Raw genomic sequence first — 56479 nt, forward strand, 5'->3', positions numbered from 1 at the left:
CGGACAGCTCGCCGGAGCGCTGCGCGGCGCGGGTGGCCGGCTCGTCCAGGCCGGCGCGCGCGAGGGCCTCCAGCACCCGGCGCCGCCGCTCGGGGCGACCGATCCCGCGCAGCCGGAGCGACTCGCCGACCTCGGCGCCCACCGTGCGCAGCGGGTCCAGCGACTGCAGCGCGTCCTGCAGCACGAAGCCCACCCGCTCGCCGCGCAGCCGGCGCCACTGCCGCTCGTCGGCGCGGGTGACGTCCTGCCCGGCCACCGCGAGGCGCTCGGCCGCGACCGTGGCGGGCGCGCCGCCCTCGCCGGCCAGGCCGACGACGCTGCGCGCCAGCACGGACTTCCCGGCGCCGGACTCCCCGACGACGGCCAGGCACCGTCCGGGCTCCAGCCGCAGGTCGACGCCGCGCAGCACCTCCCCGACCCCGGGGAAGCTCACCGTCAGCCCCGCGACGTCCAGGGCGGCGCTCATGCCGGAGCCACCGCGGTGAGGCGCCGACCGAGGAAGGTCAGCGCGGCGGCCGTCACCGTGATCGCCAGCCCCGGCGCGACCGTCAGCCACCACGCGGTGGTGATGTGCAGCCGGCCGGCGTTGAGCATGGCCCCCCACTCCGGGGACGGCGGCAGGGCGCCCAGCCCGAGGTAGCTCAGGGCCGAGACCCAGACGATCGCCTGCCCGACGCCGAGGGTCGCGACGGCGACGAGCGGCCACACCGTGTTGGGCACCACGTGCCGCACGAACGCCGTCGGGGCGGACGCTCCCTCCAGCCGCGCCGCCCGGACGTACGGGCTCTGCACGACCGCCTGGGCGCGGGCGCGCAGGATGCGGGCGTACCCGGGCGCGGTCGCCAGCCCGACCGCGACCACCGAGGGCCCCACCCCCGCGCCCAGCACCGCCACGAGCAGCAGCGCCAGCACCAGGCTCGGCATGGCGAAGAGCACCTCGATGACCCGGCTGAGCAGGCCGTCGAGCCACCGCGGGCCGACGGCCGCACCGAAGCCGAGGATGACGCCGAGCGCGAGGCCGATGGCGGTGGCCGCCGCCCCGACGCCGAGGGACTGGCCCGCCCCGTGGACCACCCGGGTGTAGACGTCGCGGCCGGAGGCGTCGGTCCCGAGGACGGCCCCGGGGTTCGGGGCCGTGTAGGCCTGCGCCGGGGCGACGGAGGTCGGGTCGCCGGGGGCGAGGAGCGTCGGCCAGAGCGCGGCGAGCAGGACGAGGGCGACGACGGCGGCACTGGCCAGGCCGCCCGGGCCCAGGGTGCGCGCCCACCGAGGCGCGCGCCCGCGCACGGCCCCCTGCCCCGGCCGACCGACGGCGACGTCCCGCGTCACGCGACCACCTCGCCGGCCGGCGCCGTCCGCACGGCCTCGACCCGTTCGCGCAGCCGCGGGTCCACCACCCGCTCGAGCACGTCGGCCACCGTGGTGACGAGGACGTAGCCCAGGGCGATGACGAGCACGACGCCGATGACGAGGGGGACGTCGCGCGAGTGCGTGGCGTCGACGAGCAGCCGGCCCAGGCCCGGCCGGCCGAAAAGGGTCTCGACGACGACGGCGCCGGAGAGCAGCGAGCCGAAGGCCCAGCCGCTGAGCGCGATCGCCGGCAGGGCCGCGTGGCGCAGGGAGTGCCGCCACAGGACCCAGCCCTCCGAGGCCCCGCGGGTGCGCGCCGTCGTCGCGAACGGGGCGGTGTGGGCCTCCTCGAGGCCGTCGCGCATGACCTGACCGAGGAAGCCGGCCACGGGCACGGCCAGGGTGATCGCGGGCAGGAGGAGCGAGCGCAGCGAGTTGTCGCCGCTCGTGGCCGGCAGCCAGCCCGCGCCGCCGGCGAAGACGGCGATGAGCACGGCCCCGAGCCAGAAGTGCGGCGTCACCGAGGCGACGACCTCCCCGGCGCGCAGCAGCCCGACGGCCCGGCGGGCCACGGGGCCGCGGGCCCGGACCGCCGCCGTCGCCACCGCCAGGGCGATGGCCCAGGCGAGCAGGAGCCCGAGCGCCGCCAGCGCGAGGGTGCCACCGAGCTGGTCGCCGACGAGCTCGGCGACGGGGCGGCGTCGGGCGTAGGAGTCCCCGAGCTGGAAGGTGACGGTGCGCGCGAGCTGGAGCAGGTACTGCACCACCAGCGGTTCGTCGAGGGCGTACTCCGCCCGCACGCGGGCCATCGCCTCCTCGCCGGCCTGGGAGCCGGGTCCGCCCAGGATCGCCTCGGAGGGGTCGCCGCCGGCCGCGCGCAGCGCGAAGAACACGACGGTGGCGACCACCCACGCCACGAGCGCCGCCGCGGCGAGGCGCCCCAGCAGCCAGCGCAGCACGGTCATGAGGCGGGTCCCCTCAGGAGGTCAGCCGGGCGTCGACGAAGGTGGGGGTGGACACGGTGCCGAGCGTCCTGACGTCGGTGACCCCGCGGGTGAGGAAGTGGTTCTGCTGGTCGTACAGCGGCAGGATGTAGTAGCCCTCGAGGACGCGCTTCTGGACCTCCGTGTACAGGTCGGCACGCCGCTCGGGGTCGGTGCTGCGGGCCGCCTCGTCGAGGAGGGCGTCCAGCTCGTCGTCGGTCACCTGGGAGAGGTTGGCGAAGTAGCCGCTCGGGGCGGGCACGGTGCTGTCGGAGTGGTAGAGGATCCGCAGCACGTCCGGGCCCACCTTGGTGTACGGGGCGCTGACGGCCTCGTACTGGTTCTCCCCGCCGTCCTCGGGCGCGGCCAGGGCGCCGTACCAGGCGGACAGGTCGAGCGGGGTGAGGACGACCTCGAAGCCCACCTGGCGGGTGTTGGCCTGGATCTGCTCGAAGAGCGACTGCTCGGCGGCGACCGACTGGTTCGTGCTCACGGGGAGGCGCACGGTGAGCCGCTCGCCGTCCCGGACGCGGTACCCCTCGTCGTCGACCTCCGACCAGCCGGCCTCGTCGAGCAGCCGCCCGGCCTCCTCCAGGTCGGTGACGAAGAGCGAGGGGTCCGAGTAGGCCGTCGGCTCGACGCTGGACAGCGGCGAGTGGGAGCGGGTGGCCACGCCCTGGTAGAGCGTCTCGATGCCGGGGTCGACGTCCGCGGAGTAGATGAACGCCTGACGCACCCGGACGTCGTCGAAGGGCGGCTGGGACGAGTTGAGCTCGATCCGGTTGACCGAGCCGGGGCGCGGGGCGTCGATGTGGGTGAACTCCCCTCCGGCCTCGGCGGCGACGATCACCTCGGGCTCGGGGTTGTCGATGACGTGCACCTCGCCGGACTGCAGTGCCGCCCAGCGGGTGGCCGGGTCGGGCAGGAAGCGCCACTCGATCCGCTCCAGGTGCGCGGGGCCGTCGTTCTCGGCCTGGGGGCCGGGCGTGGAGTAGTCCTCGTTGCGCTCGAGGACGACGTGCTGCTGGGGCACCCAGTCCGCGACGACGAAGGGGCCGGTGCCGATCGGTGCGGCGCAGTTCTCCTCCATGCCGCGCGCGATGCCCGCCGGCGACTGCATCGCGGTCCACTGCATCGACAGCGACTCCAGGAGCGCGGAGTCCGGCTCGGACAGGTGGAGGCGCACGTGGGTCTCGTCGACCGGCTCCACCTCGGCGATCTTCTGCACCGCGAGCCAGCCGGTGGACGAGGCGGTGTCCGGGTCCTGGAGGTGCTCGATGTTGACCTTGACCGCCTCGGCGTCCATCGGGGTGCCGTCGGTGAAGGTGACGTCATCGGCGAGGGTCAGGTCCCAGGTCAGGCCGTCGTCGCTGACCTGCCAGTCGGTGGCCAGCCAGGGCTGGATCTCGCCGTCGGCGTCCCGGCCGACGAGCGGCTCGAGGTACTGGGTGCTGATCAGCGCCTGGGGGTAGTTGCCGCCCACGTGCGGGTCGAGGCAGGTGGGCTCGGCGTCGCCGGTGGCGTAGACCAGGGTGCCGCCATCCACGGGCTCCCCCGCGCCGCCCGCGGCGTCGTCGTCACCGCCGCCGCCGCTGCAGGCGGCGAGCACGAGGGCCAGCGCGGCCGCGCCCGCGGCCAGGTGGGCGCCTCGTCGGCCGGGCAGGCGGGCGCCTCGTCGCGCGGGCAGGTCGGAGAGCCGGGCAACGGCCATGGATCGCACCTTCACTGGATTGTTGGGCAGAGACCAACAATATCCCGCGGTCCAGGACCCGGGTCCGTACGATCACGGTGTGAGCACAGGGCGCCGCGCGGGCCGGCCGCGGTCCGCCTCCCGCGAGATCCTGGAGGAGGCGGCCTGCGAGCTGTTCCTCGAGAAGGGTTACGCGGCCACGTCCGTGGCGGACATCACCCAGCGCGCCGGCGTGAGCCGCAACACCTTCTTCAACTACATCCCGACCAAGAGCGACCTGCTGTGGACCTCCGTCGACGACGCGCTGGAGGGCCTGGCCGCCGACCTCGGCGGTGCCGTGCGGGGCAGCGCACCCGACGCGGTTGCCGACATCCGTGCGTCCGACACAGCCCTTGCCGCCCCCCACGCGGTCACCGCGGCCGTGGCCGAGGTCCGTGACGCACTGATCCGCACGGCCGCCGGGCTCGAGCCCGGCACGGTCGTCCTGGCCTTCGCGAACGCCGAGCCGATGGGGGTGACCGAGGAGCTGGAGGCGTCCGCCGCCCGCCGCCAGAGCCGCGCGGGGCGGATCGTCGCGGACCACCTCCGCCGTCGCGGTGCCGACGAGCTCACCGCCGAGGTGCTCGGAAGGGCGCACGCGGGCGCCTTCCTGGCCGCACTGAGGGCCTGGTCGCGCTCAGGCGTGCCGCGCGAGCCGTTCACGGAGGCGCTCACCCGTGCGCTCGACGTCCTCGGCACCGGCCGCCCCGTCAGCTCCTGAGCGACCCCGCACAGACACCACGGGGCTCCGGGGTGCTCACTGAGATGGGTCGGCGCGACCTCGGGACTCTCGGCCCACGAGGCAGATGTAAATATTTCTTGACATCAGCCGCACGGTCGACCTACGCTCCCCAATGTCAAACATTTCTGACATTGGGGAGCGGGCGATGGTCTACGAAGAGCGCAACATGTGGTCAAGCCTCATCGTGAGTGTGATCGGCGTGATCGTGTACGTCGTCGTCGTGCTGCAGGAGGCGGCGGGGCGTCCGCTCACGGAGGTCGGCTGGTGGCCGGTCATGCTCTGGACGATCGGTGGCAGCATCGTCGCCGCCATAGTGGTGAGCGTGGTCTGGGGGATCGTCGCGGGCACGCGCGACCCCGACGGAGTCGGCAGGTCCGACGAACGCGACCGTGAGATCTCGCGCATGGGCTCGCGCGTCGGCCAGTCCTTCCTCGTGATCGCCGGTCTCGGAGTGATCGTGCTGTGCGGCCTTCAGGCCCACTGGTTCTGGATCGCGAACACGATGTTCTTCGGCTTCGCCCTCTCGGCCATCGTCGGCGGCATCGCGGGCGTGACCGCCTACCGGCGAGGACTGGTCTGATGGTCAGGCCCACGAAGGTCACCAACTCGATACGCGCCGTTCGGGAGGGAGCCGGGATGACGCAGGCCGAACTCGCTAGGCAGATCGGTGTCACGCGCCAGACCCTCATCGCGATCGAGCAGGGCAAGTACTCCCCGACCCTCGAGCTCGCCTTCCAGATCTCCCGCGTCTTCGGCCTTGGCCTCGACGACCTCTTCCAGTACCCGGAGGCATGACATGACCGACAAGACGGAAGCCACGGCGCGGACCATGACGGCGTGGCGGCAGACCGAGTACGGCGGGCCGGAGGTTGTCCGTGCCGAGCAGATGCCGGTCCCGAGCCCGGGGCGCGGAGAGGTGCTGGTCGGGATCGGCGCGACTGTGCTCAACGCCGCAGACGTCCGCCTGCTGCGCGGTGACCCGTTGCTGCTGCGTCTCGCGTTCGGGATCCGCCGACCGAAGCAGCCCGGAAGGGGTACGGACGCCGCGGGCACCGTCCATGCCGTCGGTGAGGACGTGTCCGGGCTGGCGGTAGGCGACGAGGTGGTGGGTGAGCTTCCCGGCGGGGCGCTTGCCGAGTACGCCGTCTCCCCCGCCGCGCGGCTGGTGCGCCGCCCCGCCGGCCTCGCCCCGGCGACGGCGGCCGCGCTGCCGATGGCCGCAGGCACGGCGTGGCAGGCGTTGGAGCGGGCGGGGGTGACCGCTGACTCAGTCGGTCTTCGCGTTCTCGTGATCGGGGCGTCGGGCGGCGTCGGCACCTTCACGGTGCAACTCGCTGCGATGAGGAGTGCAGAGGTCTGGGCGCTGTGCGGCGAGGGCAACCGCTCGCTTGTCGAGCGGTTGGGCGCCGCACGCACCTTCGACCACCGCTCCACGGCCGTCGAGGAGCTCCCCGAGGCATCCTTCGACGCGATCATCGACATCGCCGGGACCGCTCCGCTCCGCGCGCTGCGCCGGTTGCTCGTGACGGGCGGAACGCTCGTGATGGTGGCGGGCCTCGGTGGCCGGGTGCTGGGTCCGATACCGCGGATCCTGCAGGCTGTCCTGCTCTCTGTCGGAGCGAAGCGTCGTCTCCGTCCGCTGGTCGCCGTCCCGAAACCCGAGGTACTCGCCGAGCTCGTCGCGCTCGCCGCAGAGGGCCGTATCACGCCGGTGATCGAGCGGACGTGGCCGTTGACCGAGGCACGCGAGGCGCTCACCCATGTCGACGCCGGCCACACGGTCGGCAAGGTGATCGTGGTCCCCGGACACTGAGCTCGCTGGCGTTCCGGCGTCGGGCGGGAGAACCATGCACCGCGTCCGTGAGGCTCGCGGTGAGAGCAGTCCGGAACGCCGACGAGGGTGGGGCGCCGCAGCTCGGCACCCCACCCTCGTCGTCGCGACCGAGAGACGTCCGCCCGATCAGGCGAGCTGCGGCTCGCGCTCGACGGCGCTGATCTCGTCGGGCTGGGCCCGCTCCTCGCGGGAGGCGAGGTAGGAGGCGATCGCGAACCGTTTCGCCGCGGGCCTGCTGACGATGCCGATCATCGGGCCGTTCTCGCCGCGGGCCACCGGCACCTTCTTAAGGTGCTGTCGGACAGCCCTGCGACGGCGTCGGCGATCGAGTCGTTCGCGTCCACCGTGACGACCTCGTGGATGGCCAGGCGCAGGTCCGCCAGGGCGTCCTCCAGATCGGCGGACTCGCCGATCCCACACGCCGATGGCGAGCGAGGTGCCCAGGCATCCGGCGATCTGGAAGCTGGTGCTGACCACGGTCACGCCGTGAAATTGCTCTGCCGGCCCAGGCTAGACAGCGCGAAGGTTGCGAGGGGCCGATGACAAATGAGGATGCCGGGGCCCAGTGTCACACCCGTGGCACGATCGCGTCCGCCGGCAAGTCGCCAGCAACCGACGTGGAAGCCGCGCGGAATCTGTCCCGGCCTACGAACCGCTGCGGGCAGCACGCGGGCTGCGCGTGGACGGCGCGTCTCCTTGGGTCGCCGCCGGCTCCGCCTCGCCCCCATGGATCTCAGCCGCAGCGATCACCTCTAGCGTGCGCGTGTAGTGCTCGCGCAGGAGCTGGCCCGCGAGCGCACTGTCGCGCGCCAGCACGGCGTCGAGGATCGCCTTGTGCTCCCCTTCGATGTCGCGCGACTCGGCCTTCGATGTCGGTGCGACCATCTGCCGGTACAGCAGCGTGCTGTCCGCGAGCATCGCGGCGAGGTCAGTCAGCACCTCGAGCCCGCACGGCTCGAGCAGCTTGGCATGGAACGCACGGTGCGCGACGAACCAGGCGTCGTTGACGTGGTGCGGATCGTCCGATCGGCGGCGCGGTGTGCGCTCAAGGGTGTGATGGCTGGCCATGAGCGCGGACTCCCAGCTGAGGTCGCCGCGCTCGATGGCGAGGGAGATGCCGTACTCCTCGACGCGGCAGCGGAGTTCATTGATGTCTCGGAGCTCGTCAAGGCTGTACTCGGCGACGAAGAACCCGCGGTTGGGCCGCACCTGGACCAGCCGCTCCCCGGCGAGCCGCGTCAGTGCCTCACGCACCACCGTGGTGCTCGTCGAGTACAGCTCCGAGAGCTGCGCCACCTGGAGCTTCGCGCCGGGTCGCCACCGTGCCGCCAGGATGTCAGAGCGCAGGAGCTCACGAATCTCGCCGCCCATGGTCTCCCAATGCGTTCCGCGCGCCATGGGTACAATGTATCAGCAAGCACGAAAAATATTCATGGGCGCTCCTCCGGATCGCCGAGGACTTCCCGACGGGTGGCGGAGCAGGACCGATCTGACGGCGGGCCGCGCACGCGGCAACTCCGAGACGGGAGGGGTCAGGCAAGCTCCACGGGAAATGCCCCGTGCGAGCGGAAGTCCTCACCGTTGTAGACGCCCCACCTGTTGAACCAGGTGCGGTCGTCGGCCGACCACTCGATGGGTGGGCGAAGCTCGTCGTGAATCTGCTCAAGGTCGGTGTACAGCTCCACCACGGTGCCGTTCGGTTCCACGTAGTACGCAGCAATGTTGTGGCCGGCGCCGTGCCGGACGGGGCCCCAAATGAGCCGGCGGCCGAGCGCGAAGAGACGGTCACCGAGCCGGCCGAGGTCCGCGATCGACTGCGTCTGCCACGCGTGGTGGTGCAGCGACCCCCGGCCCTTGATGATCGCGACCCCGTGATGGTCGGCGTTGCACCGCAGGAAGTAGGCGAAGTTCTGGCCGATGACATCAGAGACCTTGAAGCCGAGGAACTCCACGAGGAAGTCTTTCATCGCCCTCGCGTCCTGCGGGTGGATGTTGATGTGGCCGTACCGGTCCGGCCCGAACGACGCGGGCCCGTGCCGGTGGCCCGCCATCCCGGTGTAGATGTGGAACACGTAGTTCTCCGGACCGACGAATGCGAAGCCCTCGCCTATGGCCTCCTCGAACGGCGAGCGCGTGATGATCCGGAACCGCCCCGCCTCGACCTTCTTGCGGATGACCTCCAAGGACTCCGCACTCTCCGCGACGAGACCGATGTGGTCGATCCCGTCGGCATCGCCTTTGACGTAGACCAGCTCGTGGTGACGGTCGGCCGCCGCCAGGTACGCGCGGTCGCCCGAGTCACGCGTCAGCCGCAGGCCGAGCACCTCCGTCGCAAGCTGGAGGGACTCCTCGTACGCACGGGTGCGCATCGCCAGGTATCCCATCTCCGAGACAGCGCCGAGAGCCATCGGCCTCCTCCTTCGTGAACGTTTCCATGGTCCGCGCCACAACTCCACGGCCCGCACACGACGTCGTATGCGCCCCCGCCGACCCACGGCGATAATGCACTCTAGACTAGGGAACGCACTACTGGAACACCAAGGCGCCGCACTACCGCCTCTCGGCGCGAGCGGCAGCGGGCGCTGACTCGCCGGCGTAGCGCTCGACCAGTGCCTCCATCGCAGTCGCCGACAGATCCGCCATCTCGGCGAAGTCGATGTCGTCGCCGGCAGCAGCCGCGATGTAGAAGCCGTCGGTGAGCGCACGCCCGAGGGTCACGACCTTCCGTGCGAGCTGAGGCTCACGGGCGAGTGCGCCCGGCGGCATCGTGCGTTCCACCTGGGCGACCATGAGTTCGAACATCTCCTCGCGAATCTGGAGGTACTTCTGACGCGCCCGGTTGCCCTCCAGCCGCTTCTCCAGCGCGAACAGCAGGGCGATGACCCAGAACGCCTCCTTGGTGTTCTTCGGGTCAACGGAGCGTGCGGCCGACTCGCCGATGCTCCGGCGCAACACGGCACGGTTGTCCGGGAGCTCGTGGTCCTTCTTCCAGATGTCGAAGCAGTACTCGATGAGCGCGGCGAAAAGTTGTTCCTTGCTCTCGAAATGCCAGTACACGGAACCGACCGGCAGGCCTGAGACGCGCGCGACGTCGGCCATCGTCGTGCCTTCGTACCCCGCCTCCACGGCCAGGGCGAGCACGGCCTCGAGGATTGCCCGCTCGTTCTCGGGCGTTGACTTGTGCGCATGTCGTCGCCGAACCATCCCGCGCCTCCCTCATCAGATCCACGCCCTACCGGCCCACGGCCCCTTGCCGGCAAGCCTGCCACGGCCCCGGCGAGACGAACGGCACCGCCCGGTAATGCACTACTAGACCAATAATACATTCCGGGCTAGGGTGGACGCGGAACCCGGGTAGCGCCGTGCTCACCCGTGTCAGCGTTGACCTGAGAGGACCACCATGCGGTATGCGAGCTACGTCAACTCGGTGGGCGTGCCCACCTGGGGCGCCGAGGAGAGCGGTGTGCTCTACGACCTCGGCCCGAGCGGCCTCGCGCTCGCGCCTTCGCTGAAGGTGGCGATCGCCGGCGGATCTCTCCAGCCCGCCCCGCACCTGGCCGCCGCGCCTGCGCAACCGGTCGAGGGGACGGCATTCCTCCCGGTGATCTCCGACCCGGGCAAGGTGATCTGCGTCGGCGTCAACTACAAGACGCACCAGGAGGAGACGGGCCGCGCCGACGTGGTAGCACCGACCATCTTCACCCGCTTCGCCGACACACTTGCTGCCCACGGCGAGGACCTGCCCATCCCCACCGGCAGCGAGAAGTACGACTATGAGGGCGAGGTCGCCCTGGTCATCGGCGCACCTGCCTACCAGGTCTCCCTGGAGGCGTCCTGGGACGTCGTCGCCGGCTATGCCGCGTTCAACGACCTGAGCGCACGCGACTGGCAGCGCCACACCGGCCAGTGGACCCCGGGGAAGAACTTCCCGGCCTCAGGCCCCTTCGGTCCTTACTACACCCCTGCCTCGGAGCTCGGCGAGGTCACGGACCTCGTCGTGGAGACACGTGTGAACGGCGAGGTGCGCCAGCACGCCAAGGTGCTCGACCTCATCTTCGACATCCCGTCGATCATCGAGTACGTCACCGCGTTCACCCCGCTCGCGCCCGGAGACGTCATCGTGACCGGCACGCCCGGCGGCGTCGGCCTCTTCATGGAGCCGCCAGTCTTCCTCTCACCTGGCGACGTGGTCGAGGTCGAGGTCACCGGGCTCGGTACGCTGCGCAACCGACTTGTGGCCGCAAACCACGAGCTCTGACCTGGCAACCCCTACCCTCGAGCCCTGAGGCATGGCCATGAACACATATGACGTCGTCGTCATCGGTGCGGGACCGGTCGGTCTGACCACGGCCCTCCTCCTCGCGGACGGAGGCGCGTCGGTCGCGCTCGTGGAGGAGGCAGCCCAGCCCGGCGACCTGCCGCGCGCCATCAGCATCGCGGACGAGACCTTCCGCATCATGGACCGGTTCGGCCTCGCGGACGCACTCAAGGCCGAGTCGCTCCTGGACACGGGCGCGAAGTACTTCGGTCTGAACGACCGCGTGCTCGCCGTCTCGAAGCCGGCGCCGTCGCGCACCGGGCACCCGGCCAAATCGCAGTTCGACCAACCGGTCCTCGAGGGTCTGCTCTGGGACGCCGTCGTCGCGCACGCCGGGATCGAGTTCCGTCCGGGCACTCGGGCGACGGGAATCGACCAGGACGGCGGAGGCGTGACCGTCACCGTGCGGCCGACGGCCCGCACCACCGAGCCCGACGGCGCGTTCCGCACCGAGGAAGTGCGCGGCACCTGGCTGATCGGTGCCGACGGCGGCCGGAGCTTCTCGCGTGAAGCGCTCGGTGTCGAGCTGCTGGGCTCGACACAGCCCGAGCGCTGGATCGTCATCGACCTGGAGAACGTGGACGGCGCACGCGAGCCGTACGCCGAGTTCCACGGTGACGGCGTCCGCCCGTACGTCCTCGTGCCCGGCGTCAAGGGTCGCCTACGGCTGGAGTACATGCTGTTCGACGACGAGGACGCCGAGGTGATGACCGCCCCGGAGAAGATTCTCGAGCTCGCGCGCCCGCATCACCCGACGATCAAGCCCGAGGACCTCCGCCGAGCGACCGTCTATGTGGCGCACCAGCGGGTCGCCGAGACCTATCGGGTGGGCCGGGCGTTCCTCGTCGGTGACGCCGCACACCTCATGCCGCCCTTCTCCGGCCAGGGCCTCAACGCCGGCCTTCGCGACGCCCTCAACATCTCGTGGAAGCTGCTCGACGTGCTCCGCGGGACAGGCACCGACCGGCTGCTCGACACCTACCAGACCGAGCGCAGAACCCACGGCGTCAAGATGGTGCGGATCTCGCACCGGACAGGTGCCGTCGTGATGGCGGTGGGTGCGATCCGGACTCGCGCCCGCGACACCCTCTTCCGACTCGCCGGCCTCGTGCCGCCGGTGCGGTCCTACCTGTCGGGCATGCGGTTCATCACGCCGCCGGACTACAGCAACGGCGTGGCCGTGCGTCCCAGCGCAGGCGTCAACGACGTGGTCGCGCGGTGGGTGGGCAGGGCGCTGAGCCAGCCGGAGGTCGTCGACCCCGCCGGCGTGGCGGGCCCGCTCGACGCACACCTCGGCCCGGGATGGGCCCTGCTGGCGATCGGGCCCGCGTCTTCGGGGCCAGCACCGGACCCGTTCGGCGACCTGGCCCCCTACTGGACGGGGCTCGGCGCCCGCCGGATCCGGCTCCTGCCCGACGGCGCGTCCGCCTCGGAGCGGGCCGGCTACACCGAGCTCACCGACACGACGGGCTCGCTCGTGGGCACGGCACCCGATCTCACCTCCGTGCACTACGTCGTCGTTCGTCCTGACCGCTACGTCGCTGCCGTGTTCAGGGCCGCCGACGAGAGGCACGTCGTCGAAGAGCTGCGCCCGTACGTCGAAGGGACGAACAGATGACCACCACGGACAAGGCCGTGCCCATGGCCGCACAGCGAGCTGACATCGATGACCTCTTCTGGCAGGACGACTACGAGCCGATCACCGCCGACGACGCGTTCCTGGCCGAGGTCGTGGCGAAGGCCGACCTCCCGGCGCTGCTGGCCGCCCTCGCTGCGGCGACGGGCGACACCTCGGGCCTCGTCGAGGACCTCCGGCCCCCGCTCACGCCCGTCGACACGGTGGGGCACCCGCACGGCGGCATGACGGAGGCGCAGCAGGAGCTGGCCAGGCGGCTGGCCCTCGACGGCCTGCGCCGTCTGCGCGACGAGCACATCACCAGCGTGGACGTGCTGCCGGACGACACCGTCCAGCACATCCTCACCTTCCTGACGAACGGCAACGAGTCCTGGGTCCCGTCGCTCCGGCACGAGCTCGATCTCGCGCCCGACAAGGGTGGCGCCCCCTCCTGGCGCTTCGGCGAGCTCGCCCCTGGCCGCGAGTTCGAGGTGCTCGTGGTCGGCGCCGGCATCGCCGGTATCGCGGCCGGCCACCGCTACGCCCAGGCGGACGTCCCGTTCACGATGATCGAGGCGTCGGACCGCATCGGCGGCACCTGGTGGAAGAACCGCTACCCGGGCGTCCGGCTGGACACCCCGACGTTCGGCTACTCGTACTCCTTCGCGCAGAAGACCGACTGGCCGCACCAGTTCGCGCAGGGCGCCGAGATCCTCGACTACCTCGAGACGGTCGCCGAGCGCGCGGGCCTGGCAGACCACATCGAGTTCGGCACGCGTCTGACGCGGGCGGTCTGGGACGAGGCCAAGGGCGTCTGGGTGGTCACCACGGTCGGGTCCGACGGAGTGACGACGGAACGGATGTTCGCGGCGATCGTCAGCGGCCTCGGCCAGCTCGACATCCCGCACATCCCCGACTTCCCGGGGCTCGCCGACTTCACGGGGCCGGTCATGCACTCCGCGGAGTGGGACGACACGATCGACTGGCACGGCAAGCGGGTCGCCGTCATCGGCACCGGCGCGAGCGCGTACCAGATCGTCCCGGCCATGGTGGACGAGGTCGCCAAGATGGTCCTGTTCCAGCGCAGCGCGCCCTGGATGCTGCCTGCGCCGAACTACCACGACACGGTCGACGGGACGTTCTCCTGGCTGGTGCGCCACGTGCCGCACTACGGACAGTGGTACCGCCTGTGGGTGACGACGTTGGGGATCCCGGGCCGGTTCCACTCCGTGGAGGCCGAGGAGGGCTGGGAGGGGGTTCCGCTGAGCGTGTCCCGGACCAACCAGAAGGTCCGGGACGAGCTGATCGGCCGGATGGCCGAGCAGCTGCAGGGTCGTCCGGACCTGCTCGAGCTCACGACCCCGAGCTACCCGCCGGGCGCCAAGCGCATGCTGCGCGACAACGGCGTGTGGGCGTACTCGCTCATGCAGGAGCGGACGACGCTCGAGACCTCACCCATCGCGCGCTTCACGCCCGAGGGGATCCTCACCGAGGACGGCACGCTGCACGAGGTGGACCTCGTGGTGTGCGCGACCGGCTTCCGGCCGTCGGACTACCTCGACGGGGTGGAGATCGTCGGCCGGGGCGGGGTCGAGATCCACGACTTCTGGAAGGGCGACACGCGCGCCTACAACGGCGTCACCGTGCCCGGCTTCCCGAACTTCTTCATGCTGTACGGACCGAACGTCGGCGGCGTCGTCGCGGGCAGCCTGCACTTCATGATCGAGCGGGCCGTGGAGTTCTCCCTCAAGGTGGTCCGTGAGGTGCTCGCCCGCGACATCAAGGCGGTCGACGTCACGCCCGAGGCGCTCGACAGGTTCGTGGCCTGGGTCGATGCCGCGAACCGGCGCATGGCGTGGGGCCAGCCGTACGTGCGCACGTGGTACCAGAACGCCTCCGGTCGGGTCTCCCAGGTCTGGCCGTACACCAACGCCGACTACTGGGAGATCACCGAGTCCGTGGCGCCCGGCGACCACGAGTTCATCGCGTGAGCCGTACCGTCACGGTGGCGACGCCGTCCGGCACGGTCCTCGGGGCCGTGACGGACGGCGTCGCCGATTTCCGCGCGGTGCGCTACGCCGACGGTGACCGGTTCGCCGAGGCTCGCTCGCCCGCTCGTGCGCAGGGGCCCGTGACGGCGTTCCCTCAGCGCCCCGGTGCGCTCGACGTCCTGCTCGGGCCCGCGCTGGGTGAGCTGCGGCAGTCCGAGGACTCGTTCTTCGTGCGCATCCAGGCCCCGGCCGACGCGCACACGGACCCGGCCGGGCTCCCCGTCCTCGTGTTCGTCCCGGGCGGCGGCTTTCTCTCCGGATCCCCGCACGCGCGCTGGTTCCGCTCACCCGAGCTCGTACGCGACGGCCGCATGGTCCTCGTGACGGTCGGCTACCGGCTCGGCGCCCTGGGCGCACTCGGCCCGGGCGGCGACCCACACGGGTCGGCGCGACCGTTCCGTGACCTGATCCGGGCGCTGCGATGGGTGCACGGCTCGATCAGCGCGTTTGGTGGTGACCCGGAGTCGATCACCCTGGCGGGGGACTCCGCGGGCGCCTGGTATGCCTACGCGCTGAGCATCACGCCTGCCCTCGCGGGCGTCATCCGGCGGACCGTGCTCGTGAGCCTGCCGCGGTTCGCCCCGCTGTCCGGCTCGGACCACGCGCAGCGGCGCGCGCTGTTCCTCGACGCCTTCGGGGCGCCGTCGGAGCTGGGCGCGGCCCCTGTGGGGCGGATCCTGGACGCGCAGACCACCGCCGCACGCGGGTACCACGGAGCCGGCTTCCCGTTCGCCCCCGCCGCGTGCGAGGGCCTCCCGGACTGGCTCAGCGACTACGCGACGTCGGCGCCCCGGCTGCACACCGGGGGGCTGCTGCTGCTCACGACGGGCGAGGAGTCCGCGGCGTTCCTGCGCGGCGCGCCACGCCAGGCGCAGGACCGCGCGTGGCTGCAAAGGTATCTCGGGGCTCGGTTCGAGGACCCGGACGCCGCACTGGCGTCGCTCAGGGAACGTCGGCCCGGGGCGTCGCCCTACCGGCTCGCCGTCGACGCCGGCACGCTGCACCAGTTCCGCGCGGCCGCACTCGAGATCGCCACCGCGGCCGCGGTTCCCACGCGCGTGGTGCGCCTGGCGGTGCAGAGCCCGCTCCCGGACGCCCTCTCGCCGCACTGCTTCACGCTCCCGTTCCTCTTCGGCGGGCGCTCCGGGTGGCACGACGCCCCGATGCTGGACGGCCTCGACCACGGTGTCTTCGACCGGACCGAGGCGGTGCTGCACCGCCTGCTTCTCGACGTCGTGCACGACCGCGGGCGCTCTGCTCTCGCGCCGGTCTACGACCCGGGTTCACCCCAGACCCTGGAGATCGACGAGGCGGGTGTCCGGGCCATCCGGCCCGACGACATCGAGCTGGGCGCCTTGCGGCTGATCGCCTGACCACGGCGCCGTCGCGGCGGCGGGCGCCGTCGCGGCGACCCCCAGCGCTGTGCCGGTGCCCAGGAACGCGCGCGGCCGTCTTCTCCGGGACCCTGTCCCGAGGAAGACGGCCGCGTTCGACGTCAGTCAGACGGTGGCGGGCTTGCGGGCTCCGCCCGTGTTGGTCTTGGCGAACTGCACCTGCTCGTAGACCTCGTGGCGCAGCTCGGCGAACCGCTTGGACGAGCGGGTCTCCAGCTGGTCCCGCTCGGCGGGCAGGTCGATCGTGAGGTCTTCCTGGACGATCGTCGGGGAGCTGGACAGCACCAGGACCCGCTCCCCCAGGTAGACCGACTCGTCGATGTCGTGGGTGACGAACAGGATCGTCATGTTGTGCCGCTTCCACACCGTGCGTACCAGGTCCTCGAGCTCCGCTCGCGTCTGGGCGTCGACGGCCGCGAACGGCTCGTCCATGAGCATCACGTCGGGGTGGGACGCCACCGCGCGGGCGATGGCCACGCGCTGCTGCATGCCGCCCGAGAGCTGCCACGGGTACTGCTTGCGGGCGTGCTCGAGTCCGACCGAGGCCAGCGCGTCGTCGACCCGCGCCGCACGTTCCGCCTTCTTCACGCCGGACGTCTTGAGCGGCAGCTCGATGTTGTCCTCGACCGTGAACCAGGGGAACAGGCTGCGCCCGTACTCCTGGAAGACGACCGCCATGCCCTTCGTCGGGCCGTTGACCCGGGCGCCGTCGAGGACGACCTCACCGCTGGTCGGGGGCATCAGGCCCGCGATGATCTTCAGCAGTGTCGTCTTGCCGCTGCCGGAGGGGCCCACGAGGCAGGCGAGCTCGCCGGCGCGCAGGTCGAAGTCGAGCGAGCGGACAGCCTCGAACTCCTTCGCGGTCCCGTGGCCGTAGATCTTGCGCACGTTACGGACCGAGAGGCGGGCCTGCGCTGCGTCAGCCGTCATTTGAGTGCTCCTTGAGTCCGAAGTACCAGTGCAAGATCCGCTTCTGGATCAGTTGGAAGGCCACCGCGAGCAGGACGCCGATGATGCCGAGCAGCAGGATGCCGCTCCACATCTCCGGGATCGCGACACGGTTCTGGAAGTTGATGATCTGGTAACCGATGCCCTCCTGGGCGGCGAACATCTCGGAGACCACCATGAGGATGAGGCCGACCGCCAGGGACTGGCGGATGCCCGTGAGCATCTGCGGGGCCGCTGAGGGCAGGATGAAGTAGCGCAGGCGGTCCAGGCCGTTGATCCCGTAGACCCGGACCGTGCTGGTCTGCACCTCGTCCATGGACCGGACGCCGGTGATCGTGTTGAGCAGGATCGGCCAGACGCAGCCGAGCACGATGACCGTGATCTTCATGCCGTTGTTGATGCCGATGACCAGCAGCAGGACAGGGATGAGGATCGTCGACGGGATCGCGCGCAGGAACTCCAGCAGCGGCTCCAGCAGCCACCGGGCGTTGCGCGACAGACCGATGAGGATCCCGAAGGTGACGCCGACGACGATGGAGATCGCCAGGCTGACCAGCAGCCGCCAGACGCTAGGCCACACGTCCGTCCAGAGGTTGGAGGACAGCCAGGTCTCGACGAACTTCTCCGCGACCCTCTCCGGCGTGGGGACGAAGAAGTTCGCACCCTGCCGAGTGAAGGCCCACCAGAGGGCGATGAGGATGACCGGCAGACCGATCCACATCAGGACTCGTCTGAGGGCGCTCATGCCGCTGCCTCCCCGCGTACCGAGCTGTGCCAGAAGAGCACCTTGCGCTCGATGAGTCGGAACACTTGGTTGACGATGATGCCCAGCAGGCCGGCCGTGAGGATCAGCGCGAAGAGCGCGGCAGGCGCGTCGTTGAGCTGGGCCGTGGCCACCGCGTGGCCGAGGCCGGGCGTACCGACGATGAGCTCGGTGCTGATCGCCAGGATCAGGGCCACGGTGGCGGCGAGCCGGACCCCGGTGACGAAGAACGGCAGGAGAGTGGGGAAGACGAGGTACCACGCGCGCTGGAGACCGTTCATCCGCATTGTGCGCACGGTGTCGTCCGCGACCTTGTCGACGTCGGCGACCCCGTACAGCACCTGGATCAGCGCGATGAAGAAGCAGCCGTAGACCACCACGAGGAGCTCGGAGCCGAGCCGGGGGCCGAACAGCAGCGCGGCCACCGGGATGAGGCCCACGGAGGGGATCGGACGAAGGAACTCGATCGTCGTGTGGGTGAACTCCCGGAGGAACTTCGAGGACCCGATGACCAGGCCGACCAGCAGGCCGGCGACCGAGGAGATCGTCAGACCGAGGAACCACGCCCGCATCGTGAACCCCACCGCTTCCCAGAAGTCGGTGTAGGTGAAGTTGGTGAGGAACACCGGGATCACCGTTGTCGGCCCCGGGAGATGGTGCCGGTTCACCGGGCCGTAAAGGCTGAAGAGCTCCCAGGCGACGAGGAAGGCGACGATGCCGGTGACGCCTAGTACGTAGGGCCCGACCTCTTGCCAGCCCGGGGTGCTCCGGCGCGTGCCCGGGACCGCCTCGACTGCTGGGGCGGCCGCTGCCGCACCTGGCAGGACGGTTTGCGTGTCCACGTCTGTTCTGTACTCCTCGGACGAGGGCGGACGGGCGGGGCCGAGGAGGCGGCCCCGCCCGGCGGGCTACTGCTGCCAGAGCACCTTGCTCACGTCAGGCGTGGCGTCGGTGACGTCGTACTTGCTCAGCAGGTCGGCGAACTTCTGGATGGTCGGCTCGTCGATGTCGGTGCTCCAGGTACCGAACTCCGTCTTCGACGCCACCTCCGGCGGGGTCTTGAGTATCGCCGTCATCTGCTCGGCGACGGCCGGGTGGTTGTCGTTGAGCCATGCGCTGGCCTCGGTGAGCGCCTCGACGAACCTCGTGACGGTGTCGGGGTCCTCGGAGGTCAGTGTGCCGCTCGAGGCGATGACGAGCTCGTTGGCCCCGAGCTCCGTGTCGTGGATGAAGTCGGACACGAGCGTCCCTTCCGCACCGAGAACCTGCTGCGTGAACGGTGAGCCGACCATGCCGGCGTCGACCTGTCCGCTTTCGAGCTGCGCCGCCACCTCGGGGAAGCCGAGCTGGACGAAGTTGATGCTGCTGGGGTCGCCGCCGTCGAGCGCGACCGCCTCGCTGATCCCGATCTCGCCGATGCCCCCGAGCGCGTTGACCGAGACGGTCTTGCCCGACAGGTCCTTGGCGGAGGTGATGTCCGAGCCCGCGCCGGTGACCACCGCGGTCGAGTCGAACGGGGTGTCTGGGTTGTTCTGCAGGAAGCCCGAGACGATCTGGATGTCAAGCCCTTGCGTCGCGGCGACGAGCGGCGTCGTCGGGCTCGCGAGCATGAAGTCCAGCGCGCCGGTCGACAGCGACGGCAGCTGAGCGTTGGACGACTGGCCGACGACGAGCTCCAGCTCGATGCCGTGGTCGGCAAAGATGCCCTCGTCGATGGACGCCTGCAACGCGGCCTGCGCGGAGGAGGCGAAGATGCCGAAGTTGACGTGCGTGAGCTTCTCGCTGTCGCCGCCGGTGTCGGTGCCGCTGTCGGCGGCAGGCTGCGTGGCGGCGCCGGTGACCGAGCCGGACGAGCAGCCGGACAGCGCGAGCACGAGCCCGGCGGCGACGGCGGCGAGCGCGTGCGTGGTGGATAACCTCATGAGTCCCTCTTCCTCGAGTGAACGGGTCGACGTTCGCTGCCGGCCGGCCACGGCCCGACGCTGATTCGAACCCTATGTGATGGATAGCACATTTGTCAATGGATAATGCATTCTGCTGATACGGGCCGCTGCGGCAAGCCAGCGGCACGGTCAGGAGGCGGCAAGCGTCCCCTGCGACTCCTCCGCAGCCGCCTGCGGCTCCTCCACCGGTACCTGAGGCGTCCCGATCCGAGCGGCAGCGAAGACCTTGGTCAAGGTGGCGTCCAGCTCCTGGGCGAGGCACTCGGCCGCGATGATGTGGTCCGGCCGGAGCACCACCACGGAGACAGGGCGTGCGTCGAACCAGGTCTTGAGGACGCCGGCCGGGTCGCCGACGAGCCTGACGCCGTCGGAGACGTGCCCGGCCGCCCAAGGGAGCTGCTCGGCCGGGACGACCTGGACGAGCGTGGCACCCAGGCGCTCGACCCCGGCCCGGCTCGCGTCGCTCAGGAACGCCGTGGGGTCGTTGTTCCAGGCCAGCACGCGCCAGCCCTGTCCGGTCGCGTCATCGAGCAGCAGGTCACGCCCGGCGACGTCCTTCACGCGCGGCTGCGGGAACAGGGTGCCCGCGGTCGGGACGACGTCGGCGAAGTCGGGCAGCGCCTTGTAGGTGCGGGTCGCCGTGGGGACGACGACGCCGCGGTCGTACTTGGGCAGCGGCTTGAAGCCCTGGCTGTTGACGCGTGCCTTGAGGGCCGGCACGCGGTCGATCGCGCTGGCGACCCGGTCGCGCACCCAGGTGCGCAGCTTGCTCGTGTCGGTCACGAGGTTCGCCATGCTGAGCGAGAGCGCCACCATCGCCTTGACGTGGTCCATGCGCTCGGCCGCGTACGTCTCGATGAGCGAGTCGTCGGCCCTGCCCTTGACGACGGCGGCGAGCTTCCAGCCCAGGTTCAGGGCGTCGCGGATGCCCGAGTTCCACCCCTGGCCGGCGACGACCGGCATGATGTGCGCGGCGTCGCCCGCCAGCAGCACCCGGCCGGCCTGAAACTTCTCGGCGACGCGGGCGTGGTGGGAGTACACGCGGCGGCGGATGATGTCGAGCTTTGCCGGGTCCGGCACGTGGTCCTTCAGCAGGCCGTGGACGAACTCGTCGTCGTCCGCCAGCGACTCGTCCTCCCCCGGGAGCAGGCTGAACTCCCAGCGGCGGATCCCGTGCGGCAGGCTGAGTGTGGCGTAGCCGCGGGTCGGGTCGCCGCCGAAGACGGCGTGCGGGGTGCCGATCGGGTCGTTCGCGACGTCGATGACGAGACCGCGCGTGGTACGCGTCTCGCCGTCGAACCCGATGCCCAGGGCCTTGCGGGTGGCGGACGCGCCGCCCTCGCAGCTCACGACGTACTTGCCCGTGAGGGTCTCTTCCCCCGACGGGGTCCGCACCGTCACCGTGGCGCTCTCGCCGTCCTGCACGAGGCCAGCGGCCTCCGCGCGGAACCGGACGGTCACCGAGGCGAAGCGCTCCAGGCCGTCGAGCAGCACCTTGTCGACGAGCGGCTGGACGAAGCCGTTGCGGCGCGGGTAGCCGAACTCGCGGGTGGTGGGGTTGATCTCGGCCAGGATCTTGCGCTCGCCGTTGACGATGCGGATCTTCTGGTCGGGGACGGTGTGCGGCAGCACTTCCTCGACGAGGCCGATGGTCTGCATCGACCGCAGCGCCTCGTCGTCCACGCCGACGGCGCGCGGGTAGTCGATCAGCTCGTCCCGCGCCTCCAGCACCACGACGTCGACGCCGTAGCCGCCGAGCAGGTTCGCGAGCATGAGGCCGACCGGGCCGGCACCAATGACGATGACGTCGGTGTCAAAGTTCATGACTTGCCTTTCAAGGCCGTGATGGTGCCCTGGGCGGCGCGGCTCAGCAGGACCAGGTCGATGCCGAGGCCGACGTAGTCGATGAGGCCGCGCGCGATGAGGCCGGACGCATAGACGGGCGATCCCGAGTAGATGCCGAGCGTGCGCCCGTGCTGGCGGGCCAGGCCGGCGAGGTGCTCGACAGCGGTCAGCACCGGGCCGTCCTCCCAGTCCCCGCGGCCGGGCAGGCCGTAGGAGACGGCGAGGTCGGCGGGCCCGACGTAGATGGAGTCGAGGCCGGGGGTGGCGATGATCTCCTCGGCGCGCTCGACGCCGAGCGCCGTCTCGATCTGCGCGATCGTCGACACCGCCGCGTTGCCCGCCGCGGTGTAGCTCTCGCCCGGGTAGAGCGCCGGCCGGCTGGGGCCGAGGCTCCGGTTCCCCACCGGCAGGTACTTGGTGGCCGCGACGAGGGCCGCGGCCTGCTCGGCGGACTCCACGGTCGGCGCGACGATGCCCCGTGCGCCGCTGTCCAGCAACCGCAGGATCGGTGCTGGGTCCAGGCTGCCCACCCGGGCGTAGACGTAGGCGTTGCCGCGCGGGCACGCCCGCAGCATGCCGCACGCCGCCTCGAGGCCCACCTCGCCGTGCTGCAGGTCGATGATCACGCCGTCGTAGCCGGCGGCGAGCGCCCACTCGGTCACGGAGCAGCTCGGCAGGGCCTGGTGCAGCAGCGCCGGGGCCGTGCCGTGGACCGCGTCGAGCTTCACCGTTCGGTCGCCCCTTCGGCGGCCAGACGCGCGGCGTGCGCCGCGGCGTTCTGTCCACCGAAGATCGGGACGATCTCGCGGCGGTGGATGAGCCACGTGCCGTCGACCTGGCGGTACTGCTCGCGGAACTCCCCGACGCTCGCCGGCACCAGCGGGTTCTCTGAGGAGTCGCGGAACGTCTGGTAGGCGATCGTGCCGTGCAGCACGCCGTCCTCCCAGGCGAGCCGGACGCCGCCGATCAGGTGACGCCCGACGACGTTCCTGAGCTTGGCGCGCTTGGCGCCCCACGTCTTGATCGCCTCGCGGCCGACCATGTCCCCGAGGGGACCGGTGGTGACACAGTCCTCGGTGTACAGCTCCCAGGTGGTGTCGGCCATGCCGTGGTCCAGGCGGTAGAGGAGCTCGGAGACGAGCTGCTCGATCGCGACACGGGTCTCGATGTCGACAGTCATGGTTCAGGCCTTCGAGTCGAGGGTCGCGGTGACGCGCCCCAGTCCGGTGATGGTGGCTACGCACTCGACGTCGGGCGGCCACGGCTCGATGTATCCGATCGAGCCGGAGAGGAGGATCTCGCCCGCGAGAAGCGGCCGGCCGACGCGGATGGCGGTCTCGGCCAGCCACACGACGGCGTTGATGGGATCGCCAAGCACGTTCGAGCCGGTGCCGCGGGTGATCTCGATGCCGTCGACGGTGGTGATGACCAGCTCGGCATCGGCCAGGTCGGTCTCGCCGTACTCGTGCTGCTCCTCGCCGAGGACCAGGCCGCTGCAGCCAGCGTTGTCCGCAATCGTGTCGACGATCGACGGGATGGTCGGGAAGCGGAAGTCGACGATCTCGAACGCGGGCGTGACGTAGTCGATCGCGTCCTTGACGACCTCCAGGTTTGCCTCGCGGACGTCCTTCTTCAGTGCGAAGGCGACCTCGGCCTCGATGCGCAGGAAGTTGAAGTCCGACCCGCGCAGCACGACGCCGGACCGGTGGACCATGTCGTCGTGGATGATCCCGTAGTCGGGCTCGAACACCCCGACCCGCTGCTGGACCAGCGCGTTGGTGAGCCCGACCTTGCGGCCTACGCGCGTGACCCCGAGCTCCTTCTCACGGCGGCGCGCGACCATCTCGCTGATGGTGTAGGCGGCGTCCAGGTCCCGGTCGGGCAGGCGCTCGCTGACCTCGGGGATCGTGAACACGCCCTGGCGGGCCCGGTAGAGCTCGTCGGCGATGTCGGCGATCAACGCCTCGGTGACCTCTGACGTCATTGGCCGCCCTTTCTCTCGAGGAAGTCCAGCGCTGCGGCGTTGAAGGCTGCGGGGTCCTCCCACTGCGGCCAGTGCGCGGCATTCCTGACAAGGAGGTACTCCCCGTCCGGGATGAGGCCGGCCAGCTGCTCGCCTACCTCCGGTCCGCCGGTGGGCTCGTTGTCGGTCCAGACGAGCAGCGCGGGGACGCCGATGGCCGCGTAGTCCTCGTCCGAGACACGGTTGCGGAACCGCGGCTCCGGCTGGCGCAGCACGGAGATGTGCCGCATCGAGGCGGCGAAGCCATCGCGCGAGTAGATCGCCTGACGCACCCGCGTGAGCTCGTCGGTGATCTTGGCGGGATCGTGGATGACGACTTCAAGCCGTTTGCGCACGTTCTCGAACGTCGGCTCCGCCACGGCCTGCACGCTGACCGACTGCGCCTTGTCGACCCGCTGCTCGCCGACGACGCGGCCGCCGGGCGCGCTCAGGATCACCGACCGCAGGCGTTCGGGGTGGTGGGCCGCGAACTTGATCGCGATCCAACCGCCGAGCGACTCGCCGGCGAGGTGGACCCGGTCGAGCCCGAGGGTGTCGAGGAGTCCGAGCAGGTGCTCCTCGTACTCGGGGATCTCCAGGTCGTGGTCGGTGAGCGTCGTCCAGCCATGGCCCGGGTAGTCATAGCCGACGACGCGGTAGCCGGCGCCCGCGAGTGCCGCGATGTTGTGGGTCCAGGCCTCGATATGGCCGCTGGTGCCGTTCGCCAGGACGACGCTCTGCTCGCCGTCGCCGACGGTGAGCACCCGGGTCCGCCACGGCCCGACCTGGACGTACTCAAGACAGTGCGGCAGGCTGCCGACCGCCTCCCAGAAGGTGCCGGCGCTGCTCATCGCCGCGTGCTGACGGCGGCCTGGCAGCCGAAGCCGGCACCCCAGGTCTCCACCGCCCAGTAGTGGTCGACGGCCATCTCGTACGAGCCGGCCGCGGACAGGGCGGCGTAGGCCGCGATCCAGCTGCGCATCTCGTGCGCCGCACTGCCCCCCTCGGCGATGAACCAGTCGTTCGCCCACGGGTCGACCTGCTTGAGGTCCCCCGAGCGGAAGGTGTCCAGCAGCAGGGTGTCCCACTCCTCGTTCAGCGGGTCGCTCGGCGCTTTCCCGTCCGCGATCGCCTGGATGCCCGTGACGATCATCTGCTCGCGGGCCTGGCGCTCCTCACGTGTGGGGGCGTAGGCGATGAGGCGCTCCTGCAGGGTGCCGGGGGCGCCCTCCCAACGCGGGATCGGCGGGTTGTGGGAGATGCCGCCCGAGGCGATGAAGAGCGTGCGCCTACCCAGCTCGAGCGCGGCACGACCGAACGCCTCCCCCATCTCGCGGACCCGGTACATCGGGGTGAGCGGGATACCGAGGGAGTTGACGAACACGGGAATGATGGGACGTGTCGCGGGCTGCCCGAGCAGAAAGTCGACAGGCTGCATGACGCCGTGGTCGACCTTCATACGTTCCGAGCGGCCGATCTCGATGCCCTGCTCGAGCACGAGGGCGTGCAGCGTCCGCGCCGTCTCGGCATCGGTCAGGATCGGGCCGGCGGTCGTGCCATAGTCTCCGACGCCCTCGGCCTGCGCGCCGACGGCCCACGGCGTGATCATCGAGTAGAGCTGCCCGTTGAAGTGGTCCGGGCCGAAGGTGACGACGACCTCCGGGTCGAAGTCCTCGATGAACTCCTTGACCTCGTCGATCGCGGCGTTGATCTCCGCGAAGGTACTCCCGCCGGGATCGACGTTCCCGAACGACGGCGCGTGCGACAGGGCGGCGACGGCAAGCGTCATTGCTCTCTCCTCCTTCGGCCCACCATCGGGCCCTTCGAACGTCCACCGGCGCAGATCGTGTATTCCGCCGCCAGTAATGTCTTGAACTATGATTCTAGATTGCAGAGTCGGTCGTGTCTAGGTGATGACGCCGCTGACTTCCGGGACGCCGGCCCCGTGCCGCGCGGGTGGCAGCACGCGGGACGGCCACGCCGCCGGGGCACTGTGTGTTCGACGGACGGCGAACGAGCCGGGACGCGGTACCTTCGGACCGCGCCGAGACGCGGCCCATCGATGGGTTGCCGGTCGCAGGTCCACACACGGTGCCGTCGAACTCAGGGAATGCGCCGGGTTTTCGCCGTGCGGAGGCGCTGGAGGTCACGATCAGCGAACAGAGTGAGGGATGTGCTGAATGTCTGAAGGCAAGGTCGCCGTCATCGTCGGCGGGGGCTCGGGGATCGGTGCGGCGTGCGTGCGCGAGCTCGCCTCCTCGGGCTACCGGGTGGCGGTGATGTCCCCGTCGGGTCGTGGCGCCGCGCTGGCCAAGGAGCTCGGTGGGGTCGGGATCGAGGGGTCGAACACCTCGGTGGCGGACCTGACGGCCCTCGTCGATCTTGCCGTGGCCGAGTACGGGCGCGTCGACGCCGTCGTCAACAGCTCGGGGCACGGCGCCAAGGGCACGGTGCTCGAGATCGGCGACGACGACTGGGCCGCGGGCATGGACCTCTACCTGCTCAACGTCGTCCGGATGGCGCGCATCGTGACGCCGCACCTCGTCGGCGCGGGAGGCGGAAGCATCGTCAACATCTCCACGTCGGGCGCCTACGAGCCCAACCCGGCCTTCCCGGTGTCTGTAACGTTCCGTGCCGCGCTCGGCGCATTCACGAAGCTGTACGCGGACGAGTACGGGCCGCACGGCATCCGTATCAACAACGTCCTGCCGGGGTGGACCAAGGAAGACCCCAGCTCTGTCCCCGCCCAGTGGACCGAGTCGATCCCGCTCCGGCGCACGCAGAGCACGGCCGAGGTCGCGAAGCTCGTGCGGTTCCTCGCGAGCGACGAGGCCGGCTACATCACCGGGCAGAACATCCGGGCGGACGGCGGCTCAACCAGGCATGTGTGACCGGCGGCCGATGACCAGACCGCAGCCAGAGCCGGCGCAGGGCGGACGGCAGGCCGTCCAGGTAGCCCACAGCCGGCGCGGACCTTTCGTGGAACTTGGCATTGGCAGGTCACCGTGCTCGATGCCGGGGGCCGGCTGGAAGCAAAAGGCCGCTGACGCACCGTCGTGCGGTTCAGCGGCCCTTCACCCGGTGGAGCTAGGGGGATTCGACCCCCGACCTTATCCCGGTCGACGGGATGTCGCATCGCCCGGCCAAGACGGCTGATCGGTTGTCTCGGCGGGCCAGCTGATCCGCCGGATTCCGGGGATCCTCTGACTCAGGCGACGAGTTTCGCAGACCTTCGCGACCGTGCGGAATAGCCGTGATCCTGCTGGTTCGACACGTGGCAGACACTGTGAAGTTCGTAATGTCGACCGAGTGAGCGGCAAGGTCCTCGGAAGGCAGGTCGTCTGAGTTGATTGTCAGTATGTACTGAAATCCGTTGCCCTCTGCCGAACGGAGAGCTCTGCGCGGTCCCCTGAGGACACAGCCAGGTGCAGCTGCTCGGCCAGGCTGCGCACGAGAGCAGGCAGGGTGTCCAGATCCGCCCCGCCTCCGTAGACGTGGAAGTCCGGACGGACCAACTCACCAGCCAGGCCGTGCTCCTCGAGGCGGGGCAAGTGGCGGTCGTCCTCGTCGGTCACCACGAGCACGCCATCCTCTCCCGGCCGGGAGGCCTCCGCGCCCCGGGGCAGCAGCCGCACGACGACGGCCCCCAGCTCCGCGGGGAACGCCCGCCGCAGATCGCGCGCGGCGTCGTCGTCGACGCGCCGGCCGTCGCACAGCAGCACGAACCGGCCGAAGGTCCAGACATCCAGCAGGTCGACGGCCCCGTCGGGCAGGCCGACCCGGCCCTGGACCCCGAGCTGACCCGCGAGCGGCGTGGCGAGGTGCCGTGGAGCGAACGCGCCCGGGCCCAGCCGCTCCGGCGGCACGGGAGGCAGGGCCCTCTCGGGGTCCGGCCCGGTGGCGAGCAGGTGGGCGTCACGGCTCGCGACGACGTCGGGGTCGGTGGCGCAGATGACCCTGCCCAGCTCTACCGACATGCCGATCGCGTGCTGCACGTGGGCGCTGCGCTCGGAGTCGTAGGTGTCCAGCAAGGTGTCGCCGGCGACGTCGCGCAGCACCAGGTCGAGCTTCCACGCCAGGTTGATCGAGTCGCGCATGCCGCTGACCATCCCCTGACCGAAGAACGGCGGCATCTGGTGGGCGGCGTCCCCGGCCAGCAGCAGGCGGCCATCCCGCCACCGGCGAGCCCACCGGGCCTGGAAGGTGTAGATCGTGCTCCGTTCCAGGACGGCGTTCTCCGGCGTGATCCCCCACGGCTCCAGCAGCCGCCAGCTGTTCGCGGTGGTGGCGAAGGTGGTGGTGCGATCGTCCCCTGGCATGCGCATGAACTCGAAGCGGCGACGGCCCGGTCCGGAGTTCACCGCGGTCACCGGCCGTGCCGGGTCGCACACCTGGAGGTTGTCGGGTTCCCAGGTGCGCTCCTCGCGGGGGAGCACGTCGCAGATGAGCCAGTCATAGAAGAACCCGAGATCCTCCACTGAGGTGTCCATGTACTGGCGGACGAAGCTGTTGGCGCCGTCGCAGCCGATGACGTACCGGGCCTTGAGGCGCCGCTGCTTGAGCGTGCTGCTACGTACGAGAACCTCGGCGTGCTGCCCCTCCTGCCGCACACCGACCACCTCGGTGCCGCGGTAGACGCGGATGTTCGGGAAGTCGCGACTCCGCCGGCGCATCGCGCGCTCGAGGGAGGGCTGGTGGAACATCGACGACTCGGGCCAGCCCTGGTCGCCGCTCGGGGCGAACGCGAACCGGAGGAGGGTGCGACGTTCGGCGTTCTGCCATTCGTAGACGTCGGTCGGGGAGGCGAAGTCCGCCATGAAGGCGCGCAGCCCGAGGCCGTCGAGCAGCCGGGAGATGTCGGGGTCGTAGTGGACGGCGCGCGGCAGCTCGTAGGGCTCGGTCCACCGGTCCACTGCGACGACGTCGTGCCCCTGTCGGGCCAGGAGCAGCGCCAGGCTCTGGCCCACCGGGCCGAGGCCAACGACGACGACGTCGTGCACCTGCCCACCGACGGCCGCACCCTTGTCCGTGCCGACGGCGGCATCGCTGTCTGTCATGGCTACACCTTCGTAGTCTCAGGGTCCCCTGCTGGGAAGGACGGGCTTATCGTGACACGAGGTATGCGATAGTTCAACAAATTGTCGTTAATCGTAGTTTTGAGCGACTGCGCCCGGTACCGTGGTCTCATGACGATTGAGACGTCGGCCACCACGCGGGGCAGCCGGGTGCACGAGCAGCTCCGCGCCGACATCATCAGCGGTCGCTACGCCCCCGGGACGCCGTTGCGGCTGGCGGCCTTGGCCGCCCAGTTCAAGGTGTCGATGTCGGTGGTCCGCGAGGCGCTGATCCGGCTGGCGGAGCAAAACCTCGTGATGGCCTCGCCCAACCAGGGCTTCCGGGTGGTGCCGATCTCCCGGGACGATCTCGTTGACCTCACCGACCTGCGGGTCACGATCGAATGCCTGGCGCTGGAGCGCTCGATCGACGCCGGGGACACGCAGTGGGAGGCGACGGTCGTGTCGAGCCATCACGTCCTCGAGCGGACCGACATGACGGCTCCCGGCATCCCGGGGACCACCGAGGAGTGGTCCCGGGCGCACGCCGCCTTCCACGACGCGCTGGGCGCCGGGTGCGGGAGCCCTCGCCTCATCCAGATCACGCACTCGCTGCGTGACAGCGCGGAGATGTACCGCCAGCTCTCCGGCGGGCGCACGCACGAGGGCGGACGTGACATCGCCGCCGAGCACCGAGAGCTCATGGAACTGGCGACCGGCCGCCAGCCTGCCGCGGCGTCCGCCGCCCTGGAACGGCACATCCGCCGTACCACGGAGGCCCTGCTCGAGTTCGTGTTCCCGGGCGACCCTGCGCCGGCCCGCTGACCCTCACAGCGGCTGACGAGAACGGGGTGCCTCGGGCCTGCGGCCCGGGGCACCCCGTTCTCGTCAGCCTGGTCAATCGTCCAGGAGTACCGCGGCCACATCGGGTCGCTCATCACTCAGCCCGTGCCGCGCCATGAGCTCGGCGATCGCCTCCATGGCGTCGCGGTTGAGCTCGGCCTCGAACCGGTCCAGCGGGATCATGCTGGCGACCTCCTCGGGCATTCCCATGAATTCGGGCAGGACGGCGCGGAGTGCATCGGGATCGGCCTGGACGTGGTCGAGGCTCTGGGTCAGCGCCGCCTGGAAGTCGGCCACGATCTCGGGGTTCTCGGCGGCGTACCGGGCGGAGGTGTACGCGATCATGGTGGGCTGCCCGCCGGGGATCGCCTCCTGGTAGAGGTAGGAGACGACCCGATGCCCGTCGGTCAGCGCCATGCTGAGGAAGGGTTCCACCAGCCAGGCGGCGTCGACGTTTCCGCTGTCGAGCTGCGGGAGGGAGTCCTGGAAGGGCACCTCGATGAACTCGACCGCCTCGGGGTCGCCGCCTGCCTTCAGCACGGCCTCCTTGCCGTTCATGTCGCCGCCGGCCTTGAGGGTGTTCACGGCGACCTTCTTTCCCGGCAGGTCGGCCGCGGAGCGGATGTCGGACCCTTCCGGCACCACGATCGCGGTGGTGTCGTGCCCCTCTCCCAAGGACTCGGAGTAGCCCGAGACGACCTTCATCTCCAGGCCCTGGGTCTCGGCGATCAGCACGGAGATCGGGTTGCCGACGGCGAAGGCCAGCTCCCCGGTGCTCACCGCCGGAAGTGTCGCTCCCCCGCCCTGGCCGGTGACGAGCTCGACGTCGAGTCCGTGGTCGGCGAAGAAGCCCTGCTCGACCCCGACGTCGATGGCGGCGGACGCCGCGATCGGGAGAACGCCGACCTTGATGCTCCGGGGCCCGTCGGCGGAGCCGCCCTCGGCGGCGGTGGGGTCGTCGGTGCCGGCGCTCGAGCCGCACGCTGCCAGCGTGAGGGCGAGGGCCAGGCCCCCGAGGATCGTTCGTGCTGACTTCATTGTCACCGTTTCCTTCTTGTATCCGACGTGCCCGTGGGGGCGGGACGTCACCGAGAGGGGTTGCTGGCCCGGGCCGTGTCCCGGGAGGTTCGGTCGCCGTGCGCGGCATCGGGACGCAGGTCCCGTCGGAAGGCGGCCGCCCGGCGCACGTACCACTCGACGGACGCGGGGTTCGCGACCGCGCCGAGGTTGACCGCCCGCTCGGGCGGTACGCCGCTGAAGAGCTTTTTGATCGGGACCTCGAGCCGCTTGTTCGCGTGCGTCACCGGCACCGCGGGCGCCTGGATGATCTCGTCGGGAACGTGCCGGGCGGAGGCACGGGCCCGGATGCGCCGTCGAAGCTCCTCGGCGAGCGCCTCGTCCAGTACGGCGCCGTCGGCGAGAACGACGAACAGCGGCATGTAGTACCCGCCATCGGGCAGCTCCACGCCGATGACGAGGGCCGCCGCCACCCGCGGCACCTCCTCGACGGCCGCGTAGATGTCGGCGCTGCCGAGGCGGACGCCGTCGCGGTTGAGGGTGGCGTCGGAGCGGCCGTGAACGACGAACGTGCCGTGATCGGTCTCGCTGATCCAGTCGCCGTGAGCCCACACCCCTGGATACTTCTCGAAGTACGCCTCCCGGTACCTGGCGCCATCCTCGTCGGCCCAGAAGCACACGGGCATCGAGGGCATCGGCCGGGTGATGACCATCTCACCGACCTCGCCCACCACACGCTCGCCGTCGTCACCCCGGGCCTCGACGGCCACGCCCAGGAGCGGTCCCTGCAGTTCCCCGAGGTGGACCGGCTCGAGCGGATTGGAGCCGATGAAACCGCTGCAGATGTCGGTGCCGCCGCTGTCGGAGCCGAGGTGCACGTCGGGCTTGACGTCCCGGTGCACCCAGCGCCACGTGCTGGCGGGCAGGGGCGAGCCGGTGGACATGATCGAACGGAGACGACCGAGGTCCCACTCGCGGCCCGGCGCCAGGCCTGCCCTCTCCACCAGCGAGAGGTACGCGGCCCCGACGGCGAACATCGTCGCGCCGGTGCGCGCGAGCACCTCGAACTGCCGGTCGGGGCGGCCGTATGTCGGCGCCCCCGCGTAGGTCACCACGCTCGCGCCCGTGGCGAGGGTGTTGACGAGGGTGTTCCACACCATCCAGGACGTGTTGGCCGCCACGTAGTACCGGTCGCCCGGGCCCAGGTCGAACGCGAGGCCGATGCCCTTGAGTGCCTCGAGGAGCATCCCTCCGTGACCGTGGACGATGCCCTTGGGGCTTCCGGTCGTACCGGAGCTGAACAGCACCCACAGCGGGTGGGCGAACGGCACCCGGGCGTACTCCGGCGTCGCCTCGTCGCCCGTCAGGTCTGCGAGGTCGAGGTAGCCGGCGGGCACATCGCGCGCCGGATCGAGGGAGCGCACGAGGATCGTGTGCTCCACGGTCGGCAGCCCGGCTCGGACCTCGGCGAGGTGCGCGACCCGGTCGAAGGCGCGCCCGTTGTAGCGGTAGCCGTCGGCGCCGATGAGGACGCGGGGCTTCAGCTGGCGTAGCCGGTCGAGCGTCGCGGCGGCGGACAGGTCGGGAGAGCTCACGCTCCATACGGCCCCCACGCTGGCCGTGGCGAGCATGGCGATGATCGTCTCGGGCAGGTTCGGCAGGACCACGCCCACCCTGTCCCCCGGCCGGAGCCCGAGCGTGCGCAGGTGCCGGGCGAGGGAGGCGACGGCGCGCTCGAGCGCGGACCAGGTCATCGGGTGCTGGGTGTTGTCCTCCTCGATCCGCACCAGCGCGACGGCCGTCTCGGCGCCCGGCCGGCGGGCGTGCCGGAGGACGTTCTCGGCGAAGTTAACGACCCCCTGCGGGTACCAGACCGCTCCCGGCATGCGGTCCTCGGCCAGCGCCGGGCCGTCGAAGGTGCCGATGACGTCGAAGTACTCCCGTACGGCGTCCCAGAACGCACCGACGTCCTCGACGGACCAGCGCCACAGCTCCCGGTACCCGGCAACGTCGACGCCGCGGTGCGTGGTCAGCCAGCGCATGAAGTGAGCCATCCGTGAGCGCTCGCGCTGCTCCCGGGTGGGGGACCACGTGGTCTGGCACGATGTCATGGGGCCTCCTCTCGGCGGTGGGTACGTCGGGCCGCCCGCGCCGCCTGCAGGAAAGCGCGGGGGCCGTCACAACGGGTGGGGATCGCGGGACGTCCGCGGCTGCGGCCAGGGACGGGTGAGCGCGCCGCGCGCCCGATCGGCGCGGCGTGACCCGGTCAGACGAAGCTGTTGACGAGGCGGCCGATGCCCTCGATCTCGCTGGTGAGGACGTGACCGGGCCGGAGGAAGAGGTTCTTGCTCATGCCGACGCCGGCCGGGGTGCCGGTGAAGATAATGTCCCCGGGGAGCAGGGTGACCACCTCTGAGAGCTGGGCGATGGTCCGCGGGACGGAGAAGATCATGTCCCGGGTGTTTCCCTCCTGCAGGGTCATCGGGCCGTCGGTCCCGTCCCCGGTGAGCTCGGCGCGGATGGGGAGCGCGTCCTTGTCGGCCAGCTCGTCCACCGTGACCACGGCGGGTCCGAAGGGCGCGAAGTTCGGGTAGGACTTGCCGAGGCTGAACTGGGCCGCGGGGCCGCGCCGCTGGATCGTCCGTTCGCTGATGTCCTGGCCCACGCTCAGGCCCGCCACGTGGTCCCACGCCTCTGCTTCGGTGATGTCCCGGCCCCCGCTGCCCAGGACGATGACAAGCTCGGTCTCGTAGTCGACGGTGTCCCCCGGCACCGTCACCTGGGCGTGCGGGCCGGCCAAGGAGGACTGGAACTTTGTGAAGACGACCAGGTGTTCCGGATGGGGCAGGCTCGCCTCCTCGGCGTGGTCGCGATAGTTCAGGCCGATCGCGAACACCTGGCGTGGCATCGGCACCGGCGGGCCCAGCTCGGCCGGGTCAAAGGACTGCGCGGCCGTGAGGTCGACGTGCTCGCCCCAGGCGCGGAAGGCGTCCCAGTCGTCGTAGAGGCGTTGCGGGTCGGCGGAGAACCGCCCGTTGCTGGCGTGCTCGATATCCAGGGCGCGGTCGCCGTCGAGCAGGACGGCACGGCCGTTGAGGTTCGCGATACGCATGCCGCCCCCTCAGACCGTCGCGTCGGCGGTCTGCTGGAGCTTGGCCGGCCACACGTCCGGGAAGGCCAGTTCGGTGACCTCCTCGTCCGGGCCCAGCTCGCCGGCGTAGGCCTTCTCGTGAATCTCGTCCGCGCTCAGGCCCGACCGGCGGGCGGCCAGGACCTTCTCGGGGTCGAAGTGCGGGCCGACCTGGTCCTCGGCAAACTCCTGCGAGGCCCACATCCACTCCTTCGACTTGCCCCAGTCGCGGAAGTTGTCCACCTGGATCTCCACGCCGTTACCGTCCGGGTCGACGTAGTACATCGACATCGTCATCCCGTGGTCCAGGCACAGGGCCGGCCGGATCCCCAGGTCACGCAGGCGCTCGTAGTTGTCGATCCACTGGTCGAAGTCGCCGTACTCGAAGGCGGTGTGATGCAGACCCGCGGTGTGCGGCTTGTCCACCGGCGCCTTCGTCCCCGGCAGCGCCAGCAAGGCGATGCGGTGGTTCGCCTCGTCGTTCGTCAGCCAGGCGGCCCGCTGGCTGTAGTACACCGGCTGGAGACCGCAGACCTTCTCGTACCAGTCGACCATCGCGTCGACGTCGAGCGTCATGAACGTCGCGTGATGGAGGCGGGGCACGGTGATCGGTCGCGGCTTGGCGACGCGGGCGTACTGAGAGGGCTCGGGGCTCATCGCATTCTCCTTCGAACTGCGCTGGTGCAGTGCTGCCGGACCGATGAGACCAAAGGATTTTCGATAAGTCAAGAGGTTGTCGATATGGTCGCCGGCACCCACAAGGTCCACGAGACTCGATCGCCAAGTCGGCGAATTAACGACAATCTGTTGACTTGCCGACATGCTGGTGTCACTCTCGTCGCCATGTGACGCACCCTCGTGCCGCGCCGCACGCGCGCCGCGGCTCCCCCGTCCCACGTCACAGGTCCGTCCAATGGAGGAGAGAGACCGTGGAGAAGCTCGACACGCAGGTGCTTATCGTCGGTGGCGGCGGGGCGGGCCTCACCGCGGCGATGCTCCTCGCCGATCTCGGCGTCGACGCCATCACCATCAACAAGGCCGCGGCCACGTCGGTCCTGCCCAAGGCACACGTGCTGCAGCAGCGCTCGATGGAGGTCTACCGCCGGCTCGGCGTGGCCGAGGAGATCTATGGCCTTGGCACGCCCCCGGAGAACATGGCCCACACCGGCTGGTACGCCGGCCTCGTCGGCGACGACCCCGTCTACGGCAAGCAGATCGCCAAGATGGAGTCCTGGGGCGCCGGCTACACCGACCCCGAGTACGTCGCGGCGAGCCCCTGCCGGCAGACGAACCTCCCCCAGATCCGCCTCGAGCCCGTCCTCCTCGCCCACGCCCGCGCCCGGGCCGCGGCCTCGCTCCGGTTCAACCACGAGCTGCTCCGCTTCGAGCAGGACGATGCCGGGGTGACCTCGACGATTCGCGACGGCGAGACGGGCGAGGAGTACACGGTGCGCAGCCGGTACCTCTTCGGCGCCGACGGTGGCCGGATGGTGGGCGAGGCCGCCGGCATCGAGATGCAGGGCCAGCGGAACATCCTCTACAGCGTCTCGGTCCACATGTCCGCGGACCTCTCGAAGCACATCGGTGACCCCTCCGTGCTGATTCACTGGATGTGGCCGGCGCACACGGGCCTGCTGACGCTGCTCATCCCCATGGGGCCGACGCGGTGGGGGCCGGACTCCGAGGAGTGGGTCTTCCACGAGAACTACGCCGCCGACGACCGCCGCATCTGGGACGACGACGCGATGGTCAAGGACATGAAGCACGCCATCGGCCTGCCCGACCTGGACGCCACGATCCACAAGATCACCCGCTGGTCCTTTGAGGCCCTCGTCGCCGAACGGTTCCGCGCCGGGAACGTCTTCCTGCTCGGCGACGCCGCGCACCGGCACGGCCCCACCGGCGGTCTTGGTCTGAACACCGCCATCCAGGACGCCGAGAACCTGTGCTGGAAGGTCGCCGCGGTCCTCAAGGGCCAGGCCAGCGACGCCCTACTCAACACCTACGAGGCCGAGCGACAGCCGGTCGCCGCGCGGAACGTGCGCCGGTCCACCGAGAACGCCATGAACCACATGAACATCGGCGCCGCACTCGGCGTCTCCCCGACACAGAGCGAGGAGGAGAACCTCGCCTCGTTGCGCCGGGTGTGGAGCGAGGACCCCGCCGACGACGAGTACCGCGCCCGCGTCCGGGCCGCGATCCAGGCCCAGACGATGGAGTTCCGCGAGCACAACGTCGAGTACGGGTACCGCTACGACGCCGCCGTGGTCCCCGACGGCTCACCGGAACCGGAGCCCCTGGACGACGTGCACCTCTACGAGCCGGACACCCGGCCCGGTGCCCCGCTGCCTCACGCCTGGCTCGAGGACCACCGCGGCAACCGGGTCGCGGTGCAGGACGTCGCGGGCGTCGGCCAGTACCTGCTCCTTGCCGGCGAGGACGGCGGAGCCTGGGTCGACGCCGCCCGCCGGGTCTCGGCGGAGTCCGGCGTCGAGATCGTCGCGCACACCGTCGGGCACGTCGCAGGGGACTACCTCGATGTGCGCCTGACCTGGCTCCGCCACCGCGGCCACGGCCCGGCCGGCGCCGTGCTGGTCCGCCCCGACCGCGTCGTCGCCTGGCGCGCCCAGGAGCTGGCGGCGGACCCGGCGGCGGAGCTGCAAGGCGTGTTCGAGCAGCTGCACCAGTTCCAGCCCGCGGGCGCCCGCGCCTGACCGTCCCGAGAACACCACCGAGGAGCACAGTGCCCGAAGCCGTCATCGTCGCCGCCGCCCGGTCCCCCATCGGGCGGGCGAACAAGGGCTCGCTCCGCGAGGTGCGCCCGGACGACCTCACCGCCCAGGTCGTCCGGGCCGCCCTGGGCCAGGTGCCGGAGCTGGACCCTGCCGAGGTTGACGACCTCATTCTCGGCTGCGGGATGCCCGGCGGCGAGCAGGGCTACAACCTCGGCCGCGTCGTCGCCGTTCTCCTGGGTCTCGACGGGGTACCTGGGGCCACCGTCACCCGCTACTGCGCCTCGAGCGTGCAGTCCACCCGCATGGCCATGCATGCCATCAAGGCCGGCGAGGGCGACGTCTTCATCTCCGCCGGCGTCGAGACCGTCAGCCGGTTCGCCACGGGCAGCTCCGACTTCCTGCCGGGCACCAAGAACCCGGTCTTCGGCGCCGCGGAGGACCGGACGGCGCGGATCGCCGCAGCCGGCGGCGGCTGGTCCGACCCCCGCGAGGAGGACGCCCTTCCCGACGTCTACATCTCCATGGGTCAGACGGCCGAGAATGTCGCCGAGCTCGCCCGGGTCAGCCGCCGGGACCAGGACGAGTACGCAGTCCGGAGCCAAGACCTGACCCAGAACGCCATCACGGAAGGGTTCTGGGAGCGGGAAATTGCCCCGGTCACCCTGCCCGACGGGACAACGGTCACCGCCGACGACAGCCCCCGGCGCGGCGTCTCGCTCGAGTCGGTCTCGAAGCTGGAGCCGATCTTCCGGCCTGGTGGGACGGTGACGGCCGGCAACGCCTGCCCCCTCAACGACGGGGCGGCCGCGCTGGTGATCATGAGCGACACCCGCGCCAAGGACCTCGGCCTCACCCCGCTCGCCCGAATCGTCTCGACCGCCGTCAGCGCCCTCTCCCCCGAGATCATGGGACTGGGCCCGGTGGAGGCCTCCCGCCAGGCCCTCGACCGGGCCGGGCTGAGCATCGACGACATCGACCGTGTCGAAATCAACGAGGCTTTTGCCGCCCAGGTCCTCGCCTCCGCACGAGAGCTGGGCATCGACATGGACCGGATTAACGTCCGAGGCGGTGCGATCGCCCTCGGGCACCCGTTCGGGATGACGGGCGCCCGGATCACCACCACGCTGATCAACCACCTCCGCACGGATGACATGGAGCTCGGTCTCGAGACCATGTGCATCGGTGGCGGCCAGGGCATGGCCATGGTCCTCGCACGCATGTCATGACTGCGGATGAATTCGCGGGCATCCCAAGAGAACGCTGGCGAGGCTGGACTGCATGCTCAGCGCGATCAACGATCCAGCTGGGACGAGGGGCCCTGCCGGGTGGAGCTAGGGGTGTCCTGGTTCAAGACGTAGGCGGCACCTCTCTCAAGACATCGGCGACACGTCTCGCAGGACATCGGCGACCCCGGGTCCGGGCGCTACCGGTGGGACATGTCGTCCCTGCCCCGCCTGGTCATCACCGCGGTCGTCAAGCAGGACCGCACCGTCGCCGAGGTCGCCACCACCTGCAACGTCCACCGGTCCTGGGTGTGCAAGCTCCTGGCCCGCTACCGCGCCGAGGGTGAGGCCGCCCTCGAGCCGAAGTCGCGCCGGCCCAGGACCAGCCCCACCGCGATCCGCGAGGACACCGTCGCCGCGATCCTGCACTGGCGCGCGACCCTGCTCGCCGCCGGCCACGACGCCGGACCGGGCACCATCGCCCACCACCTCGCTCAAGACGGCACCGTCGTGTCCGAGGCCACGATCTGGCGGACCCTGCGCCGCCACGGCCTCATCACCCCCGAGCCGAAGAAGCGCCCGAAGTCCTCCTACATCCGTTTCGAGGCCTCCGCCCCCAACGAGTGCTGGCAGTCCGACTTCACCCACGTCCGCCTCGCCGACGGCACCGACGTCGAGGTTCTGACCTTTATCGACGACCACTCCCGCTGCGCCCTGTCCGTCACCGCTGACACCCCGGTGACCGGGCAGGTCGTCGTCGACACCTTCGTCGCGGCCGACCACGGGACACCCGCCTCGGTGCTGAGCGACAACGGGCTCGTCTACACCACCCGCTCCCTCGGCGCCCGCAGCGCCTCCTCATCGCCACGGGCGTGCACCAGAAGAACGGCAAGCCCAACCACCCGCAGACCCAGGGCAGCATCGAACGCTTCCAGCAGACCCTTAAGAAGCACCTGCCGCCACCGGCCCGGCCAGCACCGTCGCCGAGCTCCAGCACCGCCTGGACGCCTTCGTCACCTACTACAACCACACCCGCCCGCACCGGTCTCTGAACCGCGCGACACCAGCCGCCGCCTACGCCGCCACCCCTATAGCCGTCCCGCTCGGCTCACCCCACGGACGCGACAACAGAGTCCGCACCGACCGCGTCGACTCCGCCGGCAAGGTCACCCTGCGCCACAGCCGACACCTCTACAAGATCGGCATCGGCCGAGCCCACGCCCGGCTCCCGATCGTCATGGTCATCCAGGACCTGCACATCACCAGGACCTGCACATCACCATCGCCGCAGCCGGCACCGGCGAGATCCTCCGCGAACTCACCCTCGACACCAGCCGCACCTACCAGCCCCCACAAACGACGAAGCCCGAACCCTCAAACTGAGGGTCCGGGCTGTCGCTGATGTCTTGCGACATCACAAGGGTGGAGCTAGGGGGATTCGAACCCCCGACCTTCTCATTGCGAACGAGACGCGCTACCAACTGCGCCATAGCCCCATCATGCCCTCGCGAGCACCGGACCACGATAGCACCGGCCCACGCGGAGGTGCGAAATCGGAGGCCGTTCCGCGGCAGTTGCCTTCGTCACGTCCGACTGGGCGGGTGCTACTCGCCGGCGGCGCGGCGACGCGCCAGGACGGCGTCGAGGTCCAGGGTGAGCGCGACCGGCTCCTCCACCGGCGCCTGCGCACCCGCCGGGGAGGCGACACTCGGGCGCTGCGGCACTGCCGCCGTCGGCCCTGCCACGGTCTCGTACGGAGCGACGTCACGTCGGGGAGCGTCCTGCTTGAGCGTGTAGGAGGGCGCGGGGACCGGGACGGGCGTCCACGGACGGTCCTCGGCCGCCTCGGCCGCTCCGGTCGCCTCCGGGGCACTAGGTGCGGCCTCGGCGTCATTGGCCGGAGTGGCCGTCGCGGGCGCTGCGTCGACAGGTGCCTCGACGGCGTGGGCGGGGGCCGCCGGCGCCTCGAGGTCGTCCTCACCGGAGGTCGAAGCACTCATCGAGGACTCCAGGGCCGCGACCGTCACGGGGGCCGTCGGCTCGACCGGCACGGCCGCGACGCGCGCGGAGGTCTGGGAGGTCTGAGCTTCGGGCGCCTCGAGGTCGTCCTCGCCCGGGCCGTCGACCGCGGCGGTGACCGGGCGCCCGGTGGCGTCATCACGGGTCTCCGAGGTCTCGTCGTCGTGCGTCACGGCGGCGGCGCGGCGGTCGGCCGGGGCGGCGGTGCGCCGCGGCGGGGCGGCCTGCGCCCGGCGCGAGACGGCCTTGAGGCGGGCCTCGAGGCGCGCCATCTCCGCCCGGTCGCGACGGTCGTGCGCGGCGGCCCGGACCGCGGTGCGCCGGCCGAGCACGAGGACCGTGCCGAGCAGCAGGGTCGGGACGACGGCGAGCGCCCAGCCGGCGCCGGCGATCCCGACCGCGGCCCAGGCCCCGCCGCTGAGGAGCAGCAGCACGACCGTGAGCACCAGGCGGCGCCGGGCGGCGGCCGCCCTTCGCGAGACCCGGGCAGCACGTGCCGCCCGGGCCGCGGCGAGGGCGCGGGCGTCCTCCGTGGCGCGCTCGGCGCTGGCACGAGGCCTGTTCATGGGTGCCTCCGGTCGTCGGGCGGGGTCGTGCAGGTAGGGTCGTGCGCCGCTGGTGTGGCCCCGGGGGTGGACGACCCGCCCCTGCGCCGTGTCCGGCGTCCCGGCCGTGGCCAGGATGCGGAGATCGCCGGAGAACCGGTCCTCCACACGCGAGTCGAGCAGCTGCTGCCGGGTCCGCACCAGGTGCGGGAGCAGGTAGCCGAGGAGAATCAGGGTCAGCGCAACGACCACGTACCCCTGAAGCTCCACGACCCCACGCTAGGTCCCCCGCGGCGCCCGGCGCAGGACCGGCGTGCGGTGTGTCTTACAGCAGTGTGATTCGCCGGTCCACGGGCGTCCTCAGCGCACCGTGCCGCCGTGCTCCCGCCAGCGCCGGACGAGCCCCCCGGGGACCTCCTCGACGGTGAGGGCGAAGGAGCGGTGGTCGCGCCAGTCGCCCTGGATGTGCAGGAACCGGCGGCGCACCCCCTCGTCCCGGAAGCCGAGCTTCTCGACCACCCGCAGCGATGCGGCGTTCTCGGGACGGATGTTGATCTCGATCCGGTGCAGGCCGGCCTCGAACCAGGCGTAGTCGCTCGCCATGGCCACCGCGAGCGGGGTCACCCCCCGGCCCGCCACGTGCTCGGAGACCCAGTAGCCCACGGTCGCCGAGCAGAAGGATCCCCGGGTGATGGAGGAGACGGTGAGCTGGCCGACGAGCTCGTCGTCGAGCTCGACGACGAACGGCAGCGCCGTGCCCGCCCGGGCGCCCCGGTCCAGGGTCCGGACGTAGGACCGGAAGGTCGCCGGCGGCTCCCCCGTAGGCGAGGTCGCCTCCCACCGCTCCAGCCAGGAGGCGTTGGCGCGGCGCAGCCGCTCCCAGGCGGCACGGTCGCGCTGGCGCAGCGGCCGCAGCCCCACCCGGTCCTCGACCAGGGTCACCGGCCACGGGACGACGACGCTCACGGTTCGCTCACGCGTCCAGCAGGAGGCAGTGGAGCCGGTCCCCCGCCCGGACGTCCGTCACGTCCTCCGGCACCACCGCGAACGCGTTGGACCGGGCGAGCGCGGAGACCAGGAGCGAGGCGGGTGCGCCCACGGGCTCGGCCCGGTACCCCTCGGCCGGGGTGCCGGTGACGTGCACGCGCACGAACTCGCGCCGCCCGGCCGGGGAGTACCAGCCGTCGGTCACGGCCGCGGGCACCGAGTCGCGGTAGAGGTCGGCGTAGCCGGCCATCGTGCGCAGAGCGGGGCGCACGAACGTCTCGTAGGCGACCTGGACCGCCACCGGGTCCCCGGGCAGCGCGAAGATCGGCGTGCCGTCCCCCACGTGCCCGACGCCGAGCTGTCGGCCGGGCCACATGGCGACGTTGTCGAAGCGCACCGTCCCCAGCGGGGCGAGCACCTCCTTGACCGTGTCGTTCCCGCCGTAGGACAGGCCCCCGGTGGTGAGGATGAGGTCCGCCCGCACGAGCTGGTCCTCGAGGGTCTCCCGCAGCTCGCGACGCCCGTCGGGGACGGCGGCGACGCGGAAGGTGGCCGCGCCCGCGTCCTGCACCGCGGTGGCGAGCGCGTGACCGTTGGCGTCGTAGACCTGGCCCGGCTCGGCACGGCGGCCGGGCTCGACCAGCTCGTCGCCCACCGAGACGATCACCACCCGCGGGCGCGGATGGACCGCGACGCGGCCCCGCCCGGCGGCGGCGAGCAGGGCGACCTGGCGGGCGCCGACCCGCTCCCCCGCAGGCAGCACGATCTCCCCTGCACGCAGGTCCTCCGCCCGCCGGCGGACGTTCTCCCCCTCGACGGCGGCGGTCCGCACGGCGACGGTCGCACGCCCGAAGTCGGTCTGCTCGATCGGCACCACGGCGTCCGCGGCCACCGGCAGCGGCGCACCCGAGGCGATGCGCACCGCCGTGCCGCGCACGAGGTGGCTCGGGTCGACCGCGCCGGCCCGCACCTCGTCGATGACGCGCAGGGTCACCGGCGCGTCCGGGTGCGCGTCCACCACGTCCGCCGCCCGCACCGCGTAGCCGTCGGTGGCCGCGAGGTCGGCCACCGGCAGGTCGGCGGCGGCCAGGACGTCCTCGGCGAGGATGCAGCCGACGGCGTCTGGCAGGACGACCTCGAGCGGCGGCAGCGGCCCGACCGCCGCCAGGCACGCGGCGAGGTGCTCCTGGACGCTCCTCACGGCCCGACGGGCGCGTGAGGCTCGGTCGCCTCGGGGCCGGCCGCGGGCGTGGAGGCGAGCTCGACCCGGCGGCCGTGGACGAAGGCCTCGAGCCACGCGGTGAAGTCCGGCCCGACGTCGTCGCGGTCGGCGGCGAGCTGCACGACCGCCTTGAGGTAGTCGAGCTTGTCGCCGGTGTCGTACCGGCGCCCGCGGAAGACGACGCCGTGCACGCCGCCGCCCTCGGCCGGGTCCATCCGGGCGAGCGTCTGCAGGGCGTCGGTCAGCTGGATCTCGCCGCCGCGCCCGGGCCCGGTCTGCTCGAGCACGCCGAAGACCGCGGGGTGGAGCACGTAGCGGCCGATGACGGCGAGGTTGGAGGGCGCGTCCTCCACCGGGGGCTTCTCGACGAGCTCGGACACCTTGACGACGTCGCCCTGGCCCAGCGTGCCGACCGCGATGTCGGTCGGCTCCACGGCGGCCGCGCCGTAGAGGTTGATCTGGGCCGGGTCGACCTCGAGGAGGGCGATGACGGAGCCGCCGAGGCGCTCCTGGACCGCGACCATGTCGGTCAGGAGCGTGTCGCGGGCGTCGATGAGGTCGTCGCCGAGCAGGACGGCGAACGGCTCGTCGCCGACGTGGTCCTTGCCCTGCAGCACGGCGTGGCCCAGCCCCCGGGGCTCGCCCTGGCGCACGAAGTGCAGGTGGGCGAGGCCGGTGGAGCGGCGCACCGCGGCGAGGCGGGCGGCGTCGCCCTTGCGCTCGAGGGTGGCCTCCAGCTCGGGGGCGGCGTCGAAGTGGTCCTCGATGGCCCCCTTGCCGCGGCCCGTGACCATCAGGACGTCGTCGATCCCCGCCTCGGCGAGCTCCTCGACCACATACTCGATGGCCGGCCGGTCCACCACCGGGAGCATCTCCTTGGGGATCGCCTTGGTGGCGGGGGCGAAACGGGTGCCGAGGCCGGCCACGGGCACGACCGCCTTGCGGACCCTGGTACGGGACGTGTTCTCGTGTGCTGACATAGCCCGAGGCTAACGGGCGCCGGTGAGCGCGGCGTTCGCGTGATCGGGCGGCACGCCGCCTTCCGCGTTCGGCGAAACGCACCGATCTGGTGGTTTGTGACGGTCCCGGCTGAAAGACTGGGGCCATGCACCGCACGCAGCTCGCGCTTCCAAGGACGGACGGCTACGAGACGGAGGACGCGAAGCAGGTGCTCCGCCCGCTGGTCCGGGAGGCGCGCGCGCAGCGCTCCGAGGCCGAGCGCGCGCGGGCGGGCGAGGCCCTTGCCGTCAACGGCCTGGAGGCGGTCGGTGACGCGCGGTGCGTCGCGGCCTACGCCTCCCGCTCGACCGAGCCGGACTCCGGGCCGCTCCTCGAGGCGCTGCGCGCGCGCGGCACCCGCGTGCTGCTGCCCGTGCTGGGGCCGGGGCTGAACCGCGACTGGGCCGAGTACCGCGGCGCGGACGACCTCGCGGTCCGGGCACCGGGCCGTCCGCCCGAGCCCTCGGGGCCCGTGCTGCCGGCCGAGGCGATCGCCGAGGCCGACGTCGTCATCGCCCCGGCCCTCGCGGTCGACGCCCTCGGCACGCGGCTGGGGCAGGGCGGCGGCTGGTACGACCGGGTGCTGCGGCTGACCCGGCCGGGGGCGCAGGTCTTCGCGATGGTCTTCGACGAGGAGCTCATCGCCGACATGCTGCTGCCGGTGGACGACCACGATGTCCCCATCCCGGCGGTCATCACCCCGGAGCGCTGGTTCCTCCTGGAGGGGTCACGGTTCCAGAGCGACGCGCTGACGGCCCAGGCCGGCGGCCTGACTCCGATGGAGCAGCACACCGAGCGCTGAGCCGCGCCGGCGGTCACTCCGGTGGCGCGAGCGTGAGCGTCGCCGACGCCGCCTCCTCCACCGCCTCGCGGGTCCACGGCCACGGGAAGGTATCCCCCGCCGCCCACGCCTCGAGCTGGTCGGTGTAGTGGTCCGAGCCCGGGTGCCCGGACGACCCGGTCGTCGTCACCCAGGTCGAGGCGTCCAGGTCGGCGAGGTCCACGACCATGCGCATCGACGGCCCCGCCGTCACCGTGAAGTCCGGGCGGCCGAGCTCGTCGACGGCGGCGGTGTCGAACGAGGTGGCGTTGACGATCGACGTGCCGCCGGCGACCTCCTCCGCCCCCGGGTTGAAGACGCGCCGGACCAGCGCCGGCACCCCCTCGCCGCCGAGCACGGGGTGCTGCGGGGCGAACCGGTGCAGCTTGCCCCACTCCCACCCGCCGGGGTCCTTGCCCATGGTGTTGGTCAGCTGCTGGCGCGCGAGCACGAGCGCCTGGCGCAGGATCTCGTCGCGCCCCTCCACGATGTTGACCGTGGTGCGGTCGTCCCACCACGGGTCCTGCGGGTCCTCGAGCAGGCGCTGGACGACCAGCAGCCACCGGGCACCGCCGTCGGGAGCCTGCGAGGCCGGCAGGTCGTCCTCGAACGTGAGCTGGAGGATGTTGCCCCACACGGCGTTGAAGTACGCCGCCCCCGCGCTCGAGGTGGCCGCCGGGAACCCGGCCGCCGACCACTCGCGCAGCAGGTCCACCGCGTCCTCGACGAACGGGTCGTCGACGTCGACGCTGAGCAGGGCGGGCAGCACGGCGGGACCGAACGCGCTGGCGTCGTCGAGCATGATCGCGTTCATGCCGGCGACGTCGATCGGCTCGCCCTGCGCGATCTCGTGCTCGACGAGCGAGCGGAGCCGCTGGCTGCGGTAGCCGGCGTCCCAGTCGGTGGTGAGGAACGGCCCCTCGCCGGCCGGGGTCACCGCCTGGTTCGCCGCGGCGACGAACCCCTCGGCGGGGTTGAGCGTGGCTGGCATGTCCTCCGGCGGCACGAAACCTTGCCAGTCGTAGCGCGAGTCCCAGCCGGGGCGCGGCCACGACCCGTCCGAGGGGACCGGCGAGTCCGGCACCGCGGCGCGCACCGGGATCCTGCCGGGGGCCTGGTAGCCGATGTCGCCGTCGGCGGTGGCGAAGACGATGTTCTGCGACGGCACCTCGAGCAGCGCGGCGGCCGCGGCGATGTCCGCCGCGTCTCGGGCCCGGTTGATGGCGAAGATCGCGTCGCCCGTGCGCCCGGGCGTCAGCGCCGTCCACTGCAGGGCGACGGCGTAGCCGGAGAAGCCGGCGGGCGGGGCGCCCTCGGGAACGGGCACGCTCGCGGCCACGCCCGTCTCGGCGAGGACCTCGGAGACGATCGGGCCGTGCTCGGTGCTGGTGACATTGGTGACCACCGGCTCGCCGCCGTTGACCTCGATGGTCTCCCGGCGGGTCTGGAGCGGGACCCGGGCGCCGTCGCGGAGGTAGGTGCCGTCGTCGTAGAGCCGCTCGAGGGTGAAGTCGGTGACGTCGGCGCCCATGTTGGTCAGCCCCCAGGCGAGCTGCTCGTTGTGGCCGATGACCACACCGGGCAGGCCCGCGAAGGAGAACCCGGCGACGTCGAGGCTGCAGGCCTCGTCCTCGCCGGTGCAGTGCAGCCCGACCTGGTACCACAGCCCGGGTGCGTCGAGGGCGAGGTGGGGGTCGTTGGCCAGCAGGGGCTTGCCGCTGGCGGTGTGCTCGCCGGAGACCACGAAGGAGTTGGAGCCGACGCCCTCCCCCTCGCCCAGGAGCACCGGCACCGCCTCGAGCGCGCGGGCGGCACCGGCGAGGGCCTGCTCGGCTTCCGACCCGCCGAGAGCGGCGGTCAGCTCGTCGCCGGAGGTCGCGACGACGTCCCCCTCCGCCGTCGTCCCCGTGCGGTCCGCGGCGGTGGTGTCCGTCCCGGCGGAGGTCGCGGGCGCGTCCTGCGGGGCGGCCGCGGGCTGCGGCGCGGAGCTCCCGGCGATGATCGGGGCGTGCGCGTCGTACGGGTAGTCGGGGTAGAGCTCCTCGGTCCGGGCGACGTCGCCCAGCGTCCGCAGGTTGGCCGCCCTCCCGAGCTCGGCGTCGTAGTTGCCGCGCAGGTCCCACGCCATGGCCTTGAGCCAGGCGAGCGAGTCGACCGGGTCCCAGGGCTCGATCGTGCCGAGCTCCGTGGTGGTGCCGAGCACCGTGTACTCCAGGCCCAGCTCGGAGGCCTCTCGCGACTCGAGGTAGGCGTTGACGCCCTCGGCGTAGGCCTCGTAGAGGGCGCGCGACTCGTCGGTGAGCAGGTCCCACTCCTGCTCGGCGACCTGCCGCCACCCGAAGGTGCGGATGACCAGATCGGCCGAGAGGGCGGCCTCGTTGTCGCCGACCAGCTCGGAGAGCCGCCCGGCGGTGACGTGCCGGCGGTAGTCCATCTCGAAGAATCGGTCCTGCGCGTGGACGTACCCCTGGGCGCGCACGAGGTCCGCGTCGGTGCCCGCGTAGATCTGCGGCACGCCGAGCTCGTCGCGGAAGATCTCGACGGTCCCGTCCAGGCCCTCGAGCCGCTGGCTGCCGGTGTGGTCGGGCAACGGGCGCCGGACGATGCCGGCGCCGACGAGCAGACCGGCGACGAGCACCACCACGAGCACCGCGGGGACGATGAGGAGCGCCTTCTGCAGCGCGGACCGACCTTGCACCAGCCGAGCGTAACCGGGGGGCGCGGCCTGCCCCCGCATCCCGGTCGGGGTGTGCAGCGTCACCGTGCGGCCCCGGGGGTGCCAGGAGTAGGATTGGCACTCGGTGTGGCGGAGTGCTAGGTCCGCCCTCGTCCCGACGGAGGTCAGCAGTGCCCACGTATGCCTACCGGTGCACGGTGTGCGGCAACGAGTTCGAGGTCAAGCAGTCCTTCAGCGACGACGCCCTCACGGTCTGCTCCGAGTGCGGCGGCGCGCTGCGCAAGCTCTTCAGCTCCGTCGGAGTGGTGTTCAAGGGGTCCGGTTTCTACCGCACCGACTCCCGCTCGGGCTCCACCGCCTCCTCGCCCGCCGCGTCCGCCGCGTCCAAGGAGACCTCCTCCTCGAGCTCGTCGTCGTCGTCCACCTCGAGCTCGTCCACCTCGAGCTCGTCCACCTCGAGCTCGTCCTCCGCCCCGGCGAAGGCTGCCGCGGCGAGCTGATCCACCGGCCGGCCCCCGGGCCGGTCGCACCGCGCGCGTCCCGCTGCGCGGCCCTGGCCGGGTCCTCCCGGCCGAGGGTGGAGGGACGGTCCGGGCCGCCTCCGGAGCCCGGAACCGTCCACACCCTCGCTCGTCGCACCACCGTCCACAGCGGGCCACGACGTCGTGGCCGCCGGGCCGGGCGTCCTTCTAGCTTCGCGGTATGCGCGCTCGCACGCCGGTCCCGCCGTCCCGCTCCGCCGCCGCCCGCGCGCGCCGCTTCCTGTGGCGTCGGCGCCACCTCCTTGCCGCCCTGTGCCTGGCCTGTGCCGCGGCGGTCGCCGTCAGCGCCCTGAGACCCCCGGACCCGCCCGCCGAGCGGGTGCTCACGCTGACCGCCGAGCTGCCCGCGGGCAGCGTGCTCGCCGCCGACGACGTGCGGCTCGAGTCCCTCCCGGTCGGCGCGCAGCCGGCCGGTGTGCTCCGCGACGCCGACGAGGCGGTGGGGCGCCCGCTCGCGGTGGGCCTGGCGGCGGGGACCGCCCTGCAGCCGGCCATGCTCGCCGGACCCGGCCTGGCGTCCGCGGCCCCGCCGGGCACCGTCGTCGTCCCGGTGCCGGTCGCCGACGCCGCCACCGCCCGCCTCGCCGAGCCGGGGCAGCGCATCGACCTCGTCGCCGCCGGCAGCGACGTGGGCGTGGAGTCGACGGACGCCAAGGTCGTCGCCCGGGACGTCGTCGTCCTGGCCACCTGGACCCCGGAGACCGGTGGCGGCCTCCTCGAGCCGGGCGTGGGGAGCGTCACCTACCTGTACGTGGCCGCGGGCGAGAGGGTCGCTACCGTACTCGTAGGCTCGAGCGCCTGGGCCCCCCTGCGCGCCGTTCTCAGGAGCCCGTGACGCCGGGTCCCCCCGTCGCGCTTTCCCATTCTCAAGGACACTTCATGCTGGCTGGTTTCAAGGAGTTCATCTCGCGCGGCAACGCCATCGACCTCGCCGTCGGCGTGGTCATCGGCGCCGCGTTCACGCAGGTCGTCACGGCGATCGTCGAGAAGGTGCTGAACCCGCTGATCGGCGGGATCTTCGGCAAGCCCGACTTCGACAACCTCTGGGTCATCACCCTCGGCTCCGGCGACGACGTCGCGGAGGTCCTGCCCTTCTCCATCCTCACCGCCCTGATCAACTTCCTGCTCGTCGCCGCGGCGCTGTACTTCCTCGTGGTCCTGCCGATGAACAAGCTCGCCGCCCGCCGCAAGGTGGAGGAGACCGAGCCGGCGGCCCCCGCCGAGGACGTCCGCGTCCTCACCGAGATCCGCGACCTCCTCGCCGCCCAGCAGCGCGGCGCCGACGGCGGCGCGACCGTCAGCGCCCCGCGCACCCACTGACCGCGAAGGCCCGCCACGACGTGGCGGGCCTTCGTCGTCCCCGGGTGCTCAGCGCTCCGGCCGTCAGGGCCCGGCCGTCAGCGTCGGCCCCAGTGCGGCGGGACGTCGCGCAGCAGACGGGCGTCGTTGGCGCCCTCGCCGCGGCCCGGCTCGCCGGAGACGACCAGCGGCCCGGTGTCCGGGGCGTGCAGGGCGTCGACCGGGTCGGCGATGTCGCCGGACTCGAGCCGACGCCGGTCCACCTCGGACAGCGCGACGACGCGACGGTGACGGCGGCGTGGACGTGGCTGTCCGGACGCACCGGGCACCTCGCCCGCACCGGTGCTCATCGCGCCCGCCGGCGGACGACGTGCCCCAGGACGGCGTCCACCTGGGCGCCGCGGCGCGTGAGCGCGAGCTCGTTGCGCAGCTCCTCCACCAGCTCAGTGTCCTCCCGCTCGGCGCCGTCGGACTCGATCCAGGCGACGAGATCGTCGAGCTGGTCGTCGCTGTAGGCAGCCAGCGGCAGGCTGCGCACGACCAGCGGACGAGGGCCCCGCTCGCGCACCGGGACCGCACGCGGCCGGGCGGCGGGCTCCGCCGTCTCGCTCGGCCCCGCCGCGCTGCCGGCGGTGCCGGCGCCGTCGGCCGGGGCGGCACCGTCGACCGGGGCGGTGCCAGCCGGGGCGGCGCCGTCGGCCGGGCCGCTGTCCCCCTCGGCCGCGACGGCCCCGTCGCTCTCTCCCGCCGCGGAGGCGCCCGGCCCGTGCGGCGCATCCTGCGGAGCGCCGGCCGGGTTGTCGGCGCTCTCCCCCGTGTCGTAGGTGTGCGGCAGCGCGGTCATCCCCGGCGCGGCGGGGCGGGCGGCGAGCGCGGCGGCCCGCCTGTCCTCGACGACCTCGAGCACCGCGTCGAGGATGGCCTGAGCCTCGGCCTGCGGGTCCATGAACACGGCGGTGGAGAACGCCATGTGCACCCGCCAGCCGCGCGCGGTCAGCCGCTGCACCCAGTGCCGGTCGCGGCGCCGCAGAGACTGCTCGGCCACGTACTCGGCGTCGTCCGTCAGCACCGCCACGAGCAGCTCGCCCGGCAGGTCCGGGTGGCCGATCGCGAGCGGGATGCGCACCCCGCCCTCCACGCCGTAGCGGGGCACCACCGTCAGACCGAGGCGCCAGAGCCGCTCGGCCAGGTCTACCAGGAGCTGGTCGGGGCTCTCGGCGGGCGCGGAGTCGGGCTGCTCGGCGGGCAGGTCCCCCGTCGCGGCCTGCTCGATGAGGTCGGCGAGGAGCTGCGGCCCGGCCTGGCGCAGCCGTGAGCGGTCCAGGTCCCCGGGGCCGATGCAGCTGACGAGCACGAGCTGGTGGCGCACGGCGTCGAGGGCGTCGACGAGGCAGGCGAGCCCGTCGGGCGCGGAGATCGGCCCGAACCGGTGCAGCACGCGCCCGTGCGGCGTCTTGCCGAAGCCGACCGAGAGGATGACGACGTCCCGGCGCAGCCCGCCGGCGGCGTCCACCTCGACCACCGTGAACGGCTCGTCGCGGTCGTGGCGGAAGAACTCCGCCACCGCGGGGCTGCCGGCCACCGCGGCGTTGACCGCCTCGCGGACCCGTTCGGCGTGGCGGGGGTTGAGGGCGACGACGGCGAGGGACTGCTCCGGGCGGGAGAGCGCGTGGTCCACCACGAGGTCGACGACGTGGTCGACCTCGGACTGCACCGACTCCACCGCGTCGCTGCCGGGCGCCGGCATCCCGAAGCCCTCCACGAGGTCCAGGCGCATGCGGGAGGCCGACGGCGGGGCCGGCACGGACCGGATGACGCCGTCGTAGCCGTGGGTGGCGAGGAACGCGGAGATCCCCTCGTCGCGCTCGGCGCGGCCCGTCGGGAGCGTCACGGCGGGCAGGAGCGGCGCCAGCGCGCCGACCAGGCCGTCGCCGCCGCGGCGGGAGTCGCCGACCAGGACCACCTGGCGCGCCCGGGCGAGCAGGGACACGGCCTGCTCGACGGGGAGGTGCTGCACGCCGTCGAGGATGAGCAGGTCGACGCTGGGCCCCTCGGGCAGGACCTGCGGGACGAGCATCGGGGCGATCAGCCACACCGGCCGGGCCACGGGGGCGAGGTGCGGGTAGGTGCCGAGGGTCTCGCGCAGGTTCGCACCGTGGTCGGCGCCGAGGGCCGCGTAGAGCCGGGCCGCCTCGTCGCGGTGGTCACGCACCGTGGCGCGCACGCGGGCGGCGACGGCGCGGCGCACCGGGCCCACGAGCGAGTCGACCTGGGACTCGTCGAGCTCGCGGAACCGCGCGGCGAGCGCCTTCAGCGCCGGCCCGTCCAGGCCGGCGAGCGCGGGGTCGGTGCGCAGGATCTGCTCGAGCACCGAGCTCCACCACGCCAGGTCGAGCTCCGACCCGACGAGGGCGGTCGGGACGCGCCGCTGCGCGAGGTCGTCCACGAGGCCGCCGAGGCCCTGCTCGCGCAGCTCGCCGAGGAGCCGGGTGCGCTCCGGCAGCAGCCGCAGCGCCGGCGCGTCGAGGCCGAGCTCCCTCATCCGCTCGGTCAGGGCCGGCAGCGGGACGGAGAAGAGGTCCTCGTTGCCCGCGCCGGCGCCGATGACGCCCTGGAGCTGCTCCACGTCCGCCCGGGCCTGCGCCTCGGCGGCCTTGATCTCGGCCAGGCCGTCGGGCAGCCGCGGCCAGCCGCCGGCGGGGTTGTGCCGCCGCCAGATCTCGCGCTGCTCCTGGACGCGGACGAGCTCGGCGTGGAGGTCGGCCACCGGCCGGCCGGGGCGCAGCAGGTCCTTCGCCTGCTTGCGCAGCCGGCGGCGCACCGAGCCCTTCATCGACACGCCGTTCTCCTTGCGCCACGCCGACGTGGCGGTGGCGACGACCATGTCCGCGGCGGAGCGCTCGAAGATCTGCGGCAGGAAGACGTCGAGGGCCTCCGCCACGCCGTCGAGCATGCGGAGCTGCTCGCTCCAGGCGTCGAGGGTGGTGGCCCGCTCCAGGCCGGTCTGGGCGGCGACCCGCTCGACCTGGCCGAGGACGGTGGGTAGCGTCAGCTCGCCCAGGCGCTGGGTGCGCTCGAGCGCCGCCGAGGCGGTGGGTCCGTCGGTGAGGCGGGCGCCGTACCACGGGGTGTCGTGCGGGCGGAGGGTGAAGGCGCCCAGCGCCGCGGCGCGGGCGAGGCGCTCACGGGCGTCCTCGAGGCCGCCGTCGCCGAGCCGGCGCAGCGTCGCCGCGTCGAGGCGCACCCGGGTGCGGGGACCGGGCCGGGCCGAGGTGAGGCGGGCGAGAGCCTGCAGGGCGTCGTAGGCCGAGACGCCCCACGGCTCGTGAACCGCGTGCAGGCCGGCGACGTAGCTGCCCAGGCGCGAGCGGACCTCGGTGAGCTCGCGACGGCGGGCCCGGACGCCGTCGTCGTCCACCTCCGGCAGCGCCGGGTTCAGCCCCTCGCGCAGGCGCTCGGCCGCGGTGGACCGCCACCGAGCGTCGGAGGACAGGTCGAGGGCGAGGTCGCCCAGGCCGAGGTCCTCCAGGCGGGCGAGCAGCGTGCGGCCGGTGCGCCGCGAGCCCGGCACGTACAGGACGGTGCGGCCCGAGGCGGCGGCGTCGGCGACGACGGCGGCCACGGTGCCTGCGACGTCCGCCCCGGGCGGGGCGTCGAGGAAGACGTGCCGGCCGGCCGCGACGGCGTCGACGGCGTGGGCCTGGTCGACGTCGAGGTCGCCGACCCCGCGCTCGTCCTCGGGGGCACGGTCGGCGGGGACGTGCGGGGGCGGCGGCACGTCGAGCGCGGCGCGGGCGTCCTCGTCGCCGGCGAGGGCGGCGACGACGTCGGAGCCCGGCAGGAACTCGCGCATGGCGTCCAGGTCGTCGACGAGCACCTGGCCGGGGTGCACGAACGGGCCCACCACGATGCGCTCGGAGAGCTCGAACCCGGGGAGGTGCTCGCGCCCCAGCTCGGCCAGGCGCAGCAGCGCGCCGCGCGGGGAGAAGCCGTGCTCGGTGTAGGCCGCGCGGGCCACGGCCGCGACGTCTACGCGCACCCCCGCGGCGCGCAGCGCGCGCACGAGCACCGGGTTGACCTCGATGGCGGCCTCGAGATCGATGTCGAAGTCCGACTCCGGGCCCGGGTGGACGTTCAGCCGCACGGCGCGCAGCAGCACGGGGGCGTGGATCTCGCGCACGCGGACCCGCGGCGTGGCGGGCGAGACCGCGGCCGGCCCGCCGACGGCGTCGACCGGCGCGGGCTCCGCCGTCGCGGCGTCGACGGCCGGGGCGTCGACGGCCGGGGCGTCCGCGGCAGGTGCGACGTCGGCCGGCGCTGGCGCGGCCGGGGAGACGGCGGGGTCGGCGGCGACCGCGGACGCGTCCGCCGGCTCGGTGGCTGCGCCGTCGTCCCCCGGAGCGCCGCCGGTCGTCGCGGGGCTGCCGGCGGAGGTCGCGGCGTGGTCGGCGTGGGCGTTGCCAGGGTCGCTGGAGGCCTCGAGGACCACCGTGCCCGCGTCGTCCGTGTCCTCGACGACCGGCTCGGGCAGCTCGGTCCAGGTGGCGACCCCGATGGCGAGGTAGGTGGGCGCGATGCCGTAGCGGTGGGCCATCTCGTCCGCCCGGGCCCGCACGGTGCGCGCGGCGCGGCGGGCGGCGAGCTGGGCGCTGCCCTCGCGCACGAGGTTGCTCAGGCGCGTGGTGCGCCCGGCGTAGAGCTGGGCGATGCCGGAGGGGTGCGCGGCGGTGAGGTCGATGACCGCGTCGCCCAGGAGCGTGAGGTCGGCGAGGGTGCTGGTGCCGCCGAGCTGGACGAGGCTGCGACGCCATCCGGCCACCGCCGCCTCGACCGTGGCGGCGCGCTCCGCGGCGACGGGCCGCGGGCGGGGCCGGCCGGTGGCGGGGGCGGTGCGTCCGGCGCCACGGCCGAACGCGGAGCCGGGTGCGGGGGCGTCCGGCACGACGGTCTCGGACGTCCGGGCGCGGCTGTCTTGGGCGGTCGGGGCGGCGGCGTGACGGCGCGGAGCCCCGCCGCGGAAGAAGAGCGCAGGAGGGGTCATTTCTCCAAGGTAGGCAGGGCGGGCGCGCGGAGCGGGGAGCCGCGCCGTGGCGTCTTCGCACATGTGGGGCGCACCCCTGGGAGCCGGGCCGGGGAGGGCGGCCATGTCGCTCGGGGCGGCGGGGACGGAGCGCGTGGCCAGCTCCTGGGGATGGAGCGCGACGCGCAGGGGGGGCAGGCGTCGCGCTCCATCTGGCGCACAGCATGGCGCCTCGCGCGGGCCGCGCGCAAGCACGTCCGGGTACCGGCGCGCACCGGGCCTGCCGTCCCGCGCCGGGAAGTTTCGGCCCCGGGCCCCCACGCCCCTCGCGGGACGTCCCTCCGGAAGCCCGGGACGAGACGAAGGTAACCGGGCACGGCCCTCGTCACGTCCCGTTGCGGTCTCGTGGCGCGGCCGGAAGTGGACGTGGCAGGAGGCTGCCAACCTCCGCTCAGCGCAGCGCGGCCGGGTCCACGGTGCGGCCGGTGGCCGCCGCCTCGCCGATGGCGCTGAGCAGGCGGATGGTGAGCGTCGCGTCGGCCGCGTCGACCGCGGGCGGCCGGCCCTGCTCGAAGGCGTCCAGCACGTCGCGCCACTGGGCGAGGTGGCCGCCGATCCCGATGCCGCGCGGGTCCGCCGCGCCCGTGACGTCCCCGCCCGGCGCCGTGCCGAGGTCCGGCGCGGGGACGCCGTCGACGTCCCAGCGCACGACGCGTCCCTGCGCGATCTCGATCCCGCCGCGCGAGAGGTCCAGCGCGAGGGTGGCCGGTGAGCCGGGGTACGTGGCGGTGGAGGTGCTGACCAGGCCCAGCGCCCCGGAGGCGAAGCGGACCGTGGCCACCGTGGTGTCCTCGGTGTCGATGGGATGGGCGAGGGTGGCCTGCTGGGCGGTCACGGCCACCACCTCGCCGCACAGCCAGCGCAGGATGTCGACGTAGTGCATCCCCTGGTTCAGCAGGGACCCGCCGCCACCGTCGGCGGTGGTGCGCCAGGGCGCGGCGGCGTAGTAGGCGTCGTCGCGCCACCAGTGCACGTGCGTGCGTGCGAGGCGGAGCTCGCCGAGGTCGCCGGCGTCCATGCGCGCCTTGAGGTAGAGGTTCTCCGGCTCGAACCGGCGCTGGGAGATCATGGCGACCGTCAGCCCGCGCTCCGCCGCGAGCGCGGTGATCCGTTCGGCCTCTCCCACGGTCAACGACAGCGGCTTCTCGACGACGGCGTGCCGGCCGGCCTCGAGCGCGGCGAGCGTCTGGGCGCCGTGCACCGCGGACGGCGAGCAGACCACGACGATCTGCACGCCGGGGTGGGTGGCGACGTCGTCGTGGCCCACCTTGACGGCGTCCGGCCACCCCGCCTCCGCGGCGGCCGCGGGGCTGCCGCCGCTGTAGGCGACCAGGCCCACCCGGTCCCCCAGCTCGTGCAGGACGCGCGCGTGGGCCGCCCCGATCGTGCCCAGTCCGATGATTCCCACCCCGATGCGCCGGTCCACGAGTCGCTCCCTCACGTTGAGATTCGGTGGCGCCACCCTAGCCGCGCCAAGGGGCGCCCCGGCGTGAGCAACGGAACACCACCAATCTCCGGCGACCTGACACTTCGGGGCGGCGCGTCAGTAACCTTGGAAGGTATATGAGCCTCGACAGTCGGCCCCACGCCACCTCACGATCCGAGCACGAACCCGGCCCCGCAGACCCGCACGCGCGGGACGCAGGCGCGCCTCACGCGTCCCTTCAGGAGGCCGAGACGTTCCCCCACAGCCCTGCGACGCCCCCGGAGCCTGGGCCGGGGCCGGAGAAGGACGCGGAGAAGGACGCGCGCTCGGACCGGCCCTCCGGCGTCCAGGTCACCGCGAGCGCCCTCGCCGCGGTCACCGCGACGGGGCTCCTCTCCACCCTCGGGGTGGCGGGGACGATCATCGGGGCGGCGCTCTCGAGCGTCGTGACCGTGCTGGCGAACTACCTGTACAGCAGCTCCCTGCGCCGGACGGCCGCCCGCGTGGCGGCTGCGCCGCCGGTGCGGAAGGTGCGGGCCCGCACGCTCACCGGTACCACCGCGACCATCGCGCTCTCCGACCGCGCCGGCGACGGCTCGACCGTCGCGCTCGAGGCGGCAACGGTGAACGGCTTCGCGGCGCCCGCCGCCGCGACGGGCAGCACGGCGGTCGGCTCCGCGGCCGGTGCCGCCGGCAGCCGGACGGACCGCCTGCGGGCGGCCTGGCGCTCCGTCGTCGACCGGTACGGCTACCGCAGGATCGTCGTCACCGTCGTGGCGTTCTTCGCGGCCGTGCTGGCCGCCGTGACGCTCGTCGAGCTCGCGGCGGGCAAGCCGCTGTCGAACGTCGTCCGGGGGGAGGAGGGCGTCGGCACCTCGCTCTTCGGCAACGCTCCGGCCGTCGTCGGGACGGGGACGACGGACCCCGGCTCCGGGACGGTCCCCGGGGAGGGCACCGGCACCGGCACGGAGGACCAGGTCACCGACCCGGCCACCCCGGCGCCCGGCGTCGAGCAGCCCACCGGGACGGAGGGTGAGATCGTGGAGGAGGCCCCGACGACGGAGCCCGAGCCGGGGTCCGACGTCGAGGAGGCCACCCCGCCCGCCGACGAGGCCCCCGGGGCCGAGGAGCCCTCGCCCGCGCCGGGCGAGTCGCCCACGCCCGCCGAGCAGACCCCGGCCGAGAACGCCCCCTCCCCGGAGCAGCCCGGTACCGCTGCGGAGAACGCCCCGGCGGAGTGACCCGCAGCGGCTACCGCAGGAGGTCGGGGACCGCCTGGAACGCCGTCGCCACCGCGACCGCGGCGAGCAGGACGGCGAACGCCGTGGTGAGCCGCTGGGGCTG

At 72.3% G+C, this 56479-nt stretch carries 50 protein-coding genes, 1 tRNA gene and 2 pseudogenes (2 of these 53 running past the window's edge); 19 read left to right on the forward strand and 34 right to left on the reverse strand.

Features of this window, described 5'->3' with window-relative positions:
- The 4 genes in view from KZX45_RS10910 to KZX45_RS10925 are tightly spaced (at most 13 nt apart) and all read right to left on the reverse strand, a layout consistent with a single transcriptional unit that may run on beyond the window.
- Window positions 1-466 carry the 5' portion of an ABC transporter ATP-binding protein gene (locus KZX45_RS10910; RefSeq protein ID WP_248257753.1) on the reverse strand. 1094 nt of this gene lie to the left of the window's left edge, so the window shows 466 of its 1560 coding nt (coding positions 1-466); its start codon is at window positions 464-466; the stop codon falls past the left edge of the window.
- On the reverse strand, window positions 463-1329 hold the full coding sequence (locus KZX45_RS10915; RefSeq protein ID WP_248257754.1) for an ABC transporter permease: 867 nt from the start codon (window positions 1327-1329) through the stop codon (window positions 463-465). Before KZX45_RS10915 ends, KZX45_RS10910 begins: the two co-directional genes overlap by 4 nt.
- Window positions 1326-2315, reverse strand: a complete 990-nt coding sequence (locus KZX45_RS10920; RefSeq protein WP_248257755.1) for an ABC transporter permease — start codon at window positions 2313-2315, stop codon at window positions 1326-1328. Before KZX45_RS10920 ends, KZX45_RS10915 begins: the two co-directional genes overlap by 4 nt.
- A gap of 13 nt (window positions 2316-2328) precedes the next feature.
- Window positions 2329-4044, reverse strand: coding sequence for an ABC transporter substrate-binding protein (locus KZX45_RS10925; protein WP_248257756.1), 1716 nt, complete (start codon window positions 4042-4044; stop codon window positions 2329-2331).
- A gap of 79 nt (window positions 4045-4123) precedes the next feature.
- Here KZX45_RS10925 and KZX45_RS10930 point away from each other — a divergent pair, with 79 nt between their 5' ends.
- The 4 genes from KZX45_RS10930 to KZX45_RS10945 all read left to right on the forward strand — a co-directional run bounded on the left by KZX45_RS10930 (window position 4124) and on the right by KZX45_RS10945 (window position 6617).
- Window positions 4124-4783, forward strand: coding sequence for a TetR/AcrR family transcriptional regulator (locus KZX45_RS10930; RefSeq protein WP_248257757.1), 660 nt, complete (start codon window positions 4124-4126; stop codon window positions 4781-4783).
- A gap of 166 nt (window positions 4784-4949) precedes the next feature.
- Complete coding sequence (locus KZX45_RS10935) at window positions 4950-5384, forward strand: hypothetical protein (protein WP_248257758.1); 435 nt, start codon at window positions 4950-4952, stop codon at window positions 5382-5384.
- Complete coding sequence (locus KZX45_RS10940; protein ID WP_248257759.1) at window positions 5384-5599, forward strand: helix-turn-helix transcriptional regulator; 216 nt, start codon at window positions 5384-5386, stop codon at window positions 5597-5599. Before KZX45_RS10935 ends, KZX45_RS10940 begins: the two co-directional genes overlap by 1 nt.
- A 1-nt stretch (window position 5600) precedes the next feature.
- Window positions 5601-6617, forward strand: a complete 1017-nt coding sequence (locus KZX45_RS10945) for an NAD(P)-dependent alcohol dehydrogenase (RefSeq protein WP_248257760.1) — start codon at window positions 5601-5603, stop codon at window positions 6615-6617.
- Between the two features lie 147 nt (window positions 6618-6764).
- Here KZX45_RS10945 and KZX45_RS10950 read toward each other — a convergent pair whose 3' ends face one another.
- The 4 genes from KZX45_RS10950 to KZX45_RS10965 form a co-directional block, all read right to left on the reverse strand.
- The gene (locus tag KZX45_RS10950; protein WP_248257761.1) at window positions 6765-6914 is read right to left on the reverse strand and encodes a hypothetical protein; all 150 of its coding nucleotides are present in this window, start codon (window positions 6912-6914) and stop codon (window positions 6765-6767) included.
- A 369-nt stretch (window positions 6915-7283) separates the two neighbouring features.
- Complete coding sequence (locus KZX45_RS10955) at window positions 7284-8036, reverse strand: GntR family transcriptional regulator (protein WP_248257762.1); 753 nt, start codon at window positions 8034-8036, stop codon at window positions 7284-7286.
- A gap of 134 nt (window positions 8037-8170) precedes the next feature.
- On the reverse strand, window positions 8171-9046 hold the full coding sequence (locus KZX45_RS10960) for a VOC family protein (RefSeq protein WP_248257763.1): 876 nt from the start codon (window positions 9044-9046) through the stop codon (window positions 8171-8173).
- 142 nt (window positions 9047-9188) lie between these two features.
- Window positions 9189-9779: a TetR/AcrR family transcriptional regulator gene (locus KZX45_RS10965; protein WP_248257764.1), complete on the reverse strand. Its 591-nt coding sequence runs from the start codon at window positions 9777-9779 to the stop codon at window positions 9189-9191.
- Window positions 9780-10038: 259 nt separating this feature from the next.
- Between KZX45_RS10965 and KZX45_RS10970 the strand changes: the two genes are divergently transcribed.
- Genes KZX45_RS10970 through KZX45_RS10985 form a run of 4 tightly spaced genes read left to right on the forward strand, consistent with a single transcriptional unit; the run spans window position 10039 to window position 15995 of the window.
- A complete protein-coding gene (locus KZX45_RS10970; RefSeq protein ID WP_248257765.1) occupies window positions 10039-10896 on the forward strand; it encodes a fumarylacetoacetate hydrolase family protein in 858 nt (285 codons plus the stop codon).
- Between the two features lie 37 nt (window positions 10897-10933).
- Complete coding sequence (locus KZX45_RS10975) at window positions 10934-12574, forward strand: FAD-dependent monooxygenase (protein WP_248257766.1); 1641 nt, start codon at window positions 10934-10936, stop codon at window positions 12572-12574.
- Window positions 12571-14562 carry an NAD(P)/FAD-dependent oxidoreductase gene (locus KZX45_RS10980; protein WP_248257767.1) on the forward strand — a complete coding sequence of 664 codons (1992 nt, stop codon included), beginning with the start codon at window positions 12571-12573 and terminating at the stop codon, window positions 14560-14562. The genes KZX45_RS10975 and KZX45_RS10980 overlap by 4 nt, the downstream gene beginning before the upstream one ends.
- A complete protein-coding gene (locus KZX45_RS10985; RefSeq protein WP_248257768.1) occupies window positions 14559-15995 on the forward strand; it encodes a carboxylesterase family protein in 1437 nt (478 codons plus the stop codon). The genes KZX45_RS10980 and KZX45_RS10985 overlap by 4 nt, the downstream gene beginning before the upstream one ends.
- Window positions 15996-16121: 126 nt before the next feature.
- On the opposite strand, the gene KZX45_RS10990 is transcribed toward KZX45_RS10985, so the two are convergent.
- The 10 genes from KZX45_RS10990 to KZX45_RS11035 all read right to left on the reverse strand — a co-directional run bounded on the left by KZX45_RS10990 (window position 16122) and on the right by KZX45_RS11035 (window position 25306).
- Window positions 16122-16946: an ABC transporter ATP-binding protein gene (locus tag KZX45_RS10990; protein ID WP_248257769.1), complete on the reverse strand. Its 825-nt coding sequence runs from the start codon at window positions 16944-16946 to the stop codon at window positions 16122-16124.
- Window positions 16936-17709, reverse strand: coding sequence for an ABC transporter permease (locus tag KZX45_RS10995; RefSeq protein ID WP_248257770.1), 774 nt, complete (start codon window positions 17707-17709; stop codon window positions 16936-16938). Before KZX45_RS10995 ends, KZX45_RS10990 begins: the two co-directional genes overlap by 11 nt.
- On the reverse strand, window positions 17706-18569 hold the full coding sequence (locus KZX45_RS11000; RefSeq protein ID WP_248257771.1) for an ABC transporter permease: 864 nt from the start codon (window positions 18567-18569) through the stop codon (window positions 17706-17708). Before KZX45_RS11000 ends, KZX45_RS10995 begins: the two co-directional genes overlap by 4 nt.
- Before the next feature lie 66 nt (window positions 18570-18635).
- On the reverse strand, window positions 18636-19649 hold the full coding sequence (locus KZX45_RS11005) for an ABC transporter substrate-binding protein (protein ID WP_248257772.1): 1014 nt from the start codon (window positions 19647-19649) through the stop codon (window positions 18636-18638).
- Window positions 19650-19799: 150 nt separating this feature from the next.
- Window positions 19800-21494: a bifunctional 3-(3-hydroxy-phenyl)propionate/3-hydroxycinnamic acid hydroxylase gene (locus KZX45_RS11010; RefSeq protein WP_248257773.1), complete on the reverse strand. Its 1695-nt coding sequence runs from the start codon at window positions 21492-21494 to the stop codon at window positions 19800-19802.
- Window positions 21491-22243 (reverse strand): aldolase/citrate lyase family protein, encoded by a 753-nt coding sequence (locus KZX45_RS11015; RefSeq protein ID WP_248257774.1) that lies wholly within the window; start codon window positions 22241-22243, stop codon window positions 21491-21493. Before KZX45_RS11015 ends, KZX45_RS11010 begins: the two co-directional genes overlap by 4 nt.
- Window positions 22240-22695: a nuclear transport factor 2 family protein gene (locus tag KZX45_RS11020; RefSeq protein WP_248257775.1), complete on the reverse strand. Its 456-nt coding sequence runs from the start codon at window positions 22693-22695 to the stop codon at window positions 22240-22242. The genes KZX45_RS11015 and KZX45_RS11020 overlap by 4 nt, the downstream gene beginning before the upstream one ends.
- A 3-nt stretch (window positions 22696-22698) precedes the next feature.
- The gene (locus tag KZX45_RS11025; protein ID WP_248257776.1) at window positions 22699-23499 is read right to left on the reverse strand and encodes a 2-keto-4-pentenoate hydratase; all 801 of its coding nucleotides are present in this window, start codon (window positions 23497-23499) and stop codon (window positions 22699-22701) included.
- The gene (locus KZX45_RS11030) at window positions 23496-24368 is read right to left on the reverse strand and encodes an alpha/beta fold hydrolase (RefSeq protein WP_248257777.1); all 873 of its coding nucleotides are present in this window, start codon (window positions 24366-24368) and stop codon (window positions 23496-23498) included. The genes KZX45_RS11025 and KZX45_RS11030 overlap by 4 nt, the downstream gene beginning before the upstream one ends.
- Entirely contained in the window at window positions 24365-25306 is a 942-nt protein-coding gene (locus tag KZX45_RS11035; protein ID WP_248257778.1) for a 3-carboxyethylcatechol 2,3-dioxygenase, read from the reverse strand. The genes KZX45_RS11030 and KZX45_RS11035 overlap by 4 nt, the downstream gene beginning before the upstream one ends.
- 391 nt (window positions 25307-25697) lie before the next feature.
- On the opposite strand from KZX45_RS11035, the gene KZX45_RS11040 reads away from it, so the two are divergent.
- Window positions 25698-26408: an SDR family oxidoreductase gene (locus KZX45_RS11040; RefSeq protein WP_248257779.1), complete on the forward strand. Its 711-nt coding sequence runs from the start codon at window positions 25698-25700 to the stop codon at window positions 26406-26408.
- A 462-nt stretch (window positions 26409-26870) separates the two neighbouring features.
- Here the strand turns inward: KZX45_RS11040 and KZX45_RS11045 are convergent, their stop codons facing one another.
- Window positions 26871-28574: a bifunctional 3-(3-hydroxy-phenyl)propionate/3-hydroxycinnamic acid hydroxylase gene (locus tag KZX45_RS11045; RefSeq protein ID WP_248257780.1), complete on the reverse strand. Its 1704-nt coding sequence runs from the start codon at window positions 28572-28574 to the stop codon at window positions 26871-26873.
- Between the two features lie 129 nt (window positions 28575-28703).
- Here KZX45_RS11045 and KZX45_RS11050 point away from each other — a divergent pair, with 129 nt between their 5' ends.
- A complete protein-coding gene (locus KZX45_RS11050) occupies window positions 28704-29396 on the forward strand; it encodes a GntR family transcriptional regulator (protein WP_248257781.1) in 693 nt (230 codons plus the stop codon).
- 72 nt (window positions 29397-29468) lie between these two features.
- Here KZX45_RS11050 and KZX45_RS11055 read toward each other — a convergent pair whose 3' ends face one another.
- From KZX45_RS11055 to KZX45_RS11070, 4 genes are all read right to left on the reverse strand, one after another.
- Entirely contained in the window at window positions 29469-30452 is a 984-nt protein-coding gene (locus KZX45_RS11055; protein WP_248257782.1) for an ABC transporter substrate-binding protein, read from the reverse strand.
- Between the two features lie 47 nt (window positions 30453-30499).
- Complete coding sequence (locus tag KZX45_RS11060; RefSeq protein ID WP_248257783.1) at window positions 30500-32542, reverse strand: acetoacetate--CoA ligase; 2043 nt, start codon at window positions 32540-32542, stop codon at window positions 30500-30502.
- Between the two features lie 155 nt (window positions 32543-32697).
- Complete coding sequence (locus KZX45_RS11065) at window positions 32698-33543, reverse strand: fumarylacetoacetate hydrolase family protein (RefSeq protein WP_248257784.1); 846 nt, start codon at window positions 33541-33543, stop codon at window positions 32698-32700.
- A 9-nt stretch (window positions 33544-33552) separates the two neighbouring features.
- Entirely contained in the window at window positions 33553-34218 is a 666-nt protein-coding gene (locus tag KZX45_RS11070; RefSeq protein ID WP_248257785.1) for a VOC family protein, read from the reverse strand.
- 272 nt (window positions 34219-34490) lie between these two features.
- Between KZX45_RS11070 and KZX45_RS11075 the strand changes: the two genes are divergently transcribed.
- From KZX45_RS11075 to KZX45_RS11090, 4 genes and pseudogenes are all read left to right on the forward strand, one after another.
- A complete protein-coding gene (locus KZX45_RS11075; RefSeq protein ID WP_248257786.1) occupies window positions 34491-36275 on the forward strand; it encodes an FAD-dependent monooxygenase in 1785 nt (594 codons plus the stop codon).
- Window positions 36276-36304: 29 nt separating this feature from the next.
- A complete protein-coding gene (locus tag KZX45_RS11080; protein ID WP_248257787.1) occupies window positions 36305-37522 on the forward strand; it encodes an acetyl-CoA C-acetyltransferase in 1218 nt (405 codons plus the stop codon).
- Between the two features lie 210 nt (window positions 37523-37732).
- Window positions 37733-38305: pseudogene (locus KZX45_RS11085) on the forward strand (helix-turn-helix domain-containing protein); the annotation flags it as partial.
- Between the two features lie 214 nt (window positions 38306-38519).
- Window positions 38520-38921 carry a hypothetical protein gene (locus KZX45_RS11090; RefSeq protein WP_248257832.1) on the forward strand — a complete coding sequence of 134 codons (402 nt, stop codon included), beginning with the start codon at window positions 38520-38522 and terminating at the stop codon, window positions 38919-38921.
- Window positions 38922-38942: 21 nt separating this feature from the next.
- Here the strand turns inward: KZX45_RS11090 and KZX45_RS11095 are convergent.
- The 5 genes from KZX45_RS11095 to KZX45_RS11115 all read right to left on the reverse strand — a co-directional run bounded on the left by KZX45_RS11095 (window position 38943) and on the right by KZX45_RS11115 (window position 43272).
- Window positions 38943-39015, reverse strand: a tRNA-Ala gene (locus tag KZX45_RS11095).
- A 108-nt stretch (window positions 39016-39123) separates the two neighbouring features.
- A complete protein-coding gene (locus KZX45_RS11100; protein WP_248257788.1) occupies window positions 39124-40353 on the reverse strand; it encodes a hypothetical protein in 1230 nt (409 codons plus the stop codon).
- Window positions 40354-40443: 90 nt separating this feature from the next.
- Window positions 40444-41049 carry a GNAT family N-acetyltransferase gene (locus KZX45_RS11105; protein WP_248257789.1) on the reverse strand — a complete coding sequence of 202 codons (606 nt, stop codon included), beginning with the start codon at window positions 41047-41049 and terminating at the stop codon, window positions 40444-40446.
- 7 nt (window positions 41050-41056) lie between these two features.
- Window positions 41057-42271, reverse strand: coding sequence for a gephyrin-like molybdotransferase Glp (gene glp, locus KZX45_RS11110; RefSeq protein ID WP_248257790.1), 1215 nt, complete (start codon window positions 42269-42271; stop codon window positions 41057-41059).
- Window positions 42268-43272: a UTP--glucose-1-phosphate uridylyltransferase gene (locus KZX45_RS11115; protein ID WP_248257791.1), complete on the reverse strand. Its 1005-nt coding sequence runs from the start codon at window positions 43270-43272 to the stop codon at window positions 42268-42270. Before KZX45_RS11115 ends, glp begins: the two co-directional genes overlap by 4 nt.
- A 125-nt stretch (window positions 43273-43397) precedes the next feature.
- On the opposite strand from KZX45_RS11115, the gene KZX45_RS11120 reads away from it, so the two are divergent.
- A complete protein-coding gene (locus KZX45_RS11120) occupies window positions 43398-44093 on the forward strand; it encodes a 5-formyltetrahydrofolate cyclo-ligase (protein WP_248257792.1) in 696 nt (231 codons plus the stop codon).
- Between the two features lie 13 nt (window positions 44094-44106).
- On the opposite strand, the gene KZX45_RS11125 is transcribed toward KZX45_RS11120, so the two are convergent.
- Window positions 44107-46809, reverse strand: coding sequence for a penicillin acylase family protein (locus KZX45_RS11125; protein ID WP_308221730.1), 2703 nt, complete (start codon window positions 46807-46809; stop codon window positions 44107-44109).
- Between the two features lie 149 nt (window positions 46810-46958).
- Between KZX45_RS11125 and KZX45_RS20265 the strand changes: the two are divergent.
- Window positions 46959-47099, forward strand: a pseudogene (locus KZX45_RS20265) (FmdB family zinc ribbon protein); the annotation flags it as partial.
- 14 nt (window positions 47100-47113) lie between these two features.
- On the opposite strand, the gene KZX45_RS20270 reads toward KZX45_RS20265, so the two are convergent.
- Window positions 47114-47293, reverse strand: coding sequence for a hypothetical protein (locus tag KZX45_RS20270; RefSeq protein ID WP_308221731.1), 180 nt, complete (start codon window positions 47291-47293; stop codon window positions 47114-47116).
- Window positions 47294-47490: 197 nt separating this feature from the next.
- Here KZX45_RS20270 and KZX45_RS11135 point away from each other — a divergent pair, with 197 nt between their 5' ends.
- The gene (locus tag KZX45_RS11135; RefSeq protein ID WP_248257794.1) at window positions 47491-48165 is read left to right on the forward strand and encodes an SAF domain-containing protein; all 675 of its coding nucleotides are present in this window, start codon (window positions 47491-47493) and stop codon (window positions 48163-48165) included.
- A 44-nt stretch (window positions 48166-48209) separates the two neighbouring features.
- A complete protein-coding gene (gene mscL, locus KZX45_RS11140) occupies window positions 48210-48650 on the forward strand; it encodes a large conductance mechanosensitive channel protein MscL (RefSeq protein ID WP_248257795.1) in 441 nt (146 codons plus the stop codon).
- Window positions 48651-48727: 77 nt separating this feature from the next.
- On the opposite strand, the gene KZX45_RS11145 is transcribed toward mscL, so the two are convergent.
- The 3 genes from KZX45_RS11145 to KZX45_RS20275 all read right to left on the reverse strand — a co-directional run bounded on the left by KZX45_RS11145 (window position 48728) and on the right by KZX45_RS20275 (window position 55150).
- Complete coding sequence (locus KZX45_RS11145; protein WP_248257796.1) at window positions 48728-48979, reverse strand: hypothetical protein; 252 nt, start codon at window positions 48977-48979, stop codon at window positions 48728-48730.
- Window positions 48976-53670 (reverse strand): hypothetical protein, encoded by a 4695-nt coding sequence (locus tag KZX45_RS11150; RefSeq protein ID WP_248257797.1) that lies wholly within the window; start codon window positions 53668-53670, stop codon window positions 48976-48978. Before KZX45_RS11150 ends, KZX45_RS11145 begins: the two co-directional genes overlap by 4 nt.
- Before the next feature lie 430 nt (window positions 53671-54100).
- Window positions 54101-55150: a Gfo/Idh/MocA family protein gene (locus tag KZX45_RS20275; RefSeq protein ID WP_248257798.1), complete on the reverse strand. Its 1050-nt coding sequence runs from the start codon at window positions 55148-55150 to the stop codon at window positions 54101-54103.
- A gap of 122 nt (window positions 55151-55272) precedes the next feature.
- Between KZX45_RS20275 and KZX45_RS11160 the strand changes: the two genes are divergently transcribed.
- Window positions 55273-56376, forward strand: coding sequence for a hypothetical protein (locus KZX45_RS11160; protein ID WP_248257799.1), 1104 nt, complete (start codon window positions 55273-55275; stop codon window positions 56374-56376).
- 10 nt (window positions 56377-56386) lie between these two features.
- Here the strand turns inward: KZX45_RS11160 and KZX45_RS11165 are convergent, their stop codons facing one another.
- On the reverse strand, window positions 56387-56479 hold the 3' end of the coding sequence (locus KZX45_RS11165; protein ID WP_248257800.1) for a sulfite exporter TauE/SafE family protein. Its footprint extends 786 nt past the window's final position; the window shows 93 of its 879 coding nt (coding positions 787-879); its start codon lies beyond the right edge, outside the window; the stop codon is at window positions 56387-56389.

Source organism: Georgenia sp. EYE_87, from assembly GCF_023148685.1.
GTDB lineage: Bacteria > Actinomycetota > Actinomycetes > Actinomycetales > Actinomycetaceae > Georgenia.

What these genes read in the sequence shown, in the direction of transcription:
- KZX45_RS11145 (WP_248257796.1), bottom strand. Translation starts at nt 48,979, where the DNA reads ATGAGCACCGGTGCGGGCGAGGTGCCCGGTGCGTCCGGACAGCCACGT.
- KZX45_RS10960 (WP_248257763.1), bottom strand. Translation starts at nt 9,046, where the DNA reads ATGGCTCTCGGCGCTGTCTCGGAGATGGGATACCTGGCGATGCGCACC.
- KZX45_RS11055 (WP_248257782.1), bottom strand. Translation starts at nt 30,452, where the DNA reads ATGAAGTCAGCACGAACGATCCTCGGGGGCCTGGCCCTCGCCCTCACG.
- KZX45_RS10980 (WP_248257767.1), top strand. Translation starts at nt 12,571, where the DNA reads ATGACCACCACGGACAAGGCCGTGCCCATGGCCGCACAGCGAGCTGAC.
- KZX45_RS11045 (WP_248257780.1), bottom strand. Translation starts at nt 28,574, where the DNA reads ATGACAGACAGCGATGCCGCCGTCGGCACGGACAAGGGTGCGGCCGTC.
- KZX45_RS10925 (WP_248257756.1), bottom strand. Translation starts at nt 4,044, where the DNA reads ATGGCCGTTGCCCGGCTCTCCGACCTGCCCGCGCGACGAGGCGCCCGC.
- KZX45_RS11065 (WP_248257784.1), bottom strand. Translation starts at nt 33,543, where the DNA reads ATGCGTATCGCGAACCTCAACGGCCGTGCCGTCCTGCTCGACGGCGAC.
- KZX45_RS11120 (WP_248257792.1), top strand. Translation starts at nt 43,398, where the DNA reads ATGCACCGCACGCAGCTCGCGCTTCCAAGGACGGACGGCTACGAGACG.
- KZX45_RS10990 (WP_248257769.1), bottom strand. Translation starts at nt 16,946, where the DNA reads ATGACGGCTGACGCAGCGCAGGCCCGCCTCTCGGTCCGTAACGTGCGC.
- KZX45_RS10940 (WP_248257759.1), top strand. Translation starts at nt 5,384, where the DNA reads ATGGTCAGGCCCACGAAGGTCACCAACTCGATACGCGCCGTTCGGGAG.
- KZX45_RS11040 (WP_248257779.1), top strand. Translation starts at nt 25,698, where the DNA reads ATGTCTGAAGGCAAGGTCGCCGTCATCGTCGGCGGGGGCTCGGGGATC.
- KZX45_RS11025 (WP_248257776.1), bottom strand. Translation starts at nt 23,499, where the DNA reads ATGACGTCAGAGGTCACCGAGGCGTTGATCGCCGACATCGCCGACGAG.
- KZX45_RS10945 (WP_248257760.1), top strand. Translation starts at nt 5,601, where the DNA reads ATGACCGACAAGACGGAAGCCACGGCGCGGACCATGACGGCGTGGCGG.
- KZX45_RS10955 (WP_248257762.1), bottom strand. Translation starts at nt 8,036, where the DNA reads ATGGCGCGCGGAACGCATTGGGAGACCATGGGCGGCGAGATTCGTGAG.
- KZX45_RS11060 (WP_248257783.1), bottom strand. Translation starts at nt 32,542, where the DNA reads ATGACATCGTGCCAGACCACGTGGTCCCCCACCCGGGAGCAGCGCGAG.
- KZX45_RS11030 (WP_248257777.1), bottom strand. Translation starts at nt 24,368, where the DNA reads ATGAGCAGCGCCGGCACCTTCTGGGAGGCGGTCGGCAGCCTGCCGCAC.
- KZX45_RS11115 (WP_248257791.1), bottom strand. Translation starts at nt 43,272, where the DNA reads ATGTCAGCACACGAGAACACGTCCCGTACCAGGGTCCGCAAGGCGGTC.
- KZX45_RS10935 (WP_248257758.1), top strand. Translation starts at nt 4,950, where the DNA reads ATGGTCTACGAAGAGCGCAACATGTGGTCAAGCCTCATCGTGAGTGTG.
- KZX45_RS10995 (WP_248257770.1), bottom strand. Translation starts at nt 17,709, where the DNA reads ATGAGCGCCCTCAGACGAGTCCTGATGTGGATCGGTCTGCCGGTCATC.
- KZX45_RS11135 (WP_248257794.1), top strand. Translation starts at nt 47,491, where the DNA reads ATGCGCGCTCGCACGCCGGTCCCGCCGTCCCGCTCCGCCGCCGCCCGC.
- KZX45_RS10975 (WP_248257766.1), top strand. Translation starts at nt 10,934, where the DNA reads ATGAACACATATGACGTCGTCGTCATCGGTGCGGGACCGGTCGGTCTG.
- KZX45_RS11010 (WP_248257773.1), bottom strand. Translation starts at nt 21,494, where the DNA reads ATGAACTTTGACACCGACGTCATCGTCATTGGTGCCGGCCCGGTCGGC.
- KZX45_RS11070 (WP_248257785.1), bottom strand. Translation starts at nt 34,218, where the DNA reads ATGAGCCCCGAGCCCTCTCAGTACGCCCGCGTCGCCAAGCCGCGACCG.
- KZX45_RS11150 (WP_248257797.1), bottom strand. Translation starts at nt 53,670, where the DNA reads ATGACCCCTCCTGCGCTCTTCTTCCGCGGCGGGGCTCCGCGCCGTCAC.
- KZX45_RS10970 (WP_248257765.1), top strand. Translation starts at nt 10,039, where the DNA reads ATGCGGTATGCGAGCTACGTCAACTCGGTGGGCGTGCCCACCTGGGGC.
- KZX45_RS11005 (WP_248257772.1), bottom strand. Translation starts at nt 19,649, where the DNA reads ATGAGGTTATCCACCACGCACGCGCTCGCCGCCGTCGCCGCCGGGCTC.
- KZX45_RS11050 (WP_248257781.1), top strand. Translation starts at nt 28,704, where the DNA reads ATGACGATTGAGACGTCGGCCACCACGCGGGGCAGCCGGGTGCACGAG.
- KZX45_RS11160 (WP_248257799.1), top strand. Translation starts at nt 55,273, where the DNA reads ATGAGCCTCGACAGTCGGCCCCACGCCACCTCACGATCCGAGCACGAA.
- mscL (WP_248257795.1), top strand. Translation starts at nt 48,210, where the DNA reads ATGCTGGCTGGTTTCAAGGAGTTCATCTCGCGCGGCAACGCCATCGAC.
- KZX45_RS10920 (WP_248257755.1), bottom strand. Translation starts at nt 2,315, where the DNA reads ATGACCGTGCTGCGCTGGCTGCTGGGGCGCCTCGCCGCGGCGGCGCTC.
- KZX45_RS11035 (WP_248257778.1), bottom strand. Translation starts at nt 25,306, where the DNA reads ATGACGCTTGCCGTCGCCGCCCTGTCGCACGCGCCGTCGTTCGGGAAC.
- KZX45_RS11020 (WP_248257775.1), bottom strand. Translation starts at nt 22,695, where the DNA reads ATGACTGTCGACATCGAGACCCGTGTCGCGATCGAGCAGCTCGTCTCC.